The sequence below is a fragment of the Yersinia sp. LJYL362 genome (genome assembly GCF_048323875.1).
This window is the reverse complement of sequence record NZ_JBLWEX010000312.1, coordinates 1-57671: the sequence shown is the minus strand read 5'-3', so window position 1 is coordinate 57671 and position 57671 is coordinate 1. Positions and strand designations below refer to the sequence as shown.

The window sequence follows — 57671 nt, the reverse complement described above, 5'->3', positions numbered from 1 at the left end:
TCGACATATTTGATAATGCAAGTCATGGGGGTTGAACTCAATATCAGTGATGGAACCCGTAATTTTACACCCTCAATAGCTACTCTGACTCCTGGACAGCAAATACCCGTTAATATCATTTTGTCTTCTAGACCGAGCGCCACAGCGGACTTTTACAATAATAAACAACACTGGTTCACGGTGGTGCTGAAAGTGCGCACCGGCAGTCGTGAATATCAGCCGAAAGTGGTATGGACTGAGAGTTGCCCTTTTAGTAAGACCGAAGGGGCAATAACAAAAACAGAATGCAGTGAGCCTGGTGGTAATAAAACTGTCTACGTTGAAGGTAAACCGTATACGCTTTACAGCGCTTGTTGGGCATATAAAGACACATATATCACTCAAGCTGAGACAGATGGAACCTGTGGTGAGTATTCAAAAAGTACAGCCTGCACAATAGCCACTCGACAGTGCGCTTATTCCCTAGATGGTTTCTGCATGCGGGAAAACCTGACCTATTCCTGTGAAAGCAAAACTAGCGGGACAGGCATGATGTGCGGCGGCCAATTCTTCTGTACCGATGGTAGTTGCGCTCTTGCGGCGGCGGGAACCAATAATATGTTTGCTCATGCTGTGTCTCAACTTGCGGCGGTGGCAGCAGCAGGCAAGGATGTGGCTGAACTGAATGATATCAACGTTAAAGCCTTTACTGGGCGGGGACAATCTTGCAAAAAATTCGCGGCCGGCTTCAATAACTGTTGCAAGGATTCTGGGTGGGGGGCGGATTTAGGGCTGGCAAGTTGCAGCAGCGAAGAGAAAGCGTTAGGGCAGGCGAAAGAACGTAAGCTAACGATTGATGTTGGGGAATATTGCAGTAAAAAAGTCCTTGGCGTCTGTTTAGAGAAAAAACGCAGCTATTGTGTATTTGATTCCAAACTCGCCCAAATTATCCAGCAACAGGGCCGTCAATGGCAGTTGGGTATTGGTTTTGGTGCAGCTGAATCACCGAATTGTCGCGGGATAACGGTTGAAGAGCTGCAAGGTATCAAGTTTGATCGTGTTGACTTCAGTAACTTTAAAGAAGACTTGAACAGCGGCTCGGCAGTACCAGGCGATAACGATCTGCTTAATCGGGTTAAACAACAGATAGAAGCCCAACTGAATAAAAATACAGGAGGTCAGTAATGCGTTTACTGACACTTTCTGTGGCGCTTGCTCTGACTTCATTCGGGGGGGGGACGCAAGAGCTTGCGTATGACGATCCTCAAGGATGGCATTGGTATAACGAGGCGCTTGATGATGATATAGAGCCTGAAGCCGAAAAACCAATCACCCCAGTGCTTTCTCCGACAGAACAAAAGAAGCTTTTACAAAAAGAGACACAGGCGGCGCTGGATACCGCAATCATGTATCCAACGCCTGAAAACTTTAAGCACTATATGACGTTACAGAATTTTTGGACGTCAAAGGCTGGCGAATTCAGCCAGATGGCCAAACAGGCAATGCTCAAGTACCCCGAACTGGACTACAACCTGCAATACAGTCACTACAACGGTACGGTCAAAACCCAACTTGCCGGTGACCGTTCGAAAGAAAAAGACGCCATTACAGCTCTAGCTTCCCGATACGGTGTGTTCTTTTTCTATCGTGGCAATGAGGCACTTGATAGTCAACTGGCGTTGGTTATCAAGAATTTTACGCAGGAACATCATATTGCACTCATTCCGATATCGGTCGATGGGATGCTGAATCCTACATTTCCTAACAGCCGTCGCGATAGTGGCCAAAGTCAAAAAATGGGGATATCCCATTTTCCTGCGCTTTTTCTGGTTGACCCCAAAGACGAAAGCTATCAGCCACTGGCATACGGATTTATCACTCAAGACGACCTTGCTCGTCAATTTCTTGATGTCGCTACGGGCTTTAAGCCGAACTTTTAAGGATAAAATAGATGAAAAATATAAGGATCACTAAAACTATCAGCGGCATCTTATTTTTTGTTTCGATATCGGTTTGTGCGTCAACTTGGGATGATATTGCCGCGATAGAAGCGGAAAAAATACAAAATAAATCCGCAGAAAAATCGCGACAAAAACCAGTTAACGTAGAAAAAACGGCTAGATGGTTTCAACTTTCAGATGGACGTAAAGTTAATCTTAATAACTGGACAATTGTATTGTTTATGCAGTCTACCTGTTCATATTGCCATCAATTTGACCCGATCCTGCGCCAGTTATCAGAAGAGTCAGGCCTGTCAGTATTTGCATATAGTTTGGATGGTCAAGGTGATGCCGCGTATCCAGATGCGTTGCCGGTACCGCCTGAAGTCATGGTCGAATACTTTCAGAGTGGTATTCCCATTGCGACCCCCACAACATTTCTTACAAATATCAATACCAATACAGCATTCCCGTTGTTGCAGGGGGCGGCTGATAAACAACTGGTTATTACCAGAATGGATGAGGTTTTAAAGGTTGCTCTCGATGGGGGGCTTAAATGATGAATTTTAATGCCAATATTGCGTTGCGATATAGACCTTCTCTACGAAAATCCGTGGTGGCACTGACCCTGTTGATAGCGAGTTCTGCTCAGGCTGATGTGAACGGTGACCTCAATAACTTCTTCGGTAAGCTCGGGTTTGAAAGCAATACCTCTATGCCACAAGTCTGGCAGGGTCAGGCAGCCGGTTACGCCAGTGGCGGCTCTATTTATATGAGAACCTCCGTCAAACAAGTTCAGATGGTATCGATGACATTACCTAATCTGAATTCGGGTTGTGGTGGCATTGATGCTTACCTTGGGGCGTTTTCTCACATTAATGGCGAGCAGTTACAGCGATTTGTTAAACAGATTATGGGTAATGCTGCGGGCTACTTCTTCGATCTTGCACTGCAAACGACAGTACCTGAAATGAAGCAGGCGAAAGACTTTTTACAGAAACTGGCCTCAGATGTTAACAGCATGAACATGAGCAGTTGTCAGGCTGCACAGGGCATTGTCGGTGGGCTATGGCCTCGTACTGCGGTATCGCAACAAAAAGTCTGCCAGGATATTTCAGGTGAATCCAATATCTTTTCCGATTGGGCGGCTTCGCGTCAGGGGTGTACGGTGGGGGGCAGCTACAACAGTGTGACCGATAAAGCCGGTGCCGACATGAAAGATGAGGTGTTAAAAAATAAGAACCTGATGTGGGACTCGCTGAGTAAGAATCGTATTTTTGATGGCAATAAAGAGCTTAAAGAGTTCGCGATGAGTCTGACAGGGACGCTGGTTTTCGATAGTGCAGGAAAAATCAGGGTACTAGTGCCTTTGACAACGAACGAAGACATTATAAAAGCCATGATGAATGGAGGAAGCGCCAAGATATACGCCTGTGATACCACCGATGTTTGCTTAAATCCCACACTTACGACGGTATCTATTAGTACCGATCAATCAATGAATGGCCAAGTTAGACGAATGCTCACCAGTATCCAGAACAAAGCAATTGCGGATGTGGCACTAACGGAGCAAGAAAAAGGGTTTATAGCATCAACGTCAGTACCAGTGCTGAAGTATCTAGTTGATCCACAATCTCTCGGTGTAGCCAATTCTTTGCTGTTTCAACTCTCTGATTACATTGGTTATGACATTTTGATGCAGTACATGAATGAGCTTATCCAGCAAGCCAGAGTCATGCTGGGCAGCAGTAACTACCCCGCGCCAGCCATAGAACAATTACAAGGCAGCCTAACGCAAGCGAGTCAGAATATCGCTCAACTGCAAGCCCGAGTTCAAATTCAGCAAGATGCGTTATTGGTGGTCGATCGCCAGATGAGCTACATGCGTCAGCAGGTATCTAGCCGTTTACTCGACAGATACCAAAGTAACTACCGTTTCGGAGGTCAATAATGCAGGTTATTTATACTATCAGTGGCGGGGCATGGTTCCGCGATTCACTGAATGCGATAGCTGCGTTTGTCTCTTCAAATAATTGGCACAGTTTGGTGATCATTGCGACGACCATATCGGTTGTGGTGACGGCGTTTGCCTATATCAAAGGGCGAGACATTTTTACGATACTTAAATGGGCCGTTATCTATGTTTTCATCACGGGAATTTTCATCGGCATTAAAAAGCCGGTTCAGGTCATTGACTCATCCCGACCAATGGAGGTGTATCAGGTTGATAATGTGCCGCTGGGTATCGTTCTGCCATTCAGTCTGATCACCGGCATAGGTCATGCGTTGGTTGTTGCTTATGAAACCGTATTCCATCAACCGGATGCACTTACATACAGCAAAACAGGGATGCTGTTTGGCGCAGAACTGATGGGAAGCAGTACCGATTTTATTTCAACCAATCCAGAAATAGCCGGACTGTTCTCGGACTATGTGCAGAACTGCGTGATTGGCGACATGATGCTGAATCACAAATATACACTCGACGATCTGATGAACAGTACTGATCCTTACGCCATTATCTTTAGTAACCCGAGTCCGTTGCGGGGGGTGTTTGATAACAGTGGCAACTTCCAGACTTGTCAGGTTGCCGCCGCGCAGCTGCAAAACGCGATGGGCCGTGACAGTACGACAGGGGGGAAAACATGGGATTACTATGTTCGTAAGCTGATGGGGGGCCGTCCAGATGCTACGTTATTATTCGGTGAGCTGATGGGTGACAGTTACAGCTATTTCTACAATGGTAGCCAGAGTGCCAGTGAAATTATGAAACGCAATGTCACTATGAATGCGTTACGCAAAGGCATCATGGGTTCAGCTGCTAGAAATGGTGATTCGGCCAGTCTGGTTAATTTATCTGCGGAGTCTTCCTATACAAAAATGAGGATGTCGCAGGCAACCAGTGCCAACATTGCCACCCGAACGTTGCCTATTATGCAGACGGTTTTGACGGGGATAATGATTGGTATGTTCCCTGTCATTATTATCATGGCTTTAATCAGTGTGCTTTCGGTGGAAATACTCAAAGGTTACGTGTTCACGATTGCTTATTTGCAAAGCTGGCCATTGCTGTTTGCTATCATGAACAATGCGATGAACTTCTACCTTCAAACCTCTACGGTCGGCACGCCGGTCACGCTCTCCAATCTGTCTGTAACCCAACAGCAATACTCCGATATAGGCACTACTGCGGGCTGGTTGGCGCTGTCTATCCCATTCTTGGCATACGGTATTGTCAAAGGGCTGGGAAGTGCGGTTTCTCAGGCGGGCAGTTACCTAGGGTCAGCGATGCAAAGTGCGGCTACGCAGTCCTCCTCTCAAGCGGTCGATGGCACTTGGTCATTTAACAACATGCAGACTGACAACGTGCAGGGCTTCAAATGGGATACCAACAGCAGTTTTGCCAATGGCCAGATGACATCTCAGGCAGGCAGTGGTGCGTTGGTCACACAAACGGGCAGCGGTGAAACGGTTTACAACACCGCACCGGCGATGTCTAAGTTGCCGATGGATATCAATTTTGGCAAAACAGAAAGCAGTACAGCGCAACGTCTGGCAAGGGAAAGTCAGGTGCAGGCAGAGAGTTCAATGGCAGGTTATAACCACACAGTGAATAGCGCCTACAATCAGGCGAAACAGTTCTCACAGCAAAGTGGCAACAGTTCGACAGTCACCAGTGGGGCCGACAGTGCGCAGGGTACGACAGAGACTAAAGCCGCTAATCAAATGTTATCCGCAGCACAAAGCTATTCAGCGAAAAATAATGTCAGTGAATCTCAGGCATTTAGTGAGTTGATGGACATGTCTCGCAGAGCTGAATTGTCAGGTAGTCTCACTGGGCGTGCTAGCTTTGATACTGATAGACAAGTACTCGGTAAGATTGCTGGATTGGCTACCGGAGCCTCAGCTGGAGTCGAACTCAGAGGGGGAGTCAGTGGTTCAATGGGGAGTGGGTCACGCAGCAGTGTTGATGATAGTGGTCGAAGTTCACAAGATAGTTCAAGTGATCAATTTAGCCAAGAGGCAAAAGACTTCAGGCAGGGTATGGATACCCTGAAAAGTTTCAGAGTATCCGAATCTGGCAGTCATTCAGATAACTCAGCAAGTTCTCAGTTGGAGCAACTGGGTACGACTCTCAGTGTTGCGGATAGCCAGTATCAACAGTATACGAATAGCATGACCCGCAGCCATGAGTATAGCCAAATGGCTTCTTCAGCTGAAACGACAACAGCACAAACACAGAGTAACTATGCGCAGGAGTTTGTGGGATACGTCCAGAATAAGGCACCGGAGAAAGCAGAAGCCATTCTTACTGACACTGCGAGTCCAGAGGTGAGAGCTGAACGTGAACAACTGGCGGGGCAATTTATGGAGGACAAGTTACGCTCTCGTGTCGATGAACACTTTGATAGTAGCAGAGGCCAACTCAGTGATGGCATGTCATCGGTAGGCAATACAGCGACAACCAGTGGTGACAATGCTTATCAGCAAGGACAACAAGAAATCGCGGTTCGAGCTGCGTCGGCAGGAATTCGTTCAGATAATACGAGCCGTGTTGACTCATTAGTTGATGAAGGAAATCAACGTATTTCAGATAAAGATATGGAGATAAACACAGTAAAACATGGTATAAATAGTGAGCAGTCATCAATTCGCCAAGGCCATCAAGAAGCAGAGGCGCGATTTAGTAGTAACCATGAAAAAGAAGTCGAGCATCAGCGTCTACCTGGGGTCAAAAACGCCGATAAACTTACAGAAATGGCACAAGATATACAGGCAAAAAACAAGGATAAAATGTAATGATTACTCAAGGTTTTTTCCAAAGTAGTCGAGTCTGGCAGGTTATGTTTTTTGTGATGCCTAGCATTTATCTATCATTTTGGCTGGTAATATCTGCAATATTTATTGTTGGCAATATTGTCATGGTTATCCCTTCTTTAATCTATTTTATAACATGTGTTTTTATTTTAAGTTCATTTATTTATAGATATAAATTAATTTCATTAAGTTCTATTAGTACCCGTTTTATAAATAATGCTGTTTTTAAAAAACTAACCCTATCAATGTCAATTTGGACTCTTATTTCGGTGGTTGGGTTTTTCGGTGGAATTATTGGTGTCGCAATTTCAAGTTTTATAGCAATGATAGCCAGTGGGCTACTGTTTTCATTTTCCTATAATGAAATATTTAATTTAACAGTGCCAACAGACATGGGACAGGGAATGTATAAAGGCAGTAATATATCCTTTAACGATGCGAGTTATTTTAAAAATAACTTTATTGAAAGCAACGGTTCTGATGTGGTTATAACTAATAATCGAGGGCTGAATGGCTCTGCCTTATCTTTAAGAGAATCAGATAAGGCACAAGATGAATACAAAAACATCGACTCTGTGGATACACACCAATCAACGATTCATCTTGAACCTATTAATCCGGGTAGTGGTTTGCCTATGATAGATGAACATACCGATATTCGTGGGAGTCCATATGGCTCACATGGGATTGATTAATAGAATTTCAGTTATTTAATAGATATCGTATTTAAAATACACACTTATCCATCATCGCTACAATAACACTATAGGACTGCACAGTTAATCTGTGCTGGCCCTTGCCCTTTCTGAGAAAAACTTATGAGCTTGAATACCCGCGATTTTACGCAGGGCGGGCAGGTTGCTTTTATGCGGCTGCGTATGTTCCTGCAAATAAATAACATCATTTCATTTTATATGATCATGTCTATGCTCATCATGACAATAGCGCTATTGTTTATTAGGATGAGCACCCAGAACATTATGAATGGACTGATGTATTGGTATGCAACAACCATAGCGCCATTTCAAACTAAAATGGTTAACCCAACGATTTATCATTTGGATTATTACGGGAAAAAATTACATTATTCGGCTGCGCAAATTGTTAGTGATTCATATACGTCATACTGTGGGTTATTGCTTCGACAGGAATTGATATTATCAGCACTTATTTCTTTGGTGGTTGTCTTCCTTGCTGCGTTGGCATTCTATTGGTATTTAGGGCGAACAGGCCGTAAACAAAGTGAAGATGAGATTATGGGGGGGCGTGTACTCAATACAGACCCTAAAGCTGTTGCCAAAATAATGAAGAGTCGCGGTCAAGCCTCAGATATCAAAACTGATAACTTACCTATCAAAAAAGATAGTGAGATTCAAAATTTTGGCATGCATGGCACTGTTGGTTCAGGTAAATCGACACTGTACCGCAAGTTCTTAGATACGATCCGAGCGCGTGGTGATCTGGTCATTGTCTATGACAAAGGATGTACATTTATTGAGGAATATTATGATGAGAAGAAGGATGTAGTACTTAACACGCATGATGCGCGTTGTGCGAACTGGGATATGTGGGAGGAGTGCGAAAACCTGTCTGATTTTGAAACAGTGTCAACCACGTTAATTCCTATGGGGGCATCAGAAGACCCATTCTGGCAAGGTTCAGCGCGGACCATCTTTTCAGAGGGCGCAGAACGTATGCGTTCAGATGAAGACAGAAGCTACAACAAATTTCTCCGTACTTTACTGGCGATCAAACTGGACAAATTACGTGACTATTTGGCAGGTACGCCAGCATCGACACTCGTTGATGGGAAGATTGAGAAGACCGCTATTTCCATTCGTAGCGTACTCACTAACTATGTTAAAGCCATGCGTTATCTGCAAGGGATAGAGCGCAGTGGTAAGCCTAAGTTCACGATTAGAGAGTGGATGAAGGGCGTGAAAGACGGAGATAAAAACGGCTGGCTATTCATCACTTCCAACCAAAAACACCATGAATCACTGAAACCTTTGATATCAATGTGGCTAAGTATTGCTGCTGACAGTCTGCTTTCTATGGGGCCAAATCGTCATCGCCGCGTGTGGTTTATTATTGATGAGTTACCTTCGCTGCATAAGTTGGCCAACTTACCTTACATCATTGCTGAAGCTCGAAAGTTTGGTGGGTGCTTTATGCTCGGTTTCCAGTCTTATCCGCAGATGGAGGAAATTTATGGCCCGAAATCTGCTGAAGCGATGTTTGACCTGCTAAACACCAAATATTTCTTCCGTTCGCCTAGTAAAATGGTGTCCAAGTTCGTTGAAGAAGATATTGGTGAAACCGTTCGTAAGAAATTCTCAGAGCAAACCAGTTTCGGTTCAGAACAAGTTCGTGATGGCCTTTCATTCGGCAAGGATGAAGTTCGCGAAAATATAATTAGCTATACCGATGTGCAAATGCTCGAAGATTTAGAGTGCTTTGTTACTTTGCCGGGTAATTATCCTGTTGTGAAGATGGCGCTGAAGTATAAGCAGCCCACGATAGTGGCAGAAGCACTGATTGAGCGCGATATTCAATCCAGTCTTGATCCTTATGTAGAAACAGCAATTGTTAAAAACGAAGAAGAAGACAAAATGTTGGATACTTTGTTTTTCGATGATTCTGCTGAACAGCCACAGCCACAGCCACAGCCACAGCCACAGCCACAGCCACAGCCACAGCCACAGCCACAGCCACAGCCACAGCCACAGCCACAGCCACAGTCATTAAAGCCAGCCACTGCTGCCGTGAGTGCGAATGCCACATCCAGTAGCGGCCGTGATAATGAGCTGCAAATGACGACACCACCTGGCATTGATGGCTACGGTGAAATAACCGATCAGGAAATGTATGAACAGTATCTCAGTGATACTGAGACTCAATCATCTGTTCGTCGCGAGGAAATCAATATTAACCAGAGTCAACATCATGATCTGGATGAACCCGGAGGTTATCTCTGATGATGACGATCAGCCCAATTGCTGGGGATTCCTCCTACTATGCCAACAAAGATAATTATTATGTTTTGGGGAGTCTGGAGTCACGATGGATGGGGGATGGGGCGGAGGCGTTGGGGTTGTCAGGGCCAGTTCTTGATACTGAAATGGATGCCATGAGAAAGGGTATTCTACCCGATGGCACCACATTATCCCGCGTTGAGAACGGCAAAGAAACACACCGTGCAGGGTACGACCTGACATTTTCTGCCCCTAAAAGTATATCGATGCTGGCGTTGATGGCAGGCGAAAAACGGTTCATTGAGGCGCATAACGAAGCAGTTTCCGTGGCGATGAAGGAAGTTGAGTCTCTGGCCAGCGCTCGGATCACGGAAAACAAACAAACCACGATCGTTATGACCGGTAATATTGTCGCCGCCTTGTATAACCATGACACCTCGCGAGATCTTGACCCTCAATTGCACACTCACGCACTGGTATTTAATGCCACTGAAGCAGAAGGGAAGTGGCGAGCGCTAGCGAGTGATACCAAGATGAAAACGGGGTTTTCCGAAACGGTATTTGCCAATCAAATTGCACTTGGCAATATTTACCGTCATTCACTCCGGCAGTCTGTTGAATCGATGGGATATAAGACCCACGACACCGGTAAAAATGGGTTGTGGGAAATTGAAGGTGTGCCGGTTGAACCCTTTTCGCAGCGAAGTCAGGCTATTAAAGATGCAGTTGGTGATGATGTCTCTCTTAAATCACGCGATATAGCTGCGCTTGATACACGGAAAGCGAAGGTGGCTTCAGATCCATTGATCCTTGTGGCTGAGTGGAATGAGCGTTTGAAAGAGACCGGCTTCAACATGGCTGATTTCATTGGTCGTGCAAAAGCGAGAGAGGGCCGACCACCTGATGAAGTGCCGCTCGACAATCTGGCCAAGATGGATATGGCGAAAGCAGTCAACAATGCGGTATCCCTGCTTAGTGAGAGCAAAGTTCAGTTTACCTACTCTGATTTACTGGCCAAGACCGCAGGGCAGATGCCAGCAGAGCCAGGACTTTTTGAGCGGGTACGAGAGGGCATTGATACCGCCATCAAGCAACAAAAAGTGATCCCACTGGACAAAGAAAAGGGCATCTTTACCTCAGATATTCATTTACTTAATGAGTTGAGTGTTCGCCAGTTAGCCAAAACGGTGATGCAGGAAGGTCACGTACTCTCATTCCCCGAACATTCACAACCTCGTGAGCGCTCCTATGCTGATGCTTATTCCGTGTTGTCACAGGACAAATCTTCAGTGGCCATTCTGTCTGGCCGTGGTGGCGCGGGGGCACAAAGAGAGCGTATTGCAGACGCGGTAATCATGGCCAAAGAGCAAGGGCGTGAAGTGACGGTATTGGCCGCCGATCGCCGCAGCGGGATTTGGCTGGGGCAAGATGAGCAGATTGCAGGGAGAGTGATGGAGCGTAGCCAACTGACGGCTGACTTTACATTGCCCGCTCAGAGCACATTAGTGATAGATCAGTCAGAAAAGCTGACGCTGAAAGAGACATTGCTGCTGTTGGAAAAAGGTCAGGAGCAAAATGTACAGTTGCTGTTCATTGATAGTCAAAACCGGCAAGGAACAGGAAATGCATTATCTGTGCTTAAAGATGCCGGTGTACCTCAATACCAATTTTATGGAACGCAAAAGCTGGATGCCGTCGTGATCAGTGAAAGTGACAAGCGAACCAGATATGAATCGCTGGCAACCGAGTATGTTGCTATGAAATCCGCCGGCGACGCAGTTATTGCACAGGTGAATGGCCCCCGAGAACAGTCAACTTTAACTGCTGTGATCCGCGGGGTTCTAAAAGATAAAGACCAACTGGCCGCTGAGGATACGGCTGTGTCGGTATTATTACCGGTCTGGCTTGACAGTAAGAGCCGCCATCAGCGGGATAATTATCGTCCAGGTATGGTCATGGAACAGTGGGATCAGGAAAAAAAAGAAATGACCCGCTACCAGGTTGATCGTGTGACTGAGAGTACGAATACGCTGCGTCTGATAAGCGAAAGTGGCGAGGCTCGAGTTGAAAAAATCAATACGTTAGACAGCAGTTGGAGCCTGTTCTCTCAGAAATCGATCCCCGTTGCGGTCGGAGAACAATTAACCGCTGTTGGGCGTGAGCTAAAAGGCCAGATTAAAGCACGTGACCCCCTGACAGTGACGGCGGTCAGTGCTGAGGGTTTGGTGGTTGAACGTCAGGGTAAGAGCCTGGTTCTCGATACGACCCGTGCGCTCAAGTTATCCCCTGCTTATGTTGAAAGCCTTGGGGCCAGTGTCAGTGATAAAAATACACTCCTTGTCGCGGCGAGTGCTAAAGACCTGAATAGCAGTTCCCTTAATCAAATGGCCCGCAGCGGTGATTCGATTAAAGTTTTCACGGCATTGCCACAGGATAGGGCCGAAAAAAGACTGTCGAGTCACCCACAATACCGTCTGGCCAGCGAACAGATAAAAAATGTGGCCGGTACAGATGATCTCGAGCAAGCCATAAATATAAACCAAGCGAGCGTGTTCTCACCGGCACAGCAATCCGTAGCTTTAGGTTTAAGCAAAGCGCAAACCGAGGGGGTAGCGTTCTCTGAAGTGAAACTCATCTCGTCTTCAATCGGTTGGTCTTCCGATGTCAGTATCCCTCAAATAAAGGCTGAGATAGCCCAGCAGCGAAAGGCTGGAGACTTAATCGATCTTGCCCCGACACCCGGAGCAGGGGCCGGGTTATTGGTCGCGCGAGCCACTTACGATATGGAAAAGTCCATTATCAGGACGATTGCGCAGGGTAAGGGGGCGGTTGAACCCATGATGAATACCGTACCGGAGATATTTTTAAACGGATTAACGGAAGGGCAGAAAACGGCGACATCAATGGTTTTGGAAAGTAGGGATCAGTTTCTGGCCATACAAGGTTTTGCGGGGACAGGTAAAACCACACAATTTAAAGCGATTATGGCGGCTATAAGTAGTTTACCGGAAGCGCAGCAGCCGAAAGTCATTGGCCTTGCGCCGACACATCGGGCCGTACATGAAATGCAAGAGGCCGGTGTACGTTCACAAACGCTCGCTTCCTTTATCAGTGAGGAACGTCAAAAAGGACTAGCCGGAGAAAAGTCTGATTACAGTAAGACGCTGTTCCTGCTCGATGAGCAATCGATGGTCGGTAACAGAGATATGGCCGAAATTTACCAGATGATAAGCCATGGCGAAGGCAGGGCTATCAGCAGTGGTGATACTGCGCAGTTGAAAGCGATTGATCCGGGCCAGCCGTTCAAGTTGATGCAACAACGCAGCGCTATCGATACGGCCGTAATGAAAGATATCGTTCGTCAGACGCCAGCGCTAAAACCGGCGATTTACAGCATGATAGAAGGGAATGCCAGAGAAGCACTGGCGCGGGTTGAACTGGTGACACCGGCACAAATCCCCCGCATTCAGGATAGCTGGCAACCTGACGCGTCTGTGATGGAATTCAAGGAAGCGCGTGAGGATAATGCGGTTGAGGGTGTTCGAGTGTTGGCTGATGGCGGGAAAGCGGCACCACCAGATGCTCCCACCAATGTCATTGAGGCCGTGAGTCGTGATTTTGCGGGGCGAACTCAGGAGGCCAGAAACGAAACACTGGTTGTTGCACACCTTAACGCCGACCGTCATGCCATCAATAGCCAAATTCATGATCAATTATACAAAGCCGGTGCATTAGGAGAAGAGCAAGCATCCGTCACCGTGTTGGAGCCAGTCCGTACTTTGCACAATGAATTGCGTGCTGCCAAAGGGTTCTCTGCCCATATTGGTGAAGTTGCCGTGATGAATAACACCTACTTCACAGTAGGGAGTGTTGATACCGCAGCCGGTGTTGTGGAACTTAAGGATCGGGATGGGAATCGCGAGCTGGTATCAAACTTCCAAAACAGTACTCAGGATATTTCACTCTATAAACTCCGTAATATTGCCGTCAGTTCGGGCGATAAGATGCGCTTTACGCGCAGCGATAATGAAAGGGGGTACGTAGCCAATAGTGTGTGGAAAGTCAGCGATATTAGTAGTGATGGCACGATCACATTAAATAATGGCATTCAGGATAAACGCATTGAGCCGGGAAAATCTCTTGAAGACCAACACGTCGATCTAGCGTATGCCGCGACTGCTTATGGGGCGCAAGGGGCCAGTTCTCGTTATGTGATTGCCTTGGAAGGAATCGAAGGCTCTCGTAAGCACATGGCTACACAAGAGGGTGGATACGTTACGCTGTCACGCGCAAAAGAGCATGTTCAGGTGTATACCGATAATCGAGAGGGTTGGCTTAACACACTCAATAAGCAGGCTAACCAACACACCGCCCATGACCTGCTGCATCATGCTGATGATAAAGCTGCGCAGGTAGCAGAACGATTGCTAGCGAGCGCAACTCCGCTTCAGGATACCGCATTAGGCCGAAAGCTGTTAGATACCAGCGGATTGGAGGGCGAATCAATGGCTCACTTTATTGCTCCGGGGAAGAAATATCCGTCACCACACATCGCTTTGCCTGTGTGGGACAGCAATGGTAATCGCGCCGGTGTATATCTTGATGAGGTTAGATTCCATAAAGAAGGGCGTGGTGCCTGGCTGAGTCACGAACCTCGAGTCATGGGAAGTGACGATGCCCGTTTTGCAGGTCTTCAGATCAGCAGAAACGGAGAGACGCATGTCGCGGCCACTATTCAAACAGGGTTGCAGCTGGCGCACGATAACCCGGATAGTGGTGTTCTGATCCGTCTCTCGGGTGAAGGACTTCCCAGCAATATCAACCGCATTACCGGCAGCCTCATTGTCCCCGAAGAGGACACCGCACGTCAGGTTCAAGCGCCAGCAGAAGAACCCCTACCCTTTATTCCCGATGAAGCGGCGAAACGTGCAGCTGAGCTGGATAAACAGGCTCGCGAGATAGTACATCCGTCGCCAGAAAAGGAGAAAGAGCAGCAGTTGATAGAAAAGGTTGCCGAATTACGAGCAACAACTCCCGAAGATATATTGAAATCGTTCAATACCGAAAGTCTGCGGAAAGAAGATTTGTCGCTAGATAAAGCGATTCATGATGTTGCTCGGGCAGAGATGCCACACGAACGTTTACAGCAGCTAGAGCGCGATATTGTGAAACAGAAGACGTTTGGTGAATAAGCAAAATTAGTTATCCGCTTCCTCGCTTGGGGTGTTCGGTGCTCGTCTTTGACTGTGCTCCGCCTCATCCCAAACTCCGGTGCGATGATGGTAGTCCTTTTCCTCGCCAGAAATGGACATTTTTTGATGTCATTGTGTCAAAATGAGAAGGAATATTGCACGAATTATTTGATCAATCCAGCGATCTTAATGCAATATCTGGATCTTCGATTGTTCGTGATGTATTCTTCGAAAAGCGATTTTTCTTTTCTGAGCGGCATCAAATGCTTGTTTCGGAAAAACGGCAGGTAATGTTAAGTATTGATATTACTGCAAGTGAATTCATTAGGATGGGGCGTATCCGGTAAAACGTCTAGGGGAAAGGTGACCGATTGAGGAAGCCTTGAATGCAAAAACCCCCCGAAATCCTCTCGAACTTGGCGGGACGAAGGATATCAGGGGGTCACAAAGCAGGCGCTGGCCTGTGAAGGATTATAACGCATGTTAGTACGAGATCAATATGATTCTGCCATAAGCGCAGGATCAGGTGCTTGAGCAGACAAACAATCAGGTCAATCCTGACTTCCTACCCCGCTCCCGACGTGGCGAAGCAAACAGCCTTCGTAAGGGGCAGTCGAAAATTCATCGGCGTTACGCGCCCAAATTATCCTGTAGCGTTCCTCGCGGAATGGCCGCAAAAGTGGTTGCGCGTCTCAGTAGTCATAACTGGCACCGTAATCACGAATTGATTGAACTGCGCCGTCAAGGCTATGTGCCATATACCAAGCGCAATGACCCATACTTCATACCGCAACCTATGCGTATTTCAGCCCGGTCGGAGAGCTGCGAAGCCTTGACTGCTTTGTCTATGGCCTTGGCGGCAAATTGTGATTACAACCCTGACAGTGATTACCCATTCGAAATTATGGCTCCGTTTGAGCAAATTGCGGCCTCGATGGGGATGTTGCATGTTTATGATAACGGCCGCAAAGCTTATGACAGTCCTTTGCATGCGTTATCTGTGCAAGAACAACTGGGATACGTGATAGCGCTTCACGGTAAAGATACTGACAGTGGCCAGAACAAGCCGCTGCGTTTATGGCTGACTGAAAAGTTCTTCATTTCCAGAGGCATTGCCGTTGAAGAGATCCGTCATTGGCTTGGACAGTTCAAAGTATGGGCGATAAAAAACGGTTTAACTGAAAGCTTGCGCAAGAAATATGAACGGCACTTGCTGCGTGTTGAGCGGATTGGTATTGATCTGAACGACAAACCCTCCCTACGGAATCGCTTAAAACAAATCAAACGTTGGGTTGTTAGCCCTGACCTGGCAAAAGAGAAACAAGAGAAAGTGGCTCTGTTGGAAGGTCGTCTGGCTGAGATCAACAGTGGTAATTCCCAGCGTCTCGATCTTCTTCTGGACGAGACACAGCGTAAAATTAGCAGTTTGGCCAAAGCGAAGCGTAAACGGCAGAACCCTTATTATGATGCCTATGTCAAATGGTCAACAAGCGGGGCGGTCATGACGCATGAAGTCGTGATGCAAGAGCAAGCGTTGCAGAAAGAACAGCCAGGCCTCAAACACAATGACCCAGAAACCTTTTACCGGTTATTGCTTGAGCGTGCTGGCATAGTCTAGCCTTAATTATACCTCTCCTCGAATTCTACCGTGCTTAGCGCGGTTTCTGTGTTGGTGAAATCGGACAAAATGGATGTTATTTGAGCGCCTGCCTCCTCCCCTTTTTCGGGTTTCCCCACCAATTAATGAATGATATTGGCTAAATTTTGAAAGTGCTGAATATCTATACTATTTACTTCGTATTGATGTAGTTAACTTCGTAACCTGTCTGATAAATATCATTAATTTCGAACGTTATTCCTGAACAAAATAAGCCTCTAAAAAGAGGAGTACTTTTCGAGCGGCTAAAGCCTGCTCTCTAAAGTTGCTCCCCTCGCTTTGCTCAGGGCAAATTAATAATTAACTATCGTGAGTAAACAACATCATTGGTAGCTCCCGACTAACGTCGGGCAAGGGAAAAGAGACATTGCAAACCTAAGCGTTCGTCACGCTACGCGTGCCAATCGCTAAGGCCCCGGAAATCACGCCCAGCGCGTCGCTACGCGCCACACTGCGCGCTCACCGGGGTTCTTTGCAGTGAAGCCACAAAATCGTATGTAACCTTGTATGGCTCAACAGGACAGGGGGTTATAAGGAACTCTTATGACCCGTACCGGCGTTGCCGGGCTTCAGCGGTTATACATCGGGGAATATGTGATTACAGTGTGCCGCTTTCTATGCACTGCGTGCATCAAGTTCTACAGGGTTATTGGCCGACTATTTTTGATAGTCAGCAGCCACGATTATTAGGTAGCCTGGCAACAAATATTCTTTAACGGGCATTACACCTTTATCAGCGAAGGGAAAGAGAACGATCTGGATGCGATGATTGACGGGCTGATACTGTAATCAGACTGAATGGCCGCAGCCACAAAATTTTGGCGGGTTCCCGCTTACAACCCCCAATAGGGGTAAGTTTTGAGATCGGAAATTATTGTAAGTTAAGCCTGATTTTTGAACAGGCTTACCTATAGTAATAGGGAGTACTCCCGTACTATATGCCGTTTTCCGTGCAATATGTTAAATAGGCCCCGATTTCTCACGATATAGCTGCTCTCTTTGCCCTTTCTCTCTCTGTCAATTCTCATAATTAGAAGTCATATAAATCATATCGTTGAAACTAAGTTCCACAAAACCTAAGATGCGTATGCCCCTAAAAAGGTAAGTGGCTTACGGGTAAACACGTAGGCCAATCAATTCCCTATATCCCAGTAATGGTGAATGTATGGCTCAAATAATTTTTGAAAGAAACAGAGGTGTTCCGTGGCAACAGAAAATAGAACGAATGGAGATTCCATCCATGAGCAGTTAAACCAGTTAGAAATGCAGGGGCGTGTTCCGAGTGACATTCGTGAGACAGGCACTCAACAAATGCGCTGGCAATGGGACGAATATCCTTCAGGTGTGCATTATGGCGCACCGATGGACCCAGAACCGTTAGGTCGCTACAACGACCCTACGGGACGCACAGGTATCTGCTACGCCGCAGATAACGCCTCCGCTGCAATAGCTGAATCGTTGGGAAGAGTCTACCAACGTGACCCAGAGAATTTTACTCTTGGTTTGAGTGATTTACACAAGGCTCAAATGTATACGCTAGAGACGACTCGTGATACGAGAACCATCAATATGACGAAGTTGCAGGGTATGTTGCATATTACTGCTGATAAGACGATGGGCAATCGACAGGACATTACACAAGCCATTACCGATTGGGCTGCGAACACACCAGGGCTACAGTATGACGGTGTTTCGTACAGTTCCAGGCATTACGGTGTGGGAATATGTACTGCCTTCTGGGAACGCGAGGGGGAGACAGGCCCCTTAGCTGATGTTACGCATAGTTCCGTTTATTCACATGTTGGGGTTCTACGCCGGAACCCCAGATTTTTCCGTCATCTCAGTTTCAGCCCGGCAACCAGCGCATCCAGGTCAATAATCTCATTGTTGCTCTGGAAGATGTAATGCCCGTTCAGCAAAATATGCTGCCAGGCCACCGGTGATATCCGGGGCAGAGCCTCAATGCCTTTGGTGTTATCTTCCGTTTCCAGTCGTTCCAGCAATCGAGACAGGATCGCGGAGTTGTAGTAAACGATCGCGTTGCAGATCAACCTCCCACACTGATTACTGATTTCCGTTTCAATGTCATTTTTCCCGGTTAACTCTTTCTTTCCGCCGACTTTGGCTACCGCGGCGCGTAGCTGGTGATAAGATTCAACCCGGTTCTGAGAACGACGGATATTGCGTTCCAGCTGCGGATCCCGCAGATACTTTAGCGTGTAAATACTGCGAACCAGCCGGTCATATGCAAATACCGCCTGTCTTGTCGGGTTGGTTGTTGTGTACGTACACAGTTTGCGGATCAGCGTTCCCTGCGTCATTTCTTTCAGCCCCAGCGTGGCGACAATGCGGTCGAGGTTGCTTTTTTCACGGATGATAAGGTTCAGGTCAATCTGTCCAGCGGGTTGAATCAGGCATTTTTTATAGGCCGATGGGTCTCGGGTGCAGTACAACTCCTGTAGCTGCCTGTTCAAATCCGTAAAATGAGGTTCAAAGCGCAGGCCAAACCAGTGCAGGATTGCAAAGTTGGCTTTGTTGATGCTGTGCATGTCCCCGGTGATGGCCGTGGGTTTAACCTCTGAAGTGTTGCGGTAACAGATATCAAAGACATGGTGGCCTTCGTAGTCGTTTGTGCCAATCAGGTATCCGTTGATCGGGATGTGGTTACATAACAGCGTGTAGGCCACCATGCCTTTACCGCGGCCGAAGTATTTACGCGAATGCCGGGCTTTTACTGTCGGTCGTTCAACGCCAAATTTTTGTCCGTCAACGGCCCCATAAAGCGTTCCCGGATCAAACGAATAGAGCGGGAAAATCGGCAGTGCCTCTATGGCATCGGTGATGCAGTCATTGGCCGTGAGCAGCGATGCCAGCCGAAGATACTGCTCATACGTGGTTTCCAGCACATGAAACGGAATATCGCTGGTTCGCGCCATCACATGGTTACCATGATTCATCGCCTGGGCAACGATGACAGCCATCAGGCTGTCTGCATCAGCTTCGTTTTTGGCATATCGAGGCTGCAGCGGTTTCATGGCGGGCAGAAACCGGCAGTGCTCGTTAACAAAGCGGAAAACGTCGGTTACATCGCAGAATGGCAGTTGTTCATAAAAACTCTTCTCCTGCGCTTTATGACGACTGACCACGGATTTATGCCAGGTCAGTTTCTGCGTTTGTTGATCGTATTCCAGATGTTTCAGTTTCCCCTGTTTTAGTTCGCGGTTAAACGCTTTCCATTGCCGATGCAGTTCGGACTCCAGCGCCTTTAGTTGCGTTTTAACTGGCTTCTGCAGAAAGGGGATGTTAATTGCAGCCAGCACTGCGGCCTGTTCCCTTTCCGGTACCAGTTCATCTGAAAGATGGCGGTGCCGGAGGCTGTTGTTGAGGTGGAATTCCCCCGACTTAAAACGCTTTCTTATCTGACGATAGAGCCAGAACTCATAGCGCCCGGCATTCAGGCCAGTGGGCTCGCCATCTTCACCAAACTCCAGCAGGTATGGACGCAGGCGTTCCGGTAATGTTTCCGGCGGACATTCCGCCAGTGGTCGCTGCAAAAGCGTCTGCTTTTTGCTGAACACCATTCTTAGCCAGCTCAGCGCCTCAGCCCAGGGGCTGTCCTGAACCACGCTGGTGAGGTCGAGTGACAGATATAATGGCCTCAAGTGACGCCGGATTAACGCCGTCATACCGTCAACGGCCTGCCACTGCAGCGCCAATTTGCTGACGAGTTTCACACTCATGCGTTGTGCGGTGGTTTTCAGCATCTCCCGGGGCATGATTTTCCAGGCCTGGTGGCGGACTTCGCCAAAGGTGGTGGGATCCGGAACGCTGTCATCAACATAAAGCGACAGCAGACGCCCGATTTTAGATGTTTCGCGCCGGTGTTTTTCCTGCACGTCAGCCATGAGTTTTTTGGCCACGCTGCGGCTCTCATCTTCAAGCTGTTTCATATGGAAAAACATCGCATCCACCAGGTTGTCGCTGAACTGGCGATAACGGATCCAGGCATAACACAGCAGATAAAGGCGGGTCTGCTCAGGCTTCAGATTGCGGAGATCGTAAACGGTATAGAAATTTGCCAGACTGGCGTAGTACAACAGATTTTGCTGAGAAATATTCAGCGCTGGCAGGATGTCGCAGGCCTTGCGATGCAGCGGTTCCAGGATGGCCCGTTTCTCCCGCTCATGGACCATCTGACGCCAGCCAAAGTCACGCGCATCCTGCCTGAGGACCGCAAGTCGGGAAAGGGTATCATCCCGTTCAATTAGTTTTTTTAGGTCAGCAATGGCGGCGTCATCAAGCTGTTCCGTCAGAATACGTCCCAGCCGCTGCCTTTCATCAGAAAGAACCCGGCTCACCAGTTCCTGAAGTGTGGTGTAGCCGGGGCGGATGATTTTATGCGCGTTGAGCCAGATAATCAGCTCAGTGGCGACAAAGCCGGGGGTCACATCGCGGTGAACAATCCGAGCGGCCTGTTGTTCAAGCTGTGAAGACAGTGCTGATGACCATGGTCGGTAACCATACAGCGCGCAGATATTTTCCCGCTGAGCATAGCGCTCGTGCTTAGAAGGAGATTTGTCCGGAGGTGGCTCTCCCGGGAAATAACGGCTCAGAACAAACTTGCAGTCGTCCTGAACATCATCCCAGCCGAAGCGAAAAAACAGGTGTTTGGCTTTAAAGTAAGCGATTTGCAGAATGCAAAAGAGTTGAGCATGAAGCCCTTTACGATTGTTCACCAGTGCCAATTCAGATTCATCCAGAGCCAGAAACTCCAGCCGCTGTGCATCATCGAAATCAGGGATACCATATAATGCTTCCTGCTCGGCGTCCGAAAGAATACTGAGGAGTTTATTTTTATTGGCCATCCTTGATCCTTATGCATACCCCTTAAAAACGTAATTGTCACATTATCATTAAAATTACACCTTTACGTGTCATAATTTAAATGACGGGTAATGTGACCTTCATTGACAGATTGTGACCTCAAAATCAGAGTGTCACATAATCGAACGTATATGTGATAGGAAATAGTATGTTAATTGGTTATATGCGGGTATCGAAGGCAGACGGGTCACAGACGACGGACTTGCAGCGCGACGCGCTCATCGCTGCTGGCACCAACACCGCACATATCTATGAGGATATGGCTTCGGGTAGGCGCGATGATCGCCCTGGATTGACTGCCTGCCTGAAAGCACTCCGCGAAGGAGACACTCTGATGGTATGGAAACTCGACCGTCTCGGTCGAGACCTACGCCATCTCATCAATACAGTACATGATCTGACTGTGCGTAGAGTTGGATTGAAAGTGTTGGCAGGACACGGCGCAGCGATCGATACGACGACTGCTGCCGGTAAGCTGGTCTTTGGTATTTTTGCGGCACTGGCTGAATTTGAGCGCGAGCTGATTTCCGAACGTACAGTTGCAGGGTTGGCTTCGGCCCGAGCTCGAGGTCGTAGCGGGGGGCGGCCATTTAAGATGACAACAGCCAAACTACGTTTGGCAATGGCGGCGGTGGGAAAACCGGAAACTAAGATAAATGAGCTATGTAAAGAACTTGGCATTACCCGTCAGACGTTGTACCGGCATATATCTCCGGATGGCCAATTACGAACTGATGGAATAAAACTACTCAGTAAGATATAAACTATTATTCCGGAATAGTCAGAAATTTCGGTGGCCCACAGATAAGGTATGGTAGTTAAAGAGATAACTATGTTAAATAAAAACAAATTAGCTGAAATATATAAAAAATTCGGTTTTACGCAAGAAAAAACTTATGATGACAATATAGCGGTGTATTCAATAAAAACAGGTCATTATCATAATGCCGACATCCTACCTTTGTTAGATGGAGTAGATGTCAATCAGACTTTTGAAGAATATAGACAACTGGGTTATGCATGTCAGATAAAAAAATACAACACTTATGAAGAAGCTCATAAGGAATTATTTGACGGTTTTTTTAGTGTCGAAACCACTAAAGAACGACTTATTAAAGATTATAAGATATTTACAGACGCTATAGTGAAGATCCACTCCTCAACTGCATCGTATTCATATATAAACTCTAAGTATTATATTAATGGGAGTGAAGGAGATTTAAATGTGGTTTCTGAGATTTTAGATAGAATAAACATAAATAAACCTATGCTTTTTTTGATTGAAGCAGCAGCAGGTTTTGGTAAAACATGTACAGCATATGAGTTGTTATTAGAGCTAGTGACAAAAAATATTGGCAAAATACCACTTTTTTCAGAGTTATCTCGAAACAGGCAAGCAAAAATATTTCGGTATGTATTACTCGACGAAATTGATAGGAGTTTCCCTCTTCTCAGTTCATCACTAGTTAGAAATGAAGTTCGTGCTGGAAATGTTCCTGTTATACTTGATGGCTTTGATGAACTTCTCCATGAAAGTACTAGTAACGATCAAGTAAACTATGAAAAAACAGAGCCAATGCTGGAAACCATTACTGAGTTATTGACTGACAGTGCAAAAGTGGTATTAACAACCCGTAGAACTGCTATTTTTGACGGCGATGATTTTCATCAGTGGATTGCTTCACATAAAGATGACTTTGATGTTATCAGAATAAGAATCCAGGAACCACAAATTGAAGATTGGATTCCAACAAACCGTTTGCAAGAAATTTCATCAGCAGGGTTCCCACTCGATAAGTTATCAAACCCAGTATTATTATCATTTTTAAGATGTATAGATGATAATGATTTTGAAAAAGTAGTCAAAGACCCAACAAAGATTGTTAGAAAATACTTTGACTCAATGCTTGAAAGGGAGAGGAAACGACAAGATTTATTAATGTCTATTGAAGATCAATATAAAATACTGAAGATCATAGCTGATGATATGGTGCAGGGAAATTATACATCTGAGTCTCGTGAATATATATCTCTCGTGATAGTGGAAAAAAATCTATCTTTGCTAGAAGCGACGAGAAAACTTTACACTGTTGACGAAAGGCCAACAACTGATGAGATTGTTAATAAGCTTGCTTCCCACGCGCTTCTTGACCGTTCAGGATCTGAAGGACAAGGTATCGGTTTTGTTAATGAATTTGTCCTCGGGAATTTCGTATCAGAAAATATTATTGATGACAGCAATAATGAATGGATCGGAGATAAACGTTTCATAGAACCCGCAGTGCAGTCTTATATGCCCAGAATTGATGATGAGAAAGAATTGCTTTGGCATAGCCTTGAATTTTCTTTAAATTTCATGTCAGGACATGACAAAATTTTGTACTGTCACAATCTATTAGGCAAAGTCCCATTAGATTTGAACCAAGATAGTGTTGAGCAATTAGTGATAACGAAGCTCAGTCTTGGCGATAAAAACACCATTACTGATACGATCTTTGTAGACTGTTCCTTCTTTAGTAGCGAACTCATATGTACAAATTTTCGTAATGTTACTTTTGTAGGTTGTTCTTTCATTGACTGCAGTTTTTTATATTTAGATGGTAAGGAAGATATTTACTTCCTTGGTTGTGACTGTAATAATGATGCCATTCAGCAAAAAATATTAGAATTAGATAATGAGTCTGATAATAACATTACAGATTGCGACATATATATACTTGAGAAATTTTGTCCGAAGGGGAGTGTTAGTTATTATAAACACAGGCCAATTAAAGGTTTGTGTGAAAATAACAATCATTTTTATCTTAATGAGATACTCTATACTATCCAGAAGCTTAAAAAAGAAGGCTATTTACTCACGCCAGACAAACGTTCATTCCTAGAATTAAATATGTCGAAAATATCAGAAATAAAAACAATTCTAGGGAGATCGGTATAATGTATAATGCAAATGAACTTCGTATAATTCAAAACTTACAGAATAATATTGAATGCGAACTCAATAGAATTGGTCTGTTATATCGTTTCTTTTCCAGAACAAAATCAGAAAGCTCTATTACTAAAAAATTTCTTAAAGAACCAGATAAATATTCAGAATACGGGAAAAAGATTCAAGATTTATTTGGCGTCAGAATTATTCTGTATTTTCCTGATGATTTACTAATAGCACAGGAAGCATTGAGTAAATTATTTCAAGTTGACTCAAAAACAGTTGATGAAGCTGCAACTGACAATTTCTCTGCCACTCGCTGTAATTATGTGTTTAGACTCCCGGTTGATTTATCATCTGATAGTGTACTTATAAAGAAATATTCATATATAGATAAGACTTTCGAAGTTCAGTTCAGAACTATTCTTTCAGAGGGTTGGCATGAAGTCGAACATGATTTACGTTATAAATGCAAGGACGATTGGAACGAGCACAGCGATCTCAGTCGTGCGTTAAATGGAATATATGCATCCCTTGAAACATCAGACTGGGGTATCATGAAATTATTTGAGGAGTTGGCATATCGAAATTATAAATCTTCATCATGGTCTGCTATGTTAAGAAACAAATTAAGACTGCGAATGGATGATTCTATTGATAGTAATATCATCGAAATAATAGATGAGAAAAACCTAGGGAAAGATTTCTTTAGAATTGACAGGAACAAACTTTTAACCCTTATGTTGAATTACGATATAGATATACCGATAAACCTCAATAATATTATATTCTTATGCAACCATTTTTTCGTTAAGTCTCTCGATCTAAAAAATATTGCTCCAAGATTAATTTTACAAAAATTTATGGATGCAGAGGAAAAATATAAGGAGAAAAAATTTTTGTCTTCTTGATGAGGTGATATTCAAAAAATAAAAGGTGCATAGGGATTAGGCTATGCACCTAATGTTGGATTTTTCGTATAATTTGGACAGCGTTTTTTCACATGAGTTATGCAAATCTGCCTTTAGTGACGGAATTTTCTGGGATTCCGGCGTAGAACCCCATGTTGATTCGAACCCAGATAATTTCCCTCAAAACTGGCAGGAAAAAGACATTAATGGATTTGAAATTGTAGTGGAAACGCTACAGTTTGATGTGATTGCAGATGACTCATAAATAAAAGGCCCTAAGGGGCCTTTTTTAGTGGGATGCCTGATGACCGAAGAGAGCGGCTTGTTTGCGGATATCTTTCATGTGTTCACCTGCCGTGCCGTATTTTTTCAGTGCATCGATGACATTTAAATTTTCTTCATCATCGAAAAAATACATTGCAGTCAAGAACGAGGTTTTAGTGACTGGACTAAAATCTCCCAGCAACATTAAAACTTCTTCCAGCCCATCAATCATGCGGTTTCCGTCAAACTGGAATGTCGGGAATTTGCTCTCGCCCCCTACCTGCACTGCCAGCAATTTTTTTGCTTTCAGTCGATTGTTAATTGTCTGTCTTTTTACTCCGAGGATGTCAGCTGCTTTACTTGCCCGGCATGTTCCGCCGAGTCTCTTCAAACGTTCTGCAAATTTGACCGCGCTTTCATTTAGATGATCCATTTTGCGTTTTTCACGCGGTGACATCTCAGAAGACCGGTCTAGTTGTGTTTCAAAAAAGAGTTTAGCCAGCTCGTTGTCTGTCATGTTGCGAGCGGTGGTTAGCTGTTTTTTTTCAGCTAATTTTGCCACTAACTCGACTGCCAAATTTGATAAGCGGTCCAACACGGCAATTTGCTCTGTGGACAGTGGTTTGCGGCATTCTTTTTGAATTGTGCTAGTCATATTTACCTCTCTTTGACACTTAGAATAGTCACATAAGAGTAAAGTGTCAAATTAAAACGACGTGAAAATATACAGATTGAACCGGTGGTGTTGTCGTCATAGGGTGTACTCCCGCGCTATACGCTGTTTTCCGTGGGCTTTGTTTAATCGGATAACCTAAATGCGATACCGCTAAGGCGATAATTTTAAAGCGACAGCCCTTGTACTAAATCAATCCCTTGCAGGCTCTTGTGGTTAAATAATGCGCTAAACGTACAATAATGTGCGATCTCCAAACTGACCCCATATTGAAGAAGGTGACGAGATAGAACGTGAAATGCCTGGGAATAGTAAGGAAACCTATATTGTGCTTGAACCCGGATTTTATCATGGATTGGCGGGGATTCCGGCTGGGTATCAAATGGATGTGACAAGAAAAACATCAGTCGCGTCGTCAGTACCATTATCACCTCAACAATCATTACCTGTTCATGTAAGTAACACTTATAACTTTCATGGGGCTAACAGTAGAGAAAATAATAACTCTACCGATAACTCATACAAGTACACTGGCAGTAGTGAAAATTTAAAAGAAATATTTGATTTTATTGCCTCGGCGCGAAAAAAAATTGAGTCTGCTGCATTAGATAAATCAGTACTAAATACAGCAAATCAAAGTTTGGATATTGTTGAAAGCCTATTGAAAACCGCTGAACCTTCTAAGTCCATTATCAAAACGCTACTTAGTGCGCTCCCATTTACTGTACAAGCCTTGCCTTCTATTCTTAAACTTATCGAGATGTTCAGTAATAACTGAAACATTCGCTCACTGCTGGATAATACCTGTAGTGAGGACGTTTAGTCTCTTTTTCTCTGGATTAGGTTTTACCCTAAAACCACCTAATAGCTTTACTTTTATACTAGATCACAGATATATGAATGTAATTAGTTTATAATTAAATTTCGTTTAATGGAGATAATCTATGTTACCAAAAATTGATAAGACCAGAACTACCGAAGGCAATTTTTCGATTAACCAATCCAAAGGTATGGTAGGTAAAACAGTCAAAGAGGTGCATTTTGGTTTTGCGGAAACTCATAAGTCAGTTCATGATTGTGAGGTTTTAATCATAGAATTTACTGATGGGACTAAATTAGCTATATCAACCGGCTCTAATGTCCAGAATGTCTGTCATGATCACCCTAAACTTAAACCTAATGACTTTCATACCGATCTCGATTTGACATGGGAACGCTAGATATATAGTTTTAATTGATACTTAGAATAAGAGCAATAAAATACATTTTTAATTGAGGAGAGGGGGAGTAAATGTCCGATACGATTAGAAAAAAATTCGATATTCCTGAAAATCATACTTTAAAGGAAATTTCCATGGAGTAGAAAGGAGCTAGAAAAGGTCGTGATAATGATGAATATATTTATGAACAATTAAATGAAAATGGTGAGGTAGTTGCCTCTTATGTTGAAATTCATTCAACATCAACTTATCCACCTTTTGCCACAAGCATTACAGTAACAAAATCCTAGATTGATAATAGAAGGACGCAATTAATGCGTCCTATTTTTTGTGCTGAATTAGTATATACTCTAAAATAACTTACTTTCGCGTGATATGATCTAATAAAGATTAAATAATATAAGAAAATTAGTGGGTGAATATTTAAATGATGTATCATTATATAGACCTAAATGCCGCAAAATCCATCATAGAAAATTCAACAATTGGATTAACCGATATTCGTTTTTTGAATTATAAAAATGAATTAAATCAAGGGTTGAAATTCTAAAGGCTGCAATGTACGAATTTGTGTTATCTAATGAAATAAATGATATGGCTTTTTTAATTCCAAATTATCATAGGCAACAGAAAGCGCATCAGCGGAACGGTACAGTAATTTTTTCTCTCAAAACTCAGTCTTGCCATCTTTAGACCCTCTTGTTAATCGTGGGTTGTGACATATGTCTGTCAAGGCTATCAGCTTCTTGTCTGACACTCAGTATCACTTATTTATCATCACATTAGTCATGATTTTGTATTTCCTTATTAAGGGAGTCAGGTGTATCGGTTTGGCAATTATTGATGCTGCTTTCCCCCTGCCTCTTGGGTTTACGCGAAAAGGGCCAAACTAGAATCAGTCGCACAGCGCATTCTTTAAATGTGAGACATCTTCAGTAGACGAACGCTTAGCGTAGGGTTTCGCCCCATCGGCCCTCAAACTCTAACGATTAAAACTCCATTGCATCATCACCCTTATTTTCCGATGTTATTAAATGCTCAGAAAATGTTATAGGGTGAGTCTCCTTCTTATAAACGACGCTTTTAATTTTATGTATTTCCAGACTCTTCTCATCGAGACGTATTACACCATGATGTTCACGATTATAATTAACTAAGCTATTTGAGTTGAGTTTATTAACTAATAATGTGATTCTTGGGTCGAATATATAGAATGAACCGTTGTCATTATGATCATATTCATACAAATCGACACTATATTCCCTACTCTCCCCTTCATTATTAGCGAACGCAACTTTAGCGGATTTACTGAATAAAACGATATTCAGCTCGTTTTTATCGTGTTGCATACTGCTCACTTGAGTTGACTCAAATGATATACCGTCTAACTTACAGTTTTGCAATAAGCCCAGGTATTCAGAGACGGCTTGTGTAATAAGATATTCGTGCCCCTTCGCTTGCCCTAATACAGGGATGGTTAATTTATTGGATAAGGTTCTTAGAAAAAGAATTTTATCCCGTTCAACTAAGCCCTCGGGATCAAAGCGGCTTGCCCCTGAATGGCTCAGCGATTTGAATGCTGAAAGGTCGAGTATTCGCAGTTCGCGAAGGGGGTAAAATGTCGCCACGATAACAGAACTGCCGACGGCGGGTCTTACCTCTGCGATGGCGATATCCGGTGATGTCGATCCGTAGAACACAGGTACGCCATGTGCATTCATCCTGCCTGGTGTTGCCAGAATTGATGGCGGTGGCCCTAACTCAGCCTCTGGATGCGTGAGTGCTTTTTCGAGGGCTTGATCATCATTAAAAACGCGCGCTCTGAATAAAGGGTCATTGGTATTTAATTTTTTAATGACGGTATCGCTGTGAACATTTATATCGGCAAACAATTCATCCAGAAATTTTTTCGCCCCGCTGTTGAAGAATCGCGCTTCTGTTAACAGGGAGTTGGATATATCTTCCCATTTTTGGTTAAAAGTGCTTGTATGCCAATTTATTGGACTGTAGGTATATTCCTCACTGTATTGACTCTCCTCGTTATAATCATTAAATTGGTCATAAAGTGACGCAATAATATCGTTTGCGACATCCTCATCAACCTCAAGTTCTTCCTGGATAATATAATTGAGGTCATCCCCTGTAGGTTCTCCCTCATAATTACAGTCCGCTATCTCATAGTGATTGGCTAACATAACATCCACTTTGCCCGCCAGTTCTTCTATGCTGATAGTTTCTGTTTTCTCGTTACAATAGCTGCATTCGTTATCTGTATTACCGGTTTTTATTATATCGTTTTGAATATATATTTCATTGACGCAGTGGTGACAAATATATTTTTCTTCCCACATTCATTCATTCCTTATGAATACACGGTAAGCTGAGTTAGCGATTGACTCTATATTAGCGTAATCGTTATTCAGGCAGTATCTAAAGATAGCGAGATGTCGCCAGTGGCCTGCCAAAGGGCCATATCGCTTCTTTGGCGGTTCACTTGGCTTTAGCCCAGGAGTGCCAACTTTGCTATTCACCCCCTGAATGTCTGCTATAATCCTTTTTGTCTCAAAGGCTTGCAGTCCGTTTGAGGCAGGCTTTCGGGGCGTGTTGGGCGCGTTACGCCCCGAAAGCCACCCCGCAGTTATTGGTTTTATCCCTATCCTGCCGGAAACTCCCAAAAAATTACCATTTTCGACAATGACCGATCACCGATTTATTGTTATCGACCATCAAGGCGCTTTACGTCAAAATAATCCCATTCAGGGCAACATGCGGATTTTAAAATGTTGAGCGTTATCCCTCACGATGGGGGGCAGAATTCACGTAGCGCGATCGGCGCACCGGCCCCGTTCTTTCACTATGGCCATGCACTCGCATTGCGAAACATGGTACTGGCCACTGGCGATGCAGAATTACCGCTCTATTTACTGGCCCCTGAAATTACCGTGTTGCTGGCCTACTTCCCTGATCTGCGTCAACGGCTGTTTATCGATACGCTGTGGAACACCGGCGCGAGGCTCAATGAAGCGCTGGCGCTGACACCGGCATGTTTTCATCTCGATGCGGTGTCGCCGTTCGTGGTGCTCAAGACCTTAAAGCAACGTACCATTGGCAAAGGCCGCCCGAAAAACGGACAGGCGCTTAAACGTATTGTGCCGCTGCTCGATGCGGATTATGTGGAACGGCTGCGGGAGTATGTCGCCACGTTCAGACCGAAAAAGCATGAACCGTTATGGGTGAACAAAAAAGGGGAGCCGGTCAGTGATGAAACCCCTAGGGGATGGATCAGGGCGGCGGTGAGTCGGGCAGAGCGTGACAGCGTAACGTTTAGCTTGCCGGTCATTACCCCGAAAACCTTTAGACACAGTTTTGCGATGCATCTGGTGCAGCATGGTGTGGCGTTCAAAGTGGTGCAAACCTACATGGGCCACAAGGACGCCGCCAGTACCGAGGTGTATACGCGGGTTTTTGCGCTCGATGTGGGGGCGCAGTACGGGGTACGGTTCAGCATGGCCACCAGTGATGCGAGAGCATTGATTACAGGGTCGGGAAAGTTACCCGCATAATTCATCGCCGGTAACGGCTTAACGTGAGTGATGACAGGATGAAAGTAAATATCTCTATGGAAGAGATTTTCGGCGATAAAATCAAAGAAATAAGGGAGAGAGAGGCAGAACACCGTCCCAATATTGCATGGTTCTCTAACTTAGATCCCGATAAGTTACTTACCTGTATGCCGAAATATGATTTTGGATCTTTTGAATCCATCCCCCTGGACAATTCTGGGTTAACGTTTCCGGCGTTTGAGGATATCAACTTTACCGTCCCTCTGGTCGGTTTTCAGCGCAGCCATGCCAAGGTTGTGTATGTCGATGGATTGAAATTTGTGAGCAATTTCGGTTCCGATGCATTCTGCATTGACCCGCGCCGGTGGCACAAAATTAAAACCTATATAGCCAAAGGCCAGGTTGTGTACCCGGAGGCTTGTTCGGAAGGATTTGGAGTATGGGATGGGCGACATCGCACGCTGCTGTTGATGCAACTGTACAACCGACGTACTGTTCCGGTGGTTATCAGTGAAGTTCACTATGACACGTTTATGACGGCCGCGAAGAATTGTGGTGCAGTGTAACCTGTGTTAAAACCGGGTAACTGTCTGGATTTGGTAAAAGTTGCGTTTACCAAGCACGTTTCCATGTCTCTGCACTACCCAATTAACGCCTTAGATTTAGCTCTGACTTCAGCTAATTCTAATGCCGTAACACGCCCTTTCCGAGTTGCATTTCGTTTGCGCCAATCCAGGCTTTTTATCTGATCAGATAAAACAGCACTTGGTCTTGTCCCAGCGATGAGCACTTCAAACGGATATCCCTTTATTTGTGTGGTCATAGGGCAACACAACATCAATCCTACCTTTTCATTATATACAGCAGGACTAAGTACCAGGGCCGGGCGATGGCCAGCTTGCTCATGGCCAGCCTGCGGATCAAAATCAAGCCAAACAATATCGCCAGCGTCAGGAACGTAGGTTTTCATTTAAAGAGCCTCATTTCCTACTGGTAATCCAAAATCTATTTCATGATGAATATTTCCAGGGGTTACACTGGCTAAGAGGGATTGAAGAGATACCTCTTTAGCACGCACCGGTACAAGGACTATGCGGCCATCTTGAACCTGAATATCTACCGTATCATCAATCTTCAAACTAGCCGCTTCCGTAACGGCGACAGGTAATCTCACAGAAAGACTATTGCCCCATTTTTTAACTATTGCTTGTGCCATAACTCCTCCATTACATGCGTATCAACATTGTTGATACACTACGTGTTAAATTTTCTTGTGTCAACAATGTTGATACATGCTGTGATGTGAGCCGATGAACGTAAGATGCACATCAAAATATCAAATGGTGTACTCACTCTAGTTAAGTAGCTTTACATATCTCTCGTCTTCGACCATTGAGTAGCCATATCGCTTTAAGTTGTATTGCTTCGCAAACATTGCTTTGCAGGAATGGGGGGTTGTGCGCTATAGGATACCGTACAGCCTACGGCTGGCATTCGCGGCCATATCCATCCAATTCACATGGTATTAATTTGCCGCTTACATGCCCTGGCGGGCATATAATTTCGCATGCGAAATCTAGGTATCTTAAAAGAGGCTTTTTTTGTTTATTATATATCTATATTGATATATAAATTTATTTGTGTATAATAATCAACATAGAAGAGCGGAAGGCCGCTTTTCTCCTATCGGCGAAACGCCATACTCACAGGAGTTTATATGTATAAGAACGAAGCCATTCGTAAAGCAGAAATTCTAGAAGCAACCCCTGCCATTGCAGAATATCTCAATGATATCCCTACCCAAAAGGCGGAACAGGCTTTTAGCAATATGTCGTTTAGACCGGATCGTCGTGCCTTCGACTGCCAGCTAGATTATGCAATGCGCCTCAACCAACAAAAAACCTTGGTGTTAGGTCGTATCGAATCAGCTCAGCAGAATGGTGCGATCCTTATTGAGGATTGGGAGGTAGAATTCAGTAAGTGGTTTGATTCATTCCATGCTCGGCTCAAAACGGCATATTTGGGCTATTTGTCGACCATGAGTGGTTGTGCCAACTCAATGATAACCGGCCCGGCAAACTTCCCCGTTGAGCGTATGCGTAAACGTGGTCGTATTGCAGATGATAAGTACCGGCAACTACACGAATATACTCAAAAAGCACCAGAGCGTTTTCTGCGCCGGATCATGCCATTCGGTGATGGAACCATCATTCAATCAAACGCACCGAATGCCACAGAATTACTCAGCAATAAAATTGCTCGGATGGAAAAGACACACGCGGAAATGATCGGGGCAAACAAGATTGTCCGTAAAACCTTTAAAGGCGGATCTGCTGAGGGCGTTAGCCAAGAAGCACAACAAAATTGTGCGCTGGCGTTAGCAGAGTATTTGAGCATTCCTCTGGATAAGGCGTTGAACATTTTAGAACCTAGCCCGTATCACAGTCATCGTAAGGTTGTGGCGTTTTATTCATATCAGTTGGCTAATCACAGTGCAGAGATAGCACGCTTAAAACAGAGACTGGCTGGAGTTAATAAATTGCAAAATGACAGTTTATTTATCGAGCAAACTCTGACAAACGGAATTGAAATTAAACTGAGTGAAGACGGAAAAATTGAAGTACATTTTGGCTATAAACCGGATGAACAGACACGTCGTATGCTTTGTGATAACAGCTTTAAATTTTCCCGTTATCGTAATAATGCGTGGGTTAGAAAGTTCACGCCGAATGCTCAGGCAGTCTTTAGCCGGATAGTGAAACCAGCCCTAGAAAAACTGCCACAAAAGTAACATATCAGTGTTGATTTATAATGGATGCTGTAGTATATTAAACCGTATCCAGTGGATGGCCACTGGATACATCAGGCGTAACGCCAGGCTCAAAGGAGACACCATCATGCAAAGCAACACAATCACAGGCCGCTTACTTAAACCCGTTAGTTTGATTAAGAAAGATGACGTTACCTATTGTCGTCTTACTGTTGCAGAGAGCAAAAAACGCAATAATGTTTCTACAGTTATTGAGTTCGCAGCCTACGATGAGTTGGCTCTGCGTGCTGAACGTCAATTAGATATAGGTGACCTGATCGTCGTCCATTTCATTGTTAAAAACTCTCAGTATGAAAAAGATGGCGTTAATTATCACGGCTATAGCTTTACCGCTGAGAGTTTCGAATACCTCGCGGCAGGAAAAGCGAAGCAAACTCGTTCTCAATCTATGGCCCATCAACAATAATTTAATTATTTCGCATGCGAAATTTTAGAGGGATTTAACAATGGAAAACAGTCGTTCATCCGAAGCACTCGGTTTAGTTATTGTTGTTGGGAATCAGAAAGGTGGTGTTGTTAAGTCGCAGTCAACGAACGAGCTTTCTTATGATTTGCAACAATCGGGTTTTAAGACTCTGGCCATTGATATGGATTGGACCGCAGGATTAACCGAGCGCAGTTTCCCTGATGGAATGCCAATCGAAATTGAGCGCGAACCTTTTAAGCATGAGTTTTCGCCGGGGGAAGCACACTCATACCAATTATTCTTTCCCAATACGATTGTGAAGCCGATCCCGTTAGCCGATGGTCGCCATTTTATCGGCACCACATACGAGTTAAACGAAATTAACTATCGGCCACAGGACTGTATTTTTGATTTTAAAGACCGGATAGATGAGCTGCGTAAAGAGTACGATTACATTGTTATCGATTCTAACCCGTCATACTCAAATGTCATGATCGCCAGCCATCTTGTCGCAGACTATCTGATTATCCCTACCCTATTGGAGAAGTCTTCCCGGAATGGTGTGGCTAAACAATTGGGTTATATGCAGAAAATAAAGAAGAATCTAAACCCAAAACTAGAATTTTTAGGGGTTTACGTTACTCAAGCTGTAGTGTCCAACTATAAAAAAGACCTTCTGGATGGGCGATTGACGGCGGTCGATACCGAAAACCTAAGATTGTTATTTGAGATCTTACAACTAAACGGGTATTCGACAGAGAAAGTGTTGGCTTACATTTCCTATGTTTCCACCACAGCAAAAGAAGCCATTGAGCTGGGACTGACATTTAAAGAGTATGCCCCAAAATCATTACCAGCATTGCAGTACGAAGAGCTAACACAAAAACTGATCAGCCTGACGCAGGGAGCCTGATATGGCTAAGAATTTTAAAAAACAATTGTCAGTACGTAATCAAGAAAAAACGCAAGCGGCGGCAGTGCCAGGTATTCAAGAGAACCTGCTTATGCGTGAACCTGTTATACCCCCATCACCCGTTGCGGGACATAGTTTACTTTCTGATATATCGCGGCCTGAACTCGCGCCAGCTGGGCATATCATCCGTGTTCGATTAGATGAAGTCTATTCAATCGAGCAGGTGCGCCCAGATGAAGATTTTGAAGAGGAAACGCTCAAGGGGATGGAGGAAACATATGACGAAGTTGGCATATTGACGCCGCCGCGTGTGTTCCCTCGTGATAAAAATGGCTACAAAATTTGGTTCGGTGAAACCCGTATACGGAGTGCTCGCAGGCATGGTGATGAGTATATTGATGTATACGTTGGTTTACCTCCAAAAAATGACAAGGTGCGGCTACTTGGTCAGCTGATTGAAAACCTACATCAGTCGGGTTTAAAGCCACTGGCAGCAGCAAACGCTATGCTTGAACTGAAAACAACGTGGGGCATGAACGGTGAGCAGATAGCGAAATCACTTGGTAAACCGGTTTCCTTTGTCAGTAAGCATATGCGGTTATGTGATGCGCCGGCGGTAATAAGGGACTTACTGAAAGATAAGATTACGGGCGATGTCGATCTTGTCTATACGCTGTGCCAAATCCATGACCGATCACCTGAGATTGCCGAACAGCTAGCTCAGACAGCAAGAACCAAGACGTTAACACGGCAGGCAGCGAAAGCGGAGTTGGGTAAGTTGAAGAACCCTAAGACTCCAGCTGATACTGAGAAGCTAAATAAGCCAACTGAGAATAATCAGTCAGTCGTCACGAAAGAACAAACTTCTCCGAAAAATGAACTCACGATCCTGCCAACAACACAGGGAAACGAAGCGGGCAATACGTCGATTAATGAGATTAAGCCGCTTGATGCCAAAACATCATCTAGTGCAGCCGCCGTGAGCCAGAAAGAGAATCGCCTGATTGTTCGAGTCGATGGCCAGATTGGCTATTTACTCATAAACAAAATGGCAGAGGAGTATGGCCAGGTGTGGGTAAAGCTGGAAATAGGCGAATTATGTGTTGAGGCTAAGTCAGTGGCCTTGGTTGGTATCAAAGAGGCTTAGATGACTAATACCCCCTTTTCAGAGCTGTCACGGGCGTTTCGCGCCCGTGTTGTTAAAACGTGGATTATGTCGACTGATCTTTCAGCTGCTGTCGGGGCGGAAATGTTGAAGGACACCGGCGTTAAACATGATTTTGTGAGGCGTGATAATCCAGTGCTGGGTTCATCGTTGGCGGGATGGGCTAAAGACGGTCACACACCCTTATGGGCTTCTCAGTCGGCATTAGTTCTATTGTTAGAAAAGAACTGGTCACCGGTTAGCCATGAAGACTGGGCGGGCTTTGCCGCGATATTCATCAAAATACATAGGGATGCTGACTTTGAAACTTTAATTGATTCGGTGCCTGAATCAATTAATAGAGACATTGCTGCGGGTTGGTTAAGTGCTGCAATTGAAGAAGATGCGCGTTACAAAGTGTCAAAGAAAAAGGCGAGAACATGACATTTCGAGAGCTTGAAAAAATCATTGTTGCTACGGGCCGGAAAGGTGATGCGTTGCTGCTCCTTTCGCTATTGCTGGATTATTTTGATAACGGGATAGTGTGCGTCGATATTGATACTGTGATGGCTGAAACCGGTTTAAAAAATGCGAATATCTCTGCGGTCACAAATCGCCTGAAAGACTTGGGAGCGCTCACAATCTTGTATAAAGATATACGCAATGACGATAGTTTGTTTTCTGAGGTAAGAAATGGCCGTTGGTCAAAAGCATACTACAAACTTCCCCCGGCAATTTTACAATTGTATCGCAGAGAATAATTTCGCATGCGAAATTGCTATTCTTGCCGTCAAATTGTGACTTTGGGTAAATCGCTCCACTTGGTGGTGTAGCAAGGGGAGAGTAAATCTCTCCTCATAGCCCAAGCCTGTTGTATCCCCTGCCCTGCAAACCAAATTTTGCCTAAACCACTTTGGTTGATTTTATCGATGATGTTCATTAAAGGATCGCTATCAGCACGAGGTGGCATTTCATCAAACAAATCAATTTGCCCTGGTTTGTCGCAGAAATCATTTAGCATGATCCCTGCTTTTTGATATCTGAATCCCTCCCGCCAAATGGCATCTAATGCCCTGGTAGCCGCTGAAACGATATCGCGAGTGTCTTGGGTGGCTAGCATGAGTTTAATGCTGTAGTTGTTGCTGTAGAACGGTTCATTTACCGCGAAAGGACTGGTGCGGATAAAGACGTTTATGTGTTTGCAGTATTGACGTTCAGCTCTCAACTTTTCAGCTGAGCGTTCGGCGTATTTGCAGATTGCCTGACGCAAACTTTCCTTATCCGTAATGCGTTCACCAAAAGAGCGACTGACGATGATCTGCTGTTTGGTGGGTAAGGTGTCTATCGTTATTGTCGGGATGCCATTAAGTTCTAAAACAGTGCGCTCGACGACAACGCCAAATGTTTTCTTTATCAATTGTAAATTGGCGTCGGCCAGCTGCAAGACCGTTTCAATTCCCATCGCCTTTAATTTGATACTTAGCTGGCGGCCAATCCCCCATACTTCTGATACGGGCAAAATGGCCATCAGTTTGCGTTGCCGGGTACGGTCAGATAAATCCACGACACCACCGGTTGCGGGCCATGTTTTTGCTGCGTGGTTGGCGAGCTTTGTTAGCGTCAGCGTTTGAGCAATGCCAATACCGCATGTTAATCCCGTTTGTTGCAGGACAGTCTCACGCACGCGCTGACCGAAATTGAGCAGAGTCTCGTAGTTTTCCATTCCATCGATTTTCATAAAGGCTTCATCGATGGAATAAATGGTTAGAGAGGGTGCTAATGATTCTAGTATCGTCATGGTTCTGGCACTAAGATCTCCGTACAGCGCGTAATTTGAACTAAAGCAGGCCACTTGGTAGTGTTCGATGAGGGACTTCATTTGAAAATAGGGGACACCGCGCTTTATACCGAGTTTTTTAGCTTCTTTGTTGGCGGCCACGATTGCGCCGTCGTTGTTCGATAGGCAAATAACCGGCTTCCCTTTTAGGTCAGGCCTAAAGAGTTGTTCGCAGGCGGCGTACATCGAATTTACGTCGCAGAGTAGGTACATAGGCACCTCAACGTAGGGTGTGTATGGCGTGCATGACGACACCAAATATGTTCAGTTCGTCGGGATCAAAAAATATGGGGCTGTATGCGGGATTCATCGGCTGTAGACAGAGGCGAGGGTGAGTACATAGTTTTTTTACCGTGAATTCTCCCTCGATGGCGGCGATAACAATATCACCGTGAGTCGGGTTGACCGCTTTATCAACAATCAGTAGATCCCCGGAAAGAATGCCCGCTTCAATCATCGATTCACCTTCAGCTCGTACAAAGTAAGTTGCACTTGGATGAAGTATGCATAGCTCATTTAAATCTAGGGTTTTTTCTAAGTAGTCACTTGCTGGCGATGGAAATCCGGCTTGGCAATTTTCACCGAATAGCGGTATTTGGATGCGGGATTCAGTTAGTGCAGTGAGGATTATTACTTTCATGATTAGCTCAATATTACTGTGATTATATACAGTATTATCTATGATAATATTCCTATTTTGCAAGGTGCGGCTGTCTGTTTTCTTATAGCGTGCTGTTTTGTCGCCATAAATAGTTTCTGTCGACCTTATCCACAGAAACAGTGGGTAAACTTGTGGAGGAAAAAGGATAACTGTGGCCCCAAGGCTCACCGACCCTAAATGGTCGGCTCGTCGCCTGCACTTCAGCTGTCCCGCGCCGGTGGCGCAGTCCGGCTTTCGCAGAGTCACGCGAGCGAGTCTCTGTCCTTCGGATAGCAAGCGATGCCTAAAGGTCAGTACACCAATCTAGCAGGACTTATAGCCGCGCAACTTCCCATGAATAACGCCATAACGTTCCTCTATATCGGGAGTGCATAGCACCATGCACGCTCATAACACATTGTCGCTGCCGTTTCTTTTGTCTTCGACCGTTAACCAGGCATGTTGCTACAAGGTCGGCGGCTTCGCATAAGACAGGCTTGGCAGGGCGAGGATCTGGTCTGTGGGATATTCACGCCTGTACAGCCTATGGCTGGCTTACGCGACACTCACCAGTGGATTATCCGTGAAAGTATCGTTGTCGCTACATGCCCTTACGGGCATAAGATTTCGCATGCGAAATGTTGAGAAATAAAGCGATTTATTACATATCAATATTGATATATAAGTGGGGTTTATAGTATAATGACTGTATTGAGAGACGGAAGGCCGCTTCTCATTATCGGCGAAACGCCAGACTCAAAGGAGTAATCAAATGACTGTTTCACAAACTGAAATTAAAGCCCCAAAAGCAAAGAAATCTACCCGTAAAGCGCCAGCGGTCGCAAATGACGCACAGGCATTGGCTCAGGTGTTGGAACAAACGCCGATAGAGTATGTTCCGTTGTCCCGTCTAATCAAATCCCCACTGAATGTGCGCCTTATTCCCTATTCTCTTGAGAGCATCACAAGCCTTGCCAACACCATTGCGTCTATTGGGTTGTTGCAAAACTTGGTGGCACACGATCTTGATAGTGGTCTGATTGGCGTTGCCGCAGGGGGCCGTCGTTTGGCTGCGCTCACCATGTTGGTTGAACGTGGGGTATATCAGCCTGATACACCGGTTGCCGTTAAACGTGTACCGGAAGAACTGGCTGTTGCTGCATCTATGACGGAAAACGGCGAACGTAAGGATATGCACCCCGCCGAGCAGATTGTTGGTTTTCGGACACTGGCTGACGAGGGGAAAACACCGGCACAAATTGGTGATTTGCTGGGTTACAGCTCACGTCATGTACAACGAGGTCTGAAACTCGCCAGTCTGGCCCCCGTGTTGTTAGAGGCACTGGCAAAAGACGAAATTACCCTCGAAAAGTGCCAAATTCTGGTACTGGAAGACAGTCAGAAAAAACAGGCGCAGGTGTGGGAACAGGCACAACAAGTATTCGGTAGATCACCACAGAATTACCAACTGCGGAATTTGATAACCGAGCAGGAAGTGAGCATCAAAAATAACAAGAAGTTTATTTTTGTCGGGAGTGACGAACTGGCGGCGGCAGGTGCTGTTATTCGTACCGACTTATTCAGTGATGAAAATGAGGGCTGGATTGACCGTGCCTTACTTGATCGTCTGACACTTGAAAAGTTGGAAGCTATCGCGGTGGCTATTCAGGAAAGTGAGGGGTGGTCATGGTGCGCTCACCAAATGGAACCTATCGGCAATTGGGGCGAGGATGCGCGTCAATATAAGATTATGTCAGAACCCACGCCAGTCTATACCGAATCGGAGCAATCCCATATCGATACGTTGACAGCAGCTCTGGAAGACACTGAAACCTACGATGATGAAAATGACATTCAGCAACAAATTGAAGACGCTGAATCTGCTGCTTCAATTCGTGGATGGACGGCAGAGCAGAAAGCACAAAGCGGGGTAGTAGTGTCATTTGATAGCGGTGATTTGACGTTTCAGCGCGGTGTTATCTTACGTGGAAATATCGCTCAGACTGAGACACCGCAAAACAACCTTGCACAAATCTTACCTACACCCAAAGGGCTGTCAGCAGCATTGATCACCAGTTTGTCATCAGAGCGGACATTAGCGGTCATGGCGGCACTGGTACAAAATCCGATTGTGACGTTAGCGCTACACACCCACTCAATGACACTCAAAGTGTTCTTTGGTCAGTATGCTAGTTCCGTTTTAAAAACCAGTATGGACATCAAGCGACATACATTATTGGCTAACGCACCAACCTCGGAAGAGGGGGAGGCAAATCGTGTGCTGGAAAATCTGCATAACCAATGGGAGGCCCGTTTACCCGAAAATTGGCAACTGGATTTTTCGTGGTTGCTGACATGGGATCAAGCCGAAGTGATAGCACTGCTGACCTATTGTGTCGGTCAGTCGTTGGATGCCGTGCGGTGTCATGCAGGAATGGACGGTAAAGTGGGCGGTGAGCTGGTATCCGTCGAGAACGCGTTAGAGTTCAATTTACGTCAGTGGTGGCAACCGACCAAGGAAAACTACTTTGGGCGTATAAGCAAAGAACAAATGAGCGAGGCATTAACCGCCATCGAGAAAGAAGCGCAAGCGGCCTCAGTCCTCAAAATGAAAAAGGGTGATGCAGCCCATTTGGCGGCGGTTGAGATAGCGCAAACCCGTTGGGTGCCGGAATGTCTGCTCCCTCTGGATGAAACCGTTTCTCTCTCTTCCACTGATGATTCTGCTGCTGCCTAACCGGAGGTGCCGCCCGAAAGGGCGGTATAACGCAATGACCAATTATGAAAAAATTTCTCTATTGAAGCTGCAAACTTTCACTCCAATCGACTTTGAACAATACCGTGCGGGTAGTGAAATGTTCCGTCATTCTTTGTCCGCTGCGGTGATTGCCAGTTTGTTTTTGCCCAAAGGGTGGGTGGTCGGCTGTGAGTTTCATCAGGAGTGGGGGGGGAAATATCCGGTACATTTGCGTCTAACTATACAATCTGCTCCGACAATTAGGATTGAGATCATCAGCCCTAGTCACGATTCACCTTACTGGTATGGGCGACTGTGGTTTGAAGCCGGCGAATCCGTGGCATGGTTCTACAGTGGTGACATATTTGAGCCTGACGCTATTAGGGCGCGTTTAGGGGTTCTAGACGAATATATACATGCTGGTTATAGCGATGCTGATGCATTAGCTGTGGCGTTACGCATGGGAGGTCATGTCGTATGATCCCAAATCATTTAGCGTTGGTGACCATCAACCATTTTGAGGCCGCAGTGACACAAGCCATCATCATGGTGGAAACCAAGCGGGAAGCTAGGCGAAAATTGCCGAGTTATCCCTATGCCAAAGCATTGTTTCGTATCCTGAATGAGGGCAGGACGGTGATAACGGCGGCGGATATCTGGCGGATTGATACCGGTTACGACCCCAGAAACCGACAGAGTTCGACAAAACAGCACTACATTGAGGCGATTGATCGTCTAATAGCCACACAGGGCGATCTATGTCCGTTGCCCTTGTCTGACAGTATCGTTACCACTTTTTTTCCTGAAACCCGCCATCGTCAGCAGGAGCGCAGGTTAAGACGCTGGGAGATAAAATTTCAGCGTAGAGACAGCCAACAAGAAAAGGCTATCCAGCAGAAGCGCCGCCGTTATCAAACCTTGGTGGCACAGGCTGAAATTGACTTGGCATTTACAACACCCTGTGAGTTTTCAGCATGGTACGAACGGCAAGCCCAAAAAGGAATCTATGGTGATGATCTGATCCCGATGCTTCAGTCATGGGGGAAGCGTTTTGTGAATCTAAGCAGTATAGCATTGTGCTGTCGGGATGATTTATACGAGATTTTAGATGATATACGTGTAAGGCTAGAGGAGAGGGCCGAGGTAGATTTGTGGCTAGATACCTTGATGTTACCCAATAAGCTAGGGGCTGTATCCCTGAAAATTCGGTAAGTGTCGCTATTAATCTGATGACATGAGAAGTAGTTTATCGACTTTGTTACTTTAACGATAAATGATCTCTATACTGCAAATGGACGCTGTGAAAAGTCGCTAAGAGAGGTGGGTATGTTTAATTATTTAAAACGTATAGTAGCGAACAACCCAAAAGTAAAAAAAATGTCACAGGCGCAAAGAAAAAAATTAGGTGGAAGGATAATTATCTATTCTACATTGTTGCTCTTCATCCCTATCGCTTGTCTGTTTTTGTCATATCATAATTTGATGTTACAGATTTTCTTCCAGCTAGTATGGGGCATATCGATGATGCTGGGATCTTTGATTGCGTTTGACGGCGACGAAAAGCAGTCAAGAACATGATGAAGCAGTAAAGGCATTTGGCGTCAGTAAGAACGAAGAACGGCACCGTGGGTAACGTTCTTCATATTGACTTACTATCTCGTCTAGCTTTGTTAAGATCACAAGTTACCCCCTCAGATAAACTTTAACATCTCATCTCTTATATTTTCAATATCCCCATAAACTGACAATACCTTAGCCCTGAAGATATGGCCCCCTACGGCTCCACGGCGTTGCCGAGTCGTCAGCCCTACTGCGTCAGGTGCGCCGGTAAACCGTCGCCCCAGTCTCCGCCGAACCCGCAAGCGGTTTCGGGCCGTTGGCTAGGGTCTGATGGCTTAAGGGCCAGGTCAGATGCGAACAGATGGCCACCGGTGCTAGTGACGTCATATCATTCCGCTGTAGGCTGAGTGTGGCGCTCTGTCGGTTCTTAAAATATTGTCGCTGTCGGTTTCTTTTGTCTTCGACCGTTAACCAAGGATGTTGCTACAAGGTCGGCGGCTTCGCATAAAACCGGCTTGGCAGGGCGAGGGGCGGGTCTGCGGGATATTCACGCCTGTACAGCCTATGGCTGGCTTACGCGACACTCACCAGTGGATAATCCGTGAAAGTATCGTTGTCGCTTACATGCCCTTACGGGCATAAGATTTCGCATGCGAAATGTTGAGGAATAATGCGATTTATTACATATCAGTATTGATATGTAAGTGGTTTTTATAGTATAATGACTCTATTGAGAGACGGAAGGCCGCTTCTCATTATCGGCGAAACGCCAGACTCAAAGGAGCATCAAATGAAAGAAGCTACCCATAGTATTTTAATGGCAGAAGGTGAAAAAGGAACAGATCCAGCAGATTTTGATATCTCTGAATTTGATTCACTGAAAGCGTTACAGGAATTCCGCAAATCTTATCCTGAGAAAATGAAGAATGAATATTGCTACCAGTTGAATTCCTGTGTGATTTCCAGCGGAAGATATAGAAATATCGATATCGTGTGTGCAGACCATTACAAACAGTTCGTCAAAAAAGTCAAAGCGTCAGGGGTTAATATCTAGCGACATGCAGCAACCCATAGCCAGCCGGAGGCTGGCTTTAACTCAACCAAGGAGAAACACGATGTATCAGACAACAAACGACACTAGTGACCGTTTTAGCTGGGATGCGAGCGCTGAGGCGGCTTATTGGCAGTCACGGGAAGTCTCAGCCAAAACCGAACCCGAATCGATCACTCTGGCTGAGTTTATGGACGCCATCGGCACTATGTACCCTCACGACTGGCAAGGAGACGCGCACAGCGAATCGTTCAAACTTGCGGAAATGTATTGCGGTAACGTCACGTACATTTACGCGAAAGTGGGCGAGTGCTATTTCAAGTTTCGTGATGTTGTAACATTGAGTCATACAGCGATTGTTAAACGACTGGAAAAGGAGGTGCAAAGCCAAAAAAGCAAGACGCAGAAATAGAAAAAGCAGACTTACGTCTGCTCTCTCATGCCGGTTTAGCCCTGAGAAAGTTTAACCGGCTATCAATAATCTATTGGAATGAAACCATGAAAATTGACATCAGTATAATTACATCAACCGCCGGTTTTGTAAAGCTGGCACCGAAAAAACAACAGCGGGTAAATCGTCCGGCGATAGCGATAAACGATATCACCGAAACCTGCAAAGCGCGGGGCCGACACATTGCCAAATGTCAGCTTAAAAAACAGTCGGTCAGAATTCCGGCTATGCGTGTCAGTGAGTTAGGGCAGGTACTCCGAACTCTGGAACTTAAACGGGCCTATGCCTGATTAATCACGCCGCTCCTTTATGGGGCGGTATCAAAACAGAATCGGAGTTGATCATGAGCCAAGAACAAATGAAAGCCCTGCTCGAAAGCTGTCTTTATGCTTTTAATGAGATGCCAAACAATCAATTGAACGGGGGCGATTATCCTTCAACGTATGCGTTGGCGGCAGCATTACAGAAGGCCTTAAATGTGTCGAAGCAGCGGGGAGAGTAAGAGTGTCCCAACTGTCATTTGATGCCTTATTCAGTGCGCCAGAAACACGGAGCTTTGAAAAAGTCAAAAGTACGGTTGTTATGCCAGTGGATGAACCTAAACATATTCCTGCACGAATTTACCCTCAATCGTACCCAGCAGTTGATCATTACCGGCGGGAGTTTGTGAAAATTTTCAAAGAAACCGCGCGGTATCATCACCGGTATGAGGTTTTTCGTGATTTTGTCACTGTGTCGGCGATTGCGCTTGAAAATGCCTGTTTAAAGTCTCCAAAACTGGAGGAGGAATATTTCGCAGTTATCGCCCGTTACAAGACCGAAGATCTCACCCGATTTGCACAGCTACACGCGCAGATTGTGATGGGATTGGAAGCGTGCATATGCGATTTTCTGGGCAGTATCTTTATGGAGTTAGAGCTGGGTAGCGATCATATGGGCCAGTTTTTTACACCGTCACACATATCTGATCTTTTGGCGGCTCTCTCGATTAGCGAACGGATAATAGAGCTGGAACACATACCTTATATAACAATGGACGAATGTACCTGTGGGGCGGGGGGGATGGTGATTGCAGCAGCTAAGTATATGCTGGAAAAGGGCTATAACCCGCAAAAACAACTGTTGGTGTTCTGTACTGACATTGATCCAGTGGCGGCACGAATGTGTTATATCCAACTGTCTCTACTGGGAATATCAGCCTGTGTGCGGATTGGTAATAGCTTAACGCAAGTTATGCAGCGCACTATGCATACGCCATTCTGGTATATGCGATTTGTTCCCTCTCTATATTAAGGAGACTGGCAGGGGCAACCTTGCCGGAAATAGATGGCCTAGCTGCGAAAAAAAATCAGCCGCGCAAAAGGGCAAGGACTAAACGCCGCTGTGGCTTCGCCACGGCGGTTTTACGTCCTGAATGGCTCTCGATTGATTTATGTCCTACCCGCTATTTTCTGGGTTTACATCGTTATTGTCTTATAGCTCATATTTCTTCTCATCGAGTGACCCCTTATCGGGATTTGCCTGCTGTGGTGTTTCCAATCATGGGTTTGTAGTAAACGTGCTGTGTCCTTTTGGGCGTCCGGGCGGGCTGTCATGCTACGCACAGAGCCAGCAAAGCTGTCTCTGCCCTTCGGGTTTCCATCCCTGACGCAAACCTCACACTTGCAGATGGCCAATGGCCATCGCCGCTTTCACTGCCGGTGATAGGGCCACCGGCGCTAATGATGATGGAACAGTAGTTAACAGTATATTTTGTCTTCGACCGTTGACCAGAGGTGTTGCTTTAAGGTCGGCGGCTTCGCATAAGATCGGCTTGGCAGGGCGAGGAGCTGGTCTGTGGGATATTCACGCCTGTACAGCCTATGGCTGGCTTACGCGACACTCACCAGTGGATAATCCGTGAAAGTATCGTTGTCGCTTACATGCCCTTACGGGCATAAGATTTCGCATGCGAAATGTTGAGAAATAAAGCGATTTATTACATATCAATATTGATATGTAAGTGGGGTTTATAGTATAATAACTGTATTGAGAGACGGAAGGCCACTTCTCATTATAGGCGAAACGCCAGACTCATAGGAGCATCAGATGAAAGAAGCCAGCAAAAAAATATTAGTCATTGGTCAAATTGTCAGTACCAATCTTTATGGTCTCGGGCGTGGTGTTATTTATGGCATTGAAGGTGATCAATCGCCTGGTACTGTAAACAATAGTTTTGGTGGTGTTATATGCAGCGGTGGTAATGCAACATTTGATATAGCATTTGAATCAGGATCATTAAGCAAAAAACTACCAGAATGCATTTTACGTGGTATTCAATGGACTATTTTCAATGAAGTAATGAATGCAGCTGATGTGGTAAAAGTATATCGCAGTGCATTAGCCGCAGAACTGAAAAAGCTAGATGATGAAGCTGCTCAAGCGTTAGCGTTTAGTCTGGCAGTTGAAAATATTAAAACAGCGCCAGAATATGTAAAATTAACACAAGGTAATAGTGATATAACTCTAGCCACAAGTAATATCCGCAAAGAATTGAAAGCAGCATTTCCAAAGGCAAAATTTTCAGTGCGTAAGAGTAATTACGATTGCGTAAATATTAATTGGACTGATGGCCCAACAGAAGATGAAGTGAAGGCTATCATAAGTAAGTATAAAGGCGGACGTTTTAACGGTATGGAAGATATTTATGAATCTATTTCAACACCATTTAATGAAGTTTATGGGAGTGTCTCGTATCTTTTTACTAACCGTGAATACAGTGACAACTTAACAGAGAAAGCAATAGAGTTATTTAAAGAAAAAAACAATGACAGATTCGATACAGAGATTAGCTTAGAGAAATACAACGCGGGGGATTTATGGCGTATTGGAAGTGGAGAATTTTGGCATGGTCATGGAGTGGGGGGAGAAATAAATAATATTCGTGCAAAACTAAGCTAGGCTAAAAAATCTCCCTCTCTGATTATACTTTAGATCAGAGGTTTTTTAGAGCACCTAATACTTAAAACGTAATTATAAAATGTAGGGGAAATGACAAGAATTGTGCTGAACTCATTTTAAACTATAGAGTCAGATGTTTTTTAAAAATAGCAATAATCATCTGACCCTATTTAAATAGCTAATTCACAGGATAAAATAACTATGACTTGTTTTTCAATTATTAATAGGATATTGAGATAAGCGGAGAGGTTTATCGCGCCTGTAAGATATTCTCCCCATTGAGGGGTGAATATCTTATTCCCCGCCCACCCGATGCAAAATAAAATATCTTTGCATCTGCCGTCTGCCCCAAGGGGCTCCCAAGTTAGACAAACTTACCCACATATTAACAATCAATTCTTTTCATCTTGTCCCGATGAAAAGCCGCTCCCACTAATTTTATCCCTTGTTGGGGATAAAACTTAGCTGGCTTTATTTCATATTAATATGTGGATAAGTTTGAAGTATATCGGTTAGCCAAGCGTCATTTGCTATTTTTGTACTGCATGTAAGTTTTGTAGACATCCTGAGAATATTTTTTCCGCTTTTTATCTTGCTCTGCATTTTTCTTGAATCCGGCATTATATGCACCTACGGCATCCCAATTCACTCCCCAGCGTTTGAATGCGATAGCAAGGTAGTAAGCGCCAGTGTAGATATTCAAGCAACCATCTTCATAAAGCCGTTGAGGAGTGATACCAAAAGTAGATAGGTGCTGAAAGTTTGAAGAATATATCTGCATTCTACCCACGGCATACTTTTCATTAGTCTGAACATTTAAGGCGTTATCCCGATGTGAGGACTCACGAAAAGAAATGGCACGCAGTAAGTCTGGATCTATCTGGTAATCTCGACCCGCAAAATCAAAACAATCCCCTGCATTTACTGATTGGCTGCTTACTAATAAAAGTAGAATTAAAACTTTTCTCATTACCTTCATTTCCCTGGATATGAAAACGTTGGCTATAGTGGCATTTTAACAAACAAAATCCAACCAGAGATATTTACAAGACTTCAAAAACAGATAGTGAATAATACCTCCCCCTCAACAAGAAAACATCACACCCCTCGCAAGATTTCATCTTGCCTGATAATTATTTAAAATCAGCTAGTTATGTGAATTAAAATTTCCCATTTTAGAACGTTCATTGTTTCAAGGAGTATAAACATACTCTGCATGCACTCTCTTTAGAGTTTATGCAGAGTACTTTAGTACTATTTCAACGTTTTCATATGGTTTGATAGAGTATACTCTGTGTCACACTCTTTGATATAGTATGTTGTAGAGTATGTTTAGGTTGCATTTTGGTTATTATACTCTAGTATAGAGTGTGTGTGAGTTTTCGTATAAAATAAGGTTAGTTAAATGCCAAGAATTCAAACTTTTGTTAGTAACGATATCGAGCAAGAGATTGTAGACATTATAAATGTCAAACGAAGTGAAGGTGCAAGTAAAGATGAGGCAAACGTTTCTAACACAACATCGATGCTGATTGAGCTGGGGATTCGCGTATATAAGTTGCAACGACAGAAATCAGAAGGGGGGTTCAGTCAGATTGAGTTTAATAAAATCATGCTGGAGAACATGATGAAAACCAGTTTCATTTGTCAAAAACTTCTTGGCATAAATTCCTATAATTCAGAAGTCCAAGCTATGCCAAAGTTCCACTATAAAGAAATGGCGACTCAAATTAAAAGTGATGTTGATAGTGTAATGGCTAACTTTTTCCCATCAGAAGATGAGAAAGACTGATTCTGTTTGTAGGATATTTCTTGTATTTATATTGATTGGATTTGTACGAGGAATTAAATAGTAAAATCGATTTAAATATAATATTTCGCCCTTTGTTTATGTAATGCTGGAATCTTATACTACATAAGTTAAATTTATTTAAGCGTTGGTAATAGAGGGGGCAACCTCTATTACCAACTGACCAAAAACAACCTAAAGGATGGAGAGGCTGTTATGGCTGGTTCTCATGTTAGAGATCCTGATGAAGGATCTCAACCAATTTCTATTGAACTGATAACTCAACACATTTCTAGTTGGGAGCGGAGTCACGACCCTTGGGGTGCAAAAGATAGCAATTATCGTTTTATCTACGCTAATCAGGCTTACCGTGAGCTACTAAATATTCCTATTGGATACGATATAAGAGGATGTTTAGAGCATGATTTGAGGTTAATAGTATCTAACTTAAAAGATGAATATAATGCGCATGAACGTAAGGTTCAAGAACTCGGCGATAGAGTAAGTTGCCTGGAAGTTAACTTCTTTGGCAGAGATCGCGTATTGCAACCTTACTTTTTCGACAAAATGCCATTTTTTGATTCAAGTGGACGTTTTTCAGGTACTATAATTCACGGAAGAAAGGCAGAAATTTATTCTCACGACCTATTACTTTCTGATGATTATCCACGATCACTTTATTTTAATGCTCCTAATTCTTCTTTCACAAAAAGAGAGTGGGATATTATCTATTTATTATTGAGAGGGCTGAGTTATAGCTTGATTGCTCAGGAGCTTAACTTGTCAATACGGACGGTAAAAAACAATGTTCAAAGATTGTTTGTTAAATCTAACGTCAAATCTGTTGATGCTCTAGTCTCATCATTCAAAGAATGTTCATATGAATACTATTTTCCTAGCAAGTATCTTCATGTTAAATATTTGGTATTGTAGCTTTCTAGTTGCTCTTTCTATGTCTATTTATTTTGCCATAAAAGGTTGGCTTGAGAAATATCTTATAAATATGTCTGTTTACAGAGGTTCCCAGCTGCACGATTAAAACAAAAACAAAATTTTATTAAAAATGGAGCCGAATCGGCTCTATTTTTATTCTGCAACTTGAGTATTATTACTGCATTGTTTACATATCGGTTTGGAACTCACATGTCATCGGATGATAAAGAATACGGTAATGTCTCTATTGTTATTAGTTTGACAAGCGATATGAATAGGAGATTAACTCTTGCATCAGAGCGTTCTCAACGTTCGAAGACGAAAGAAGCCACTCTAAGGCTTCACGACCACCTAATTAACTTTGATGATATTGCCACACTAGGGAAACGTTTTACCGTAGATGAAGGAGAGTAGAGGGCGTAATTAGTCTTGGAGGTACAGGGCTATTATTCTTATAGTTCTGTTCCGGCGTGATTGTAATATGCCGAATTCGAAATAACTTTTCTTTTACTAAATGGAGTTTAAACATGGAATTGTCTAATAAGGCAATGGGGCCTTTCTGCGCCAAAAAAACCAAACAACAAGTAGTCACCAAATGGATGATGGTATTCTTCCTGCCGTTATTTGTACTTCTGTCGTATACCGGCTTGGTTCGTGCAGACGATTTAATGGCCGCAGGTCAGGAAACTGTTACTGGTACTTTTGGTGCAGGTTCATCAATCGCCAAGTGGATTATCTTAGCTGAAGTTATTGTGGGTATCATTACTTACATCAAAACCAAAAATATGTTCATGCTTTTTGGTATTGCGGTCGTAATTGTGTTTACAACTATTGGGTTCGGTTTGGTAGCGTAAATAAAGGATCTTTATGCGAACGGAAGACGAATTAAGAAAATATCGTTTTCCGAAAACATTGAGTGAGCAGCGCCGCATACTCGGTCTTCCTTATGACGAAGCAATACCTTCATTCCCAGTTTTAATTTGGGGAATATTGGTTCAGAAAGCGTTATTTGGTATGGGTATGGCGGTGCTGATTTGGTTTAGCATTCGTAGCGCGAAACGCGGTAAAGGGAGTATGTGGCTATATAACTTTCTTTATTGGTATTTCCCTACGATGCTCTTCCGGGGCGTTTTTAAGATAATACCTGACTCAAGTTTTCGGCAATGGATAAAGTAATTAATAGGACATTAAGATGGAGCTAACTGCCCGTAATTCATCCAATAAAATTATTGCAATTACATTGATTTCATTATTTTTTCTTTTGGTACTGAGTCTTGCGGGAACGATCATTCTTGGCTTGCAGAATCATTATCTGTCTACACATCAAAAAACTATTGTGACACCTATGGGTTTTTCCGCGCCATTCTCTGTATCAGAAGCAGATGGCAGCCCTGGTTATATGCAGATGATGGCGTTATCTTTTCTTTCTCTTAGGTTGAATGTTTCCCCTGAAACCGTCGATGCAAACCATCAGTTTTTGGTGTCATTCGCCAAACCCGGAGCACAGCCTGAATTTAAGGTCACTCTTGCTGAAGAGGCGCGACGTATTAAGCAGAATGAGGTCAATTCTGCATTTTACAATACCAGTATTAAGGTTTTTCCTGCTGAAAACATTGTTGAAGTGAGAGGTTTTTTAAAAACATGGATCGGTAACGGCAAGCCAAGTTCAGAAACTAAACATTACAACCTCAAGCTGGATTATGCAGACGGCATTACCAGTATTGTTGCTTTTATCGAGGTAGATGATGAAAAAAAATAATCCTCGTTTGATTGGCATTTTCGTTCTTGGAGTTTTGTTCTCGGGCGCTGCTGATGCCGTCACAGAACCACAAACATTCTCGTTTCCGGCTAACGGTCAATTTCAATTGGCAATCAGCAATACCAATCCAAATCTGGTCGTTATTCCTGGTGATCGAGTTGTTGTCATCAATAGTGCTGTAGGCACATTAACGGATAAACACAGTACGAAGGATGGCGGGGTTCTGTTTTCATCTAATAGCGAAAAACCCTTTACTGTTTTTATCGAGACGGAGCATGGTCAGGTTTTTTCTATTCAAGCTACACCACGGAAAGGAGAGGGGCGCAGTTACCGTTTATTAGCGTCCAAACCCTTACCTCGCCCTGCGGCAAGAGTATGGGAAACATCACAACCCTATGAGTCATTATTGGTTGAGTTGAACAAGGCAGCACTGCAAGGCCGGATACCTGAAAGCTATGCTCCAACTGATATCAGTAATGACAGACTCTCCGCACCCGCAGGTTTATCGATGCGGGCGGAAGAAGCCTGGGTGGGTAATGCTTTAAGAATTGTTCGTTATCGTGTCCAGAATCCGCACAGTTACGCTGTTTCATTGAAAGAACAAGACTTTTGGCGGCAGGGGGTTCGTGCCGTCATGCTGGGTCTACGGACAAGCACATTACTTCCCGGAGCTTCTATTTCGATTTATATAACCCAAGGACTGGAGGTGAACAGTGGCGAACATTAATTCACTGACAAAACGCAAGCAGATAGCCTTATTGGTTGCTACGGTCATTGGTTTGTCGGTCGCGGTAGGAACAGGCTGGTATGCATCCACGCTCTCTATCAAAAACGAAGTCGCTACAAAGAAAGCCAATAAAGAACCTGCGCCAGACATGACAGGGGTGGTTAATACAACGTTTGACGATAAAGTTCAGCGTAATGCTATTACTGAAACGCAAACAACAAATAAAGAAATTCGTAAAGAAATGGACACGTTACGCAAAGAGCTTGGGTTAATCTCTCGTGACCGGAAAGGCGATCAAGGCCGGATTAATGAACTGGAAGATATGAACAAGACGCTCCAATCGCAGCTGGATGCTTTTAGTAATCCACCTTCTGATGAACCGAGTCCGTCCATAGCCACTGTTCCACAAAATGGAAATGTGCCGCCGCCAACACAATTTTATCCGGGAATGGGGGCGACACCACAAGGACAAACAACATTTACACCAATGGCTCCGATGCAGAAGCCTGGCACAATTGATTCAACACCCTTTACGTTTGAAGAAGTTTCTACGAAACCAAAATTACCTTATATCCCTTCGGGCAGTTATGCCGAGTCGCTGGTTATTGAAGGGGCCGATGCTAATGCGGCGGTCACAGGGGCGCAGAATATGTCACCGATGCAATTCAGGTTAACCGGTAAAGTCCAGATGCCGAATGATCGTGAGTACGACTTGACGGGATGTTTTGTCAATGCGGCAGCGTATGGTGACGTTTCAAGCGAACGGGCAGAAGTTCGTACTCGAAGTATCAGTTGCCACCTTGGTGATGACATTATCGATCAAAAGATTGCTGGCCATGTTTCTTTTATGGGTAAAAACGGCATCAAAGGCCAAGTTGTCATGAGAAACGGAAAAATTCTTGGTTGGGCGTTTGGGGCAGGGTTTGTTGATGGCATTGGGAAGGGAATTGAACAAGCCGCTTCTCCGCAAGTCGGGATCGGTGCGACTGCGAGCATGGGCGCGGCTGATATCGGCCAGGCTGGACTCGGTGGTGGCGCAAGTCAGGCAGCTAAGACGCTGAGCGAGTACTACATAAAAAGAGCGGAACAATATCACCCTGTTATCCCTATTGGTGCTGGAAATGAAGTCACAGTGGTTTTCCAAGATGGTTTCCAGTTGGAGTCGATTGAGGAAGTTCGTAATAAGAAAGCTAAAAAAACTCAACAACAGCCGCCAGAAGAGAAGTTCAGTACACCCAATATGATGAACCAATTGAAAGATTTGAAAGTTGGTGATTTAGTTCACCCGTCGCAGGAATAGTAGTTATATATTCAAATGAAGGTGATTAGTTTTTTTGTGTATTTAAATAGGGCTATCTCCATCACGTAAAAATTATCTGCCATTCAAAATGCATATATATACAAATAGAAGGAATTGGGTTGTTTTAGTAATGAATGAGCTTATTTTCATGGTCTGAGACAACTGAATAAAGCCTTGTTGCCTGTAATTTAACGCTGAAGTGATTATTTTATTTATTATTATTTTTATATGTTTCTATGCTAATGCCCTCGGATGCTAAAAAGGGATGGGCGGTAGCGTATCTGAATTGAGTGTGTATAAAACTAACCCAATAATCTTTCATGAATTAAATGTGTTTTTTTAATTCATGCACCCGTGGTTATTTATATTTAAAGGAAACTATAAATGAAAATACAGAATCAGATTGAAACGGGGGGGAATAATCGTTTGAAATATGCTTTTTTATTTCCCGTACTCGGTAGCTTATTTTTGCTGGTAGGTTGTGCTGGCGTGAGTGGTGACTTTGAATGTAATGAAACCACGACTGACCGTTGTATGACGATGGATCAAGCTAACCAAAAAGCCCGAATGAAAACGGACTCATCAAAGGGAAAGCAGGGTGCGGCCGCATTGCCTGGACTGGTTAATTTACCGCCGCAAGCCTCACGTTCAGCACCTGTAATGTCACAGCCATTACCTGCACGTCCTGTTATCACATCACCAGTCCGCTCGAGCGAGAGCAAGCCAGTCAGTAAAACGACACAAAACAGAATGTTTGCCGCCTCCACCATTAAGCCCGTTTCACAAGCGCCAGTGCGAACCGTCATGCCGGTTATTACTGCTCCTTCTTGTCCACAGCAGCGCTGTGACAACTTAGGTGAAACTCGCCCTCAACGCTCCGTGGAGACGATGGCCAATGTTTGGGTAGCGCCGTGGGTTGATGCCAATGATGTTTTTCACCAGCCAGGCCGAGTGTTTTTTGTTGTCGATGCTAGCCGCTGGCAGTTACCACAATCAGTTTATTGAGGATTAAGTAATGGAACGTCTTGTTGAGACGGTAAACCGATTGATTTCTGGATTTACCTCGCCCGATGGTGCCGCACAGGCGAACAAAACGCTGGGTGAAATGAAGTTCCCACAGGTCAGTAGCATGTTGCCCTACCGTGATTACGATGAAGATAGCGGCCTGTTTATCAATAATGGTTCACTCGGTTTTATGCTTCAGGCCGTGCCTCTAATTGGGGCGAACGAGCATATTATTCAGGTGTTGGACGATTTAGTGAAGAGTAAATTGCCGCGACAGACACCTATCTCTTTCCATCTTGTTTCCAGCCGATTAGTCGGTGAACAGATTGATTCTGGTATTGCTGACTTTCGTTGGAAAGGTGAACACGCAGACCGATTTAACCAGATAACACGGGCATTTTATCAACGTGCTGCACAACACCAATTCAACAGTCCTACCCACTTACCGCTGACATTGCGTGATTATCGCCTCTATATCTCCTATGCGATGAAAACCAAAAAAAGGGATACGGCAGCGATTACCGAACTGACCCATTTGCTGAAGGTTATTCGTGCTTCGTTGGACTCCGCCAAAATTTCCAGCGTTCCGGTTTCGCAGCAGGAGTTCGTGAATATCGTTAGCCAGATGGCTAATCACCGGCAAGATGAACTCTACACCGATCCTGTAAAAATTAGTGCTTATGACGATATGCATCGTCAATGTATTGATCGAAGCACTGACCTACTTGTTAAGCCGGATTATCTGACGCTAACCCTGAACAAGCAGAAAGGTGGAAAGTCTAAAACTCGCATCATGAATTTTATGCTGGAAACTAACCCGGATATCTTTTTCCTTTGGCATGGGGGAGACAATATCTGCAATTTACTCAGTCCTGATCTCACTATCGCCAGTCCTTTTGTTATTACCTTTACGTTAGAGGCTGAGGATCAGGTCAGCACACAGAATGAAGCTGGTCGCAAGTTTCTGGATTTGGACAAAAAGGCTGGAACCCCTTACGCCAAACTATTTCCTGGCGTTGTCCGGCAGGCGAAAGAGTGGGGCGAACTCCGCGAGCGCCTAAACAGCAACCAGTCTTGCGTGGTCCGTTATTACTTTAATATCACCACTTTCTGCGCCGATGATGATAACGCAGCGTTGATCTGCGAACAGCAAGTACTCAATACCTTCAAAAAGAACGGATTGCGTATGTATAGTCCCACCTATATGCAGATGCGGAACTATATGGCGATGTTTCCGTTTATGGCTGCTGAAGGGTTGTGGGACGACATTAAGGCTAGCGGGGCGACTTGTCGGGCTGAAAGTACCCAAGTGGTCAATTTATTGCCAGTTATTGCCGATAACCGTTTATGTCAGAGCGGCCTTCTCGCCCCCTCCTACCGCAATCAACTCTCTTTTCTTGATATCTATGGCTCAGGCATGGGCAATACCAACTACAACATGGCGGTAACGGGCACATCGGGAGCCGGTAAGACAGGGCTGGTTCAACCGATTATCCGCAGTGTGTTGGATTCAGGTGGGATTGGCTGGGTTTTCGATATGGGCGACGGGTATAAGTCGTTCTGCGAGAACGTCGGCGGCGTGTATCTCGATGGTAAGTCACTCAAGTTTAATCCATTTGCCAACATCAGTGATATCAGTGAGTCCGGTGAACGAATTCGTGACCAGTTGGCGGTGCTTGCCAGCCCGAACGGCACGCTGGATGAAGTGCATGAGGACTTATTGCTTAAGGCGGTAATGAATGCCTGGAACAAAAAACAGAATAAAGCCCGCATTGATGATGTGGTTGCGTATCTGACTGATGCCCGCCATGCGAAGGAGTATGAAAAATCTGACCGTATCACTGGTCGTATGGATGAAATCATAGAGTTACTGCAAAAATACACCACCAATGGCATCTATGGGGATTATTTCAATAGTGACCAACCCTCATTGAGAGATGATGCCCGATTAATCGTGCTTGAGTTGGGTGGTTTGCAGGATAAGCCCGCACTGTTGGCCGCCGTCATGTTCTCTCTCATCATCTATATCGAAGAGAAAATGTATCGCAGCCCGCGTAGTCAACGAAAATTGTGTGTCATTGATGAAGGGTGGAAACTCCTCAACTTTAAAAACGAAAAAGTGGGTTCGTTTATCGAAACGGGTTATCGCACCGTCCGGCGACACCTTGGTTCATTTATTACAATCAGCCAAAATATCAAAGACTTTGATGCAGATGAAGCCTCCAGTGCCGCCAAAGCTGCATGGGGTAACTCAGCCTTTAAAGTTATCCTCAAACAAGATACCGCAGAGTTCAAAGCCTATAACCAGCATCGGCCAGACCAATTTAGTGACCATGAGCGGCAGGTGATCAATAAGTTCGGCGATGCCAAAGATCAGTGGTTCAGTTCCTTTATGCTTCGCATTAACGATACCAGCTCTTTCCATCGATTATTTGTCGATCCACTCAGTCGTGCAATGTTCAGTTCACAAGGGAAGGACTTCGAATTCCTTCAACAAAAACGCAGCCAGGGTGTTGATATCCATGAGGCTGTGTATGAACTGGCATTGCGTAATTTCCCAGAAGAAATGCAGGAACTTGAAAACTGGACGGAGGCAGCATAGCCATGACAAACCAAGCAGACGCCACTACCTCAGAAAAAAAAA

Annotated in this window: 51 protein-coding genes (1 of these 51 running past the window's edge); 43 read left to right on the top strand and 8 right to left on the bottom strand. The window is 44.6% G+C overall.

Annotation, left to right across the window (positions count from 1 at the left end; all coding sequences use genetic code 11):
- The 10 genes from traN to ACNSO8_RS25370 form a co-directional block, all read left to right on the top strand.
- A protein-coding gene (traN, locus tag ACNSO8_RS25415; protein ID WP_418396320.1) for a type-F conjugative transfer system mating-pair stabilization protein TraN crosses the window boundary here: on the top strand, positions 1–1164 show its 3' portion. 684 nt of this gene lie to the left of the window's left edge; the window shows 1164 of its 1848 coding nt (coding positions 685–1848); its start codon lies off the left edge, out of view; its stop codon occupies positions 1162–1164.
- Positions 1164–1919, top strand: a complete 756-nt coding sequence (traF, locus tag ACNSO8_RS25410) for a type-F conjugative transfer system pilin assembly protein TraF (RefSeq protein WP_418396319.1) — start codon at positions 1164–1166, stop codon at positions 1917–1919. The genes traN and traF overlap by 1 nt, the downstream gene beginning before the upstream one ends.
- A gap of 11 nt (positions 1920–1930) precedes the next feature.
- Positions 1931–2479 carry a type-F conjugative transfer system pilin assembly thiol-disulfide isomerase TrbB gene (gene trbB, locus ACNSO8_RS25405; RefSeq protein WP_418396318.1) on the top strand — a complete coding sequence of 183 codons (549 nt, stop codon included), beginning with the start codon at positions 1931–1933 and terminating at the stop codon, positions 2477–2479.
- Positions 2476–3870, top strand: a complete 1395-nt coding sequence (gene traH / locus ACNSO8_RS25400; RefSeq protein ID WP_418396317.1) for a conjugal transfer pilus assembly protein TraH — start codon at positions 2476–2478, stop codon at positions 3868–3870. Before trbB ends, traH begins: the two co-directional genes overlap by 4 nt.
- On the top strand, positions 3870–6719 hold the full coding sequence (gene traG, locus ACNSO8_RS25395; protein ID WP_418396316.1) for a conjugal transfer mating-pair stabilization protein TraG: 2850 nt from the start codon (positions 3870–3872) through the stop codon (positions 6717–6719). The genes traH and traG overlap by 1 nt, the downstream gene beginning before the upstream one ends.
- Positions 6719–7432 (top strand): hypothetical protein, encoded by a 714-nt coding sequence (locus ACNSO8_RS25390; protein ID WP_418396315.1) that lies wholly within the window; start codon positions 6719–6721, stop codon positions 7430–7432. Before traG ends, ACNSO8_RS25390 begins: the two co-directional genes overlap by 1 nt.
- A 123-nt stretch (positions 7433–7555) precedes the next feature.
- Positions 7556–9715 carry a type IV conjugative transfer system coupling protein TraD gene (gene traD, locus ACNSO8_RS25385; protein WP_418396314.1) on the top strand — a complete coding sequence of 720 codons (2160 nt, stop codon included), beginning with the start codon at positions 7556–7558 and terminating at the stop codon, positions 9713–9715.
- Positions 9715–14904, top strand: a complete 5190-nt coding sequence (gene traI, locus ACNSO8_RS25380) for a conjugative transfer relaxase/helicase TraI (RefSeq protein ID WP_418396313.1) — start codon at positions 9715–9717, stop codon at positions 14902–14904. Before traD ends, traI begins: the two co-directional genes overlap by 1 nt.
- Positions 14905–15430: 526 nt before the next feature.
- Complete coding sequence (locus ACNSO8_RS25375; protein WP_418396312.1) at positions 15431–16522, top strand: Replication protein; 1092 nt, start codon at positions 15431–15433, stop codon at positions 16520–16522.
- Positions 16523–17764: 1242 nt separating this feature from the next.
- Positions 17765–18466, top strand: coding sequence for an RES domain-containing protein (locus ACNSO8_RS25370; RefSeq protein ID WP_418396311.1), 702 nt, complete (start codon positions 17765–17767; stop codon positions 18464–18466).
- Here ACNSO8_RS25370 and ACNSO8_RS25365 read toward each other — a convergent pair.
- Positions 18397–21426, bottom strand: coding sequence for a Tn3 family transposase (locus ACNSO8_RS25365; RefSeq protein WP_418396310.1), 3030 nt, complete (start codon positions 21424–21426; stop codon positions 18397–18399). The genes ACNSO8_RS25370 and ACNSO8_RS25365 overlap by 70 nt on opposite strands.
- A 167-nt stretch (positions 21427–21593) precedes the next feature.
- Between ACNSO8_RS25365 and ACNSO8_RS25360 the strand changes: the two genes are divergently transcribed.
- The 4 genes from ACNSO8_RS25360 (at position 21594) to ACNSO8_RS25345 (ending at position 25550) form a co-directional block, all read left to right on the top strand.
- A complete protein-coding gene (locus tag ACNSO8_RS25360) occupies positions 21594–22208 on the top strand; it encodes a recombinase family protein (RefSeq protein WP_050111157.1) in 615 nt (204 codons plus the stop codon).
- Positions 22209–22277: 69 nt separating this feature from the next.
- Complete coding sequence (locus ACNSO8_RS25355) at positions 22278–24383, top strand: NACHT domain-containing protein (RefSeq protein WP_050111155.1); 2106 nt, start codon at positions 22278–22280, stop codon at positions 24381–24383.
- Positions 24383–25285, top strand: coding sequence for a RelA/SpoT family protein (locus ACNSO8_RS25350; RefSeq protein WP_418396309.1), 903 nt, complete (start codon positions 24383–24385; stop codon positions 25283–25285). The genes ACNSO8_RS25355 and ACNSO8_RS25350 overlap by 1 nt, the downstream gene beginning before the upstream one ends.
- A 43-nt stretch (positions 25286–25328) precedes the next feature.
- Positions 25329–25550, top strand: coding sequence for a hypothetical protein (locus tag ACNSO8_RS25345; RefSeq protein WP_418396308.1), 222 nt, complete (start codon positions 25329–25331; stop codon positions 25548–25550).
- A gap of 24 nt (positions 25551–25574) precedes the next feature.
- Here ACNSO8_RS25345 and ACNSO8_RS25340 read toward each other — a convergent pair whose 3' ends face one another.
- Positions 25575–26204 carry a DNA-binding protein gene (locus tag ACNSO8_RS25340; protein ID WP_418396307.1) on the bottom strand — a complete coding sequence of 210 codons (630 nt, stop codon included), beginning with the start codon at positions 26202–26204 and terminating at the stop codon, positions 25575–25577.
- Positions 26205–26550: 346 nt separating this feature from the next.
- Between ACNSO8_RS25340 and ACNSO8_RS25335 the strand changes: the two genes are divergently transcribed.
- Positions 26551–27000 carry a hypothetical protein gene (locus ACNSO8_RS25335; RefSeq protein ID WP_418396306.1) on the top strand — a complete coding sequence of 150 codons (450 nt, stop codon included), beginning with the start codon at positions 26551–26553 and terminating at the stop codon, positions 26998–27000.
- A 166-nt stretch (positions 27001–27166) separates the two neighbouring features.
- Positions 27167–27442: a hypothetical protein gene (locus tag ACNSO8_RS25330; RefSeq protein ID WP_418396305.1), complete on the top strand. Its 276-nt coding sequence runs from the start codon at positions 27167–27169 to the stop codon at positions 27440–27442.
- 989 nt (positions 27443–28431) lie between these two features.
- Here ACNSO8_RS25330 and ACNSO8_RS25325 read toward each other — a convergent pair.
- Positions 28432–29793 (bottom strand): RES family NAD+ phosphorylase, encoded by a 1362-nt coding sequence (locus ACNSO8_RS25325; protein WP_418396304.1) that lies wholly within the window; start codon positions 29791–29793, stop codon positions 28432–28434.
- 429 nt (positions 29794–30222) lie between these two features.
- Here ACNSO8_RS25325 and ACNSO8_RS25320 point away from each other — a divergent pair, with 429 nt between their 5' ends.
- Together ACNSO8_RS25320 and ACNSO8_RS25315 are read left to right on the top strand one after the other, a co-directional pair.
- Positions 30223–31005 (top strand): tyrosine-type recombinase/integrase, encoded by a 783-nt coding sequence (locus ACNSO8_RS25320; RefSeq protein ID WP_418396303.1) that lies wholly within the window; start codon positions 30223–30225, stop codon positions 31003–31005.
- Between the two features lie 38 nt (positions 31006–31043).
- Positions 31044–31571, top strand: a complete 528-nt coding sequence (locus ACNSO8_RS25315; protein WP_418396302.1) for a hypothetical protein — start codon at positions 31044–31046, stop codon at positions 31569–31571.
- A gap of 74 nt (positions 31572–31645) precedes the next feature.
- Here ACNSO8_RS25315 and mazF read toward each other — a convergent pair whose 3' ends face one another.
- Entirely contained in the window at positions 31646–31975 is a 330-nt protein-coding gene (gene mazF / locus ACNSO8_RS25310) for an endoribonuclease MazF (RefSeq protein WP_025380182.1), read from the bottom strand.
- On the bottom strand, positions 31976–32221 hold the full coding sequence (locus tag ACNSO8_RS25305) for an AbrB/MazE/SpoVT family DNA-binding domain-containing protein (protein WP_025380183.1): 246 nt from the start codon (positions 32219–32221) through the stop codon (positions 31976–31978).
- Positions 32222–32722: 501 nt separating this feature from the next.
- Between ACNSO8_RS25305 and ACNSO8_RS25300 the strand changes: the two genes are divergently transcribed.
- The 6 genes from ACNSO8_RS25300 to ACNSO8_RS25275 all read left to right on the top strand — a co-directional run bounded on the left by ACNSO8_RS25300 (position 32723) and on the right by ACNSO8_RS25275 (position 37059).
- Complete coding sequence (locus ACNSO8_RS25300) at positions 32723–33796, top strand: hypothetical protein (protein ID WP_418396301.1); 1074 nt, start codon at positions 32723–32725, stop codon at positions 33794–33796.
- A 106-nt stretch (positions 33797–33902) separates the two neighbouring features.
- On the top strand, positions 33903–34241 hold the full coding sequence (locus ACNSO8_RS25295) for a hypothetical protein (protein ID WP_049615286.1): 339 nt from the start codon (positions 33903–33905) through the stop codon (positions 34239–34241).
- Positions 34242–34281: 40 nt separating this feature from the next.
- Positions 34282–35154 carry a ParA family protein gene (locus ACNSO8_RS25290; protein ID WP_418396300.1) on the top strand — a complete coding sequence of 291 codons (873 nt, stop codon included), beginning with the start codon at positions 34282–34284 and terminating at the stop codon, positions 35152–35154.
- Position 35155: 1 nt separating this feature from the next.
- Complete coding sequence (locus ACNSO8_RS25285; protein ID WP_418396299.1) at positions 35156–36301, top strand: ParB/RepB/Spo0J family partition protein; 1146 nt, start codon at positions 35156–35158, stop codon at positions 36299–36301.
- On the top strand, positions 36302–36742 hold the full coding sequence (locus ACNSO8_RS25280) for a hypothetical protein (RefSeq protein WP_145569140.1): 441 nt from the start codon (positions 36302–36304) through the stop codon (positions 36740–36742). It abuts the gene before it with no gap.
- Entirely contained in the window at positions 36739–37059 is a 321-nt protein-coding gene (locus ACNSO8_RS25275; protein ID WP_418396298.1) for a hypothetical protein, read from the top strand. Before ACNSO8_RS25280 ends, ACNSO8_RS25275 begins: the two co-directional genes overlap by 4 nt.
- A gap of 29 nt (positions 37060–37088) precedes the next feature.
- Here the strand turns inward: ACNSO8_RS25275 and umuC are convergent, their stop codons facing one another.
- Both umuC and umuD read right to left on the bottom strand, forming a co-directional pair.
- A complete protein-coding gene (gene umuC, locus ACNSO8_RS25270) occupies positions 37089–38348 on the bottom strand; it encodes a translesion error-prone DNA polymerase V subunit UmuC (RefSeq protein ID WP_418396297.1) in 1260 nt (419 codons plus the stop codon).
- 7 nt (positions 38349–38355) lie between these two features.
- Positions 38356–38775, bottom strand: a complete 420-nt coding sequence (gene umuD / locus ACNSO8_RS25265) for a translesion error-prone DNA polymerase V autoproteolytic subunit (protein WP_418396296.1) — start codon at positions 38773–38775, stop codon at positions 38356–38358.
- Positions 38776–39547: 772 nt separating this feature from the next.
- Between umuD and ACNSO8_RS25260 the strand changes: the two genes are divergently transcribed.
- The 9 genes from ACNSO8_RS25260 to ACNSO8_RS25220 all read left to right on the top strand — a co-directional run bounded on the left by ACNSO8_RS25260 (position 39548) and on the right by ACNSO8_RS25220 (position 47514).
- Complete coding sequence (locus ACNSO8_RS25260) at positions 39548–41512, top strand: ParB/RepB/Spo0J family partition protein (protein WP_418396295.1); 1965 nt, start codon at positions 39548–39550, stop codon at positions 41510–41512.
- Between the two features lie 34 nt (positions 41513–41546).
- Positions 41547–41993: a conjugation system SOS inhibitor PsiB family protein gene (locus ACNSO8_RS25255; protein ID WP_418396294.1), complete on the top strand. Its 447-nt coding sequence runs from the start codon at positions 41547–41549 to the stop codon at positions 41991–41993.
- Positions 41990–42724, top strand: a complete 735-nt coding sequence (locus ACNSO8_RS25250; protein ID WP_418396293.1) for a plasmid SOS inhibition protein A — start codon at positions 41990–41992, stop codon at positions 42722–42724. Before ACNSO8_RS25255 ends, ACNSO8_RS25250 begins: the two co-directional genes overlap by 4 nt.
- 1138 nt (positions 42725–43862) lie before the next feature.
- Complete coding sequence (locus ACNSO8_RS25245; RefSeq protein ID WP_418396292.1) at positions 43863–44126, top strand: hypothetical protein; 264 nt, start codon at positions 43863–43865, stop codon at positions 44124–44126.
- 61 nt (positions 44127–44187) lie between these two features.
- Positions 44188–44535: a hypothetical protein gene (locus ACNSO8_RS25240; RefSeq protein WP_418396291.1), complete on the top strand. Its 348-nt coding sequence runs from the start codon at positions 44188–44190 to the stop codon at positions 44533–44535.
- An 86-nt stretch (positions 44536–44621) separates the two neighbouring features.
- Complete coding sequence (locus tag ACNSO8_RS25235; protein WP_050110216.1) at positions 44622–44864, top strand: hypothetical protein; 243 nt, start codon at positions 44622–44624, stop codon at positions 44862–44864.
- Positions 44865–44917: 53 nt separating this feature from the next.
- Positions 44918–45076 carry a cobalamin biosynthesis protein CbiX gene (locus ACNSO8_RS25230; protein ID WP_418396290.1) on the top strand — a complete coding sequence of 53 codons (159 nt, stop codon included), beginning with the start codon at positions 44918–44920 and terminating at the stop codon, positions 45074–45076.
- Positions 45077–45078: 2 nt separating this feature from the next.
- Positions 45079–45867 carry an N-6 DNA methylase gene (locus ACNSO8_RS25225; protein ID WP_418396289.1) on the top strand — a complete coding sequence of 263 codons (789 nt, stop codon included), beginning with the start codon at positions 45079–45081 and terminating at the stop codon, positions 45865–45867.
- A gap of 795 nt (positions 45868–46662) precedes the next feature.
- Positions 46663–47514, top strand: a complete 852-nt coding sequence (locus ACNSO8_RS25220) for an LPD29 domain-containing protein (protein ID WP_418396288.1) — start codon at positions 46663–46665, stop codon at positions 47512–47514.
- A gap of 523 nt (positions 47515–48037) precedes the next feature.
- Here the strand turns inward: ACNSO8_RS25220 and ACNSO8_RS25215 are convergent.
- On the bottom strand, positions 48038–48484 hold the full coding sequence (locus tag ACNSO8_RS25215; protein ID WP_418396287.1) for a transglycosylase SLT domain-containing protein: 447 nt from the start codon (positions 48482–48484) through the stop codon (positions 48038–48040).
- A 435-nt stretch (positions 48485–48919) separates the two neighbouring features.
- On the opposite strand from ACNSO8_RS25215, the gene traM reads away from it, so the two are divergent.
- The 10 genes from traM (at position 48920) to traC (ending at position 57629) form a co-directional block, all read left to right on the top strand.
- Entirely contained in the window at positions 48920–49306 is a 387-nt protein-coding gene (gene traM, locus ACNSO8_RS25210; protein ID WP_418396286.1) for a conjugal transfer relaxosome DNA-binding protein TraM, read from the top strand.
- A 213-nt stretch (positions 49307–49519) separates the two neighbouring features.
- On the top strand, positions 49520–50236 hold the full coding sequence (locus ACNSO8_RS25205) for a helix-turn-helix transcriptional regulator (RefSeq protein ID WP_418396285.1): 717 nt from the start codon (positions 49520–49522) through the stop codon (positions 50234–50236).
- 210 nt (positions 50237–50446) lie between these two features.
- On the top strand, positions 50447–50650 hold the full coding sequence (locus ACNSO8_RS25200) for a TraY domain-containing protein (protein ID WP_050163418.1): 204 nt from the start codon (positions 50447–50449) through the stop codon (positions 50648–50650).
- A 113-nt stretch (positions 50651–50763) separates the two neighbouring features.
- Positions 50764–51090, top strand: a complete 327-nt coding sequence (gene traA / locus ACNSO8_RS25195) for a type IV conjugative transfer system pilin TraA (RefSeq protein ID WP_418396284.1) — start codon at positions 50764–50766, stop codon at positions 51088–51090.
- Between the two features lie 13 nt (positions 51091–51103).
- Positions 51104–51412: a type IV conjugative transfer system protein TraL gene (gene traL / locus ACNSO8_RS25190; protein ID WP_212586944.1), complete on the top strand. Its 309-nt coding sequence runs from the start codon at positions 51104–51106 to the stop codon at positions 51410–51412.
- A 16-nt stretch (positions 51413–51428) separates the two neighbouring features.
- Entirely contained in the window at positions 51429–51995 is a 567-nt protein-coding gene (gene traE, locus ACNSO8_RS25185) for a type IV conjugative transfer system protein TraE (RefSeq protein ID WP_418396283.1), read from the top strand.
- On the top strand, positions 51982–52722 hold the full coding sequence (traK, locus tag ACNSO8_RS25180; RefSeq protein ID WP_418396282.1) for a type-F conjugative transfer system secretin TraK: 741 nt from the start codon (positions 51982–51984) through the stop codon (positions 52720–52722). Before traE ends, traK begins: the two co-directional genes overlap by 14 nt.
- Positions 52709–54022: an F-type conjugal transfer pilus assembly protein TraB gene (gene traB / locus ACNSO8_RS25175; RefSeq protein ID WP_418396281.1), complete on the top strand. Its 1314-nt coding sequence runs from the start codon at positions 52709–52711 to the stop codon at positions 54020–54022. The genes traK and traB overlap by 14 nt, the downstream gene beginning before the upstream one ends.
- Positions 54023–54406: 384 nt before the next feature.
- Positions 54407–55027, top strand: coding sequence for a type IV conjugative transfer system lipoprotein TraV (traV, locus tag ACNSO8_RS25170; protein ID WP_418396280.1), 621 nt, complete (start codon positions 54407–54409; stop codon positions 55025–55027).
- 10 nt (positions 55028–55037) lie between these two features.
- Positions 55038–57629: a type IV secretion system protein TraC gene (gene traC / locus ACNSO8_RS25165; RefSeq protein ID WP_418396279.1), complete on the top strand. Its 2592-nt coding sequence runs from the start codon at positions 55038–55040 to the stop codon at positions 57627–57629.
- Positions 57630–57671: the final 42 nt, after the last annotated feature.

What these genes read in the sequence shown, in the direction of transcription:
- traK (WP_418396282.1), top strand. Translation starts at nt 51,982, where the DNA reads ATGAAAAAAAATAATCCTCGTTTGATTGGCATTTTCGTTCTTGGAGTT.
- ACNSO8_RS25250 (WP_418396293.1), top strand. Translation starts at nt 41,990, where the DNA reads ATGATCCCAAATCATTTAGCGTTGGTGACCATCAACCATTTTGAGGCC.
- traE (WP_418396283.1), top strand. Translation starts at nt 51,429, where the DNA reads ATGGAGCTAACTGCCCGTAATTCATCCAATAAAATTATTGCAATTACA.
- ACNSO8_RS25365 (WP_418396310.1), bottom strand. Translation starts at nt 21,426, where the DNA reads ATGGCCAATAAAAATAAACTCCTCAGTATTCTTTCGGACGCCGAGCAG.
- traF (WP_418396319.1), top strand. Translation starts at nt 1,164, where the DNA reads ATGCGTTTACTGACACTTTCTGTGGCGCTTGCTCTGACTTCATTCGGG.
- trbB (WP_418396318.1), top strand. Translation starts at nt 1,931, where the DNA reads ATGAAAAATATAAGGATCACTAAAACTATCAGCGGCATCTTATTTTTT.
- ACNSO8_RS25325 (WP_418396304.1), bottom strand. Translation starts at nt 29,793, where the DNA reads ATGTGGGAAGAAAAATATATTTGTCACCACTGCGTCAATGAAATATAT.
- traH (WP_418396317.1), top strand. Translation starts at nt 2,476, where the DNA reads ATGATGAATTTTAATGCCAATATTGCGTTGCGATATAGACCTTCTCTA.
- ACNSO8_RS25235 (WP_050110216.1), top strand. Translation starts at nt 44,622, where the DNA reads ATGAAAATTGACATCAGTATAATTACATCAACCGCCGGTTTTGTAAAG.
- umuC (WP_418396297.1), bottom strand. Translation starts at nt 38,348, where the DNA reads ATGTACCTACTCTGCGACGTAAATTCGATGTACGCCGCCTGCGAACAA.
- ACNSO8_RS25280 (WP_145569140.1), top strand. Translation starts at nt 36,302, where the DNA reads ATGACTAATACCCCCTTTTCAGAGCTGTCACGGGCGTTTCGCGCCCGT.
- ACNSO8_RS25205 (WP_418396285.1), top strand. Translation starts at nt 49,520, where the DNA reads ATGGCTGGTTCTCATGTTAGAGATCCTGATGAAGGATCTCAACCAATT.
- umuD (WP_418396296.1), bottom strand. Translation starts at nt 38,775, where the DNA reads ATGAAAGTAATAATCCTCACTGCACTAACTGAATCCCGCATCCAAATA.
- traC (WP_418396279.1), top strand. Translation starts at nt 55,038, where the DNA reads ATGGAACGTCTTGTTGAGACGGTAAACCGATTGATTTCTGGATTTACC.
- traV (WP_418396280.1), top strand. Translation starts at nt 54,407, where the DNA reads ATGAAAATACAGAATCAGATTGAAACGGGGGGGAATAATCGTTTGAAA.
- ACNSO8_RS25260 (WP_418396295.1), top strand. Translation starts at nt 39,548, where the DNA reads ATGACTGTTTCACAAACTGAAATTAAAGCCCCAAAAGCAAAGAAATCT.
- ACNSO8_RS25215 (WP_418396287.1), bottom strand. Translation starts at nt 48,484, where the DNA reads ATGAGAAAAGTTTTAATTCTACTTTTATTAGTAAGCAGCCAATCAGTA.
- ACNSO8_RS25320 (WP_418396303.1), top strand. Translation starts at nt 30,223, where the DNA reads ATGTTGAGCGTTATCCCTCACGATGGGGGGCAGAATTCACGTAGCGCG.
- ACNSO8_RS25220 (WP_418396288.1), top strand. Translation starts at nt 46,663, where the DNA reads ATGAAAGAAGCCAGCAAAAAAATATTAGTCATTGGTCAAATTGTCAGT.
- traG (WP_418396316.1), top strand. Translation starts at nt 3,870, where the DNA reads ATGCAGGTTATTTATACTATCAGTGGCGGGGCATGGTTCCGCGATTCA.
- ACNSO8_RS25275 (WP_418396298.1), top strand. Translation starts at nt 36,739, where the DNA reads ATGACATTTCGAGAGCTTGAAAAAATCATTGTTGCTACGGGCCGGAAA.
- ACNSO8_RS25290 (WP_418396300.1), top strand. Translation starts at nt 34,282, where the DNA reads ATGGAAAACAGTCGTTCATCCGAAGCACTCGGTTTAGTTATTGTTGTT.
- ACNSO8_RS25200 (WP_050163418.1), top strand. Translation starts at nt 50,447, where the DNA reads ATGTCATCGGATGATAAAGAATACGGTAATGTCTCTATTGTTATTAGT.
- ACNSO8_RS25360 (WP_050111157.1), top strand. Translation starts at nt 21,594, where the DNA reads ATGTTAATTGGTTATATGCGGGTATCGAAGGCAGACGGGTCACAGACG.
- ACNSO8_RS25330 (WP_418396305.1), top strand. Translation starts at nt 27,167, where the DNA reads ATGTTACCAAAAATTGATAAGACCAGAACTACCGAAGGCAATTTTTCG.
- ACNSO8_RS25300 (WP_418396301.1), top strand. Translation starts at nt 32,723, where the DNA reads ATGTATAAGAACGAAGCCATTCGTAAAGCAGAAATTCTAGAAGCAACC.
- ACNSO8_RS25295 (WP_049615286.1), top strand. Translation starts at nt 33,903, where the DNA reads ATGCAAAGCAACACAATCACAGGCCGCTTACTTAAACCCGTTAGTTTG.
- ACNSO8_RS25350 (WP_418396309.1), top strand. Translation starts at nt 24,383, where the DNA reads ATGTATAATGCAAATGAACTTCGTATAATTCAAAACTTACAGAATAAT.
- traI (WP_418396313.1), top strand. Translation starts at nt 9,715, where the DNA reads ATGATGACGATCAGCCCAATTGCTGGGGATTCCTCCTACTATGCCAAC.
- mazF (WP_025380182.1), bottom strand. Translation starts at nt 31,975, where the DNA reads ATGAAAACCTACGTTCCTGACGCTGGCGATATTGTTTGGCTTGATTTT.
- ACNSO8_RS25340 (WP_418396307.1), bottom strand. Translation starts at nt 26,204, where the DNA reads ATGACTAGCACAATTCAAAAAGAATGCCGCAAACCACTGTCCACAGAG.
- ACNSO8_RS25345 (WP_418396308.1), top strand. Translation starts at nt 25,329, where the DNA reads ATGCACCTAATGTTGGATTTTTCGTATAATTTGGACAGCGTTTTTTCA.
- traA (WP_418396284.1), top strand. Translation starts at nt 50,764, where the DNA reads ATGGAATTGTCTAATAAGGCAATGGGGCCTTTCTGCGCCAAAAAAACC.
- traD (WP_418396314.1), top strand. Translation starts at nt 7,556, where the DNA reads ATGAGCTTGAATACCCGCGATTTTACGCAGGGCGGGCAGGTTGCTTTT.
- ACNSO8_RS25245 (WP_418396292.1), top strand. Translation starts at nt 43,863, where the DNA reads ATGAAAGAAGCTACCCATAGTATTTTAATGGCAGAAGGTGAAAAAGGA.
- ACNSO8_RS25255 (WP_418396294.1), top strand. Translation starts at nt 41,547, where the DNA reads ATGACCAATTATGAAAAAATTTCTCTATTGAAGCTGCAAACTTTCACT.
- traL (WP_212586944.1), top strand. Translation starts at nt 51,104, where the DNA reads ATGCGAACGGAAGACGAATTAAGAAAATATCGTTTTCCGAAAACATTG.
- ACNSO8_RS25285 (WP_418396299.1), top strand. Translation starts at nt 35,156, where the DNA reads ATGGCTAAGAATTTTAAAAAACAATTGTCAGTACGTAATCAAGAAAAA.
- traM (WP_418396286.1), top strand. Translation starts at nt 48,920, where the DNA reads ATGCCAAGAATTCAAACTTTTGTTAGTAACGATATCGAGCAAGAGATT.
- ACNSO8_RS25355 (WP_050111155.1), top strand. Translation starts at nt 22,278, where the DNA reads ATGTTAAATAAAAACAAATTAGCTGAAATATATAAAAAATTCGGTTTT.
- ACNSO8_RS25240 (WP_418396291.1), top strand. Translation starts at nt 44,188, where the DNA reads ATGTATCAGACAACAAACGACACTAGTGACCGTTTTAGCTGGGATGCG.
- ACNSO8_RS25305 (WP_025380183.1), bottom strand. Translation starts at nt 32,221, where the DNA reads ATGGCACAAGCAATAGTTAAAAAATGGGGCAATAGTCTTTCTGTGAGA.
- ACNSO8_RS25230 (WP_418396290.1), top strand. Translation starts at nt 44,918, where the DNA reads ATGAGCCAAGAACAAATGAAAGCCCTGCTCGAAAGCTGTCTTTATGCT.
- ACNSO8_RS25315 (WP_418396302.1), top strand. Translation starts at nt 31,044, where the DNA reads ATGAAAGTAAATATCTCTATGGAAGAGATTTTCGGCGATAAAATCAAA.
- ACNSO8_RS25390 (WP_418396315.1), top strand. Translation starts at nt 6,719, where the DNA reads ATGATTACTCAAGGTTTTTTCCAAAGTAGTCGAGTCTGGCAGGTTATG.